Source organism: Geminicoccus harenae (assembly GCF_019800005.1).
GTDB lineage: Bacteria > Pseudomonadota > Alphaproteobacteria > Geminicoccales > Geminicoccaceae > Geminicoccus > Geminicoccus harenae.
Genome location: NZ_JABGCL010000019.1, coordinates 1 through 56,113 on the forward strand (window position 1 = coordinate 1; position 56,113 = coordinate 56,113).

The following is a 56,113-nucleotide window of genomic DNA, read 5'->3' on the forward strand; positions in this document are numbered from 1 at the left end:
CGATCTCGGCCCTCCTTCTCACGCGTATGCTCACGCAACCGATCGTGCATGCGCCGCAGCGTGCCGTCCTTGCGCCAGCGGGTAAGCTGCGAGTGCACGGTCGGCCATGGAGGAAAGTGGCGCGGCAGCATGCGCCACGCGCAGCCGGAGCGAACCAGATAGAAGATGGCCTCCGCCATCACCCGTCGCGGCCACTTCGGCGGGCGCCCGAGGTGGGATGGTGGCGGAAGAAGCGGCTCCAGCGCCGTCCATTCCGCGTCACTCAGATCGGAAGGGTACGGTCGATCAGGCATGGCGCCCTCCAGCGACGACATGCCTGATTAACCTGCGAACTGGCCATCCCAGTGACTTTGCCGACAGTCAATCAGCAACAGGCGGCGGTCATCGGCAAAAGCCGTCGTCCGCTCGTCCGGTTCAGCGCGAAAGGTCCCGCCCAGCCAGTTCGAGAGAAGCCGGTGATGGCTGGACACGGGTTTGCGCCGGCACGCCGGGGTGATGGCCGAACGGCGCGGGCGCAGTCAAGGCAGGTCGGCCGTGCCGATCTTGGTGCCGAACAGCGGCAGCGCATGCGCGGCACGCAGCACCATCCCGTCGATCTCCAGGGGCGAGTCGCCGGACATGATCCGGGTCCGCAGCCGCCAGCCGGAGAGGTCGTAGAACAGGTCGGGCTTCAGCCGGTCGTTCTCCGGCCGCAGCGCCACGCCGACCGCGCCGGCCTGCAGGGCGATCTCCCCGAACGCCTCGCCCTGCGCCAGCCCCTGGCGCAGGCTGTGCAGCCCCCCGAGCGCCGCCTCCAGCGGCCCCGCCTGGCGGAGATGCAGATCCGGCGGGCGCACCGTGAGGTCGAGTAGGCGCTGCTTCTGGCCGGCCGCCTCGCAGGGGCCGGCCATCCAGGAACCCACCGCCAGCACCATGCAGGCCAGCACCCGCGCTATCCCGCGCTCGGTGCAGGAGGACGGACCGCAGGAAGGTCCGCTCCGGGCGCACGTGTCCGGCCCGCCCGGTCGAGGCGAAGGTGCCATGGTGATCCCTCTGATACGATCCACCACGAGAACACCATGCGCCGATCTCGGGCCGGGTCAAGGAGAGCTGGACGAATCCGCCCCCCTGTGTCCCGGCCGCGACAATTCTCCAAGGCTCGGCTACGCGGCCGCCCACGGATGGAGTTGCCAAGCCCCAGATAGCCGCCCGCGATGGGACCCTGGAACGGGCAGGTATCGGCCATGCTGCACACGGCCGCGGTGCTGCCGTCCGATCCGTGGATCGTCGCGCGGGCCCCGCTGCACGGGCCACGCCCGGACGCGCTCGCTGATGAGTGTCGTGCAGGAAGAGCGCGTGCGTCGCTGAAGCGGCCCGTACCGGCGATACGCTCGTTCCTCGCCATCCTGTCCGGCTGCTGCCTGCGATCCAGCGGCTGCTCGGAAGAGCAGGATAGCCGGATCCGGTCCGGCCATGACGATCAGCGACTGCTTCGCCAATGGGCGGACAGCGCCGATGGCCAGGCTCTGGTCTCCCGGTCCATGCGGCTGGACAGGTGCGCGTGGTCCCCGCCTGGCGGGATCCCAGGTGGCCGCCGGCGGGTTCGCGGTCCGGTGGCACCAGGACCAAGCGGGTAGTCCGGTGCTCCGTCCTCCGGGTGGGCCTCAGGGCAGGGCCAGCCTGGCGCTCAGCGCGCTGGCGCGCTCAGGTGACATCTGCTGGATGATCAGGGCGGCCTTGCCGTCGCGCATCCGCCGCGCGATCGCCGCCACCTCCTCGACCGGGACATGGTCCAGGATCGAGGCGGCGCGCTTGGGCTTCATGGTCTCGTACAGGCGCGCCAGGCGCGCGGCACGCTCTTCCTGCTCGGCTTCGGCCCGCTCGGCCGCGTCGTCCTGTTCCTGGCGCAGCGCCTGCAGCGTCGCCACCTCCGCGCGCAGCTTCTCGGCCAGATCGTGCAGCGCCGCCTCGCGCGCCGCCAGGTCCTGCTCGCGCCGGCTGAGCTCGCTGCGCTGCGCCTCGATCTCGCCGGCCGCGGCCGCCAGCAGGTCGGGCAGCCGTTCCGCATCCGGTGCCGCCGGTCCTGCCGCCGGCTCCACCTCCGCCAGCGGCGCTCCTTCCAGCCCGGCCATCCCGCGTCCGGCGAGCAGATCCTGGGCCAGCCACAGACCCGTGCCCAGCAGGCCCAGCGACAGCAGGAGGGCCAGGCGCAACGCGGCGCCGCCATGTGCCAGCCGGAACTCCCGCCGGGCCTGGACCTGGTCCGGAGCGGGCATGGCCTGGCTGGACCGTCGGCGCATCATCAGCGCAGGTCCCGGATCGCTTGGCGGATCCGCTCGTGCGGCGAGACCGGATCCTGGGCTCGCGGCGGCGGCTCCGCCGAAGGCGCGGCTGCTGGCTGCGGCGCGGCATGAAGGCGGGCGGCCTCCGCGGCGACTGGCGCCAGGGCGGTCGCCTGGCGCAGGGCGCGCATGCCGTCCTCGGCCTCGGCGAGTAGCCGGCGCAGCTCACCGGCCAGTGCCTCGGCCTCGCTCCGCTGGCGCTGCCATTGCCGGCCGAGCCCCTCGGCCATCCCTCGCATCTCGCCGATCGCCTTCTCGGCGCGGCTGGTCGCCGTCATCAGGTCGCCGACGAACCGGCCGATGCCATCGCCACCCTGGCGGAGTGCTGCCAAGCGACGATGCAGCAGCGCGCTCCAGCCGATCGCAACCAGCAGGAGCACGACCAGCACCACCTGCAGCGCCATCTCAAGCATCGCCATCCTCCCGGCGCACGATCCGCTGCTCCACCCGGACCGCCAGCCGCTCGCCATGCCGGCCCATCCGCCCGCTCAGCATCGGCACGGCACCGCAGCGGAGCACCACCTCGCTGTCCGGGCGGGTGTTCAGCAGCAGGAGCGAGCCCACCTTCAGGCGCATCACGTCCTGCAGGCTCACCGACTGCTCGTCGAGCACCGCATCGAGGGTGACGCTGGTCTGCCGCATCTCGCGGGCCAGATGGTTCTCCCAGATCGAGTCTCGGCCGAACTTCTCGCCCATGAACATCTGGAGCAGCGTGTCGCGGACCGGCTCCAGCGTGGCATAGGGCAGGAGGAACTCGATCATCCCCCCGCGCGTGTCCATGTCGATCCGCATGCGCACGACCACGCAGGCATTGCCCGGCCGGGCGATCGCCGCAAAACGCGGGTTGGTCTCGATCCGCTCGAAGCGCATGTCGATCCGGGTGATCGGTGCGAACGCGGTGGACAGGTCGGCCAGCACCAGCCGGATCAGCCGTTCCACCAGGCTCGCCTCGATCGTGGTGTAGGGCCGGCCCTCGATCCGCATGGCCGAGCAGCCGCGCCGGCCGCCCAGCAGCACGTCGACGATGCTGTAGATCATCGGGCTGTCGACCGTCACCAGCCCGTAATTGTCCCATTCCTCCGCCCGGAACACGCCCAGCATCGCCGGCAGCGGCACGCCTTCCAGATAGTCGCCGAACCGGCGCGCGTAGATGTTCTCGATGTGGATGTCGACATTCTCGGCGGTGAAGTTGCGCAGGCTGGTGGTCAGCATCCGCTCCAGCCGGTCGAACACGATCTCGAGCATCGGCAGGCGCTCGTAGGTCACGCCCGCAGCGGTCACCAGCGCCTGCACACCCTGCTTCGCCCCGGCCTCGCGGCCGGCGGTGAATCCTAAGAGATTGTCGATCTCCTCCTGGTTCAGGATCCGGTCCTCGCCGGGCGGCTCGTCCGCCCGATGCCCGTTGCCGGAAGCCGACACGCTGCCGCTCATCCCGGCTCTCCCGTCTGCTCCTGCCTCACTGGACCAGCATTTCCTTGAACAGCACGTCGTCGATCCGGCCGGGATCGAGCGCCAGGTTGATGCGCGCCAGCATCTCCTGCTTGAGCCGGTGCAGGGCGGACGGGCCACCCAAATCGTCCACGGTCAGGCTGCGCAGGTAGAGCTGGAAACTGTCCATGATCCGCGGCGTGTACTGCACCACCGTGTTGGCGGTGGCCTGGCTGGACACCTCGACCGCCAGGCGCAGCTTCAAAAAGCGCATGCGCTTAGTGTCGGAGCTCAGGTTCACCAGCACGTCGGGCAGGTCGATGAAGATCACCTTCGGCGCCGCCGGTGCGGCGTCATGCCCGCCGGCCGCTGCCGCGGCCTCGCCATGCCCGGCCTCCCCGGCCGTGCCGGCAGCGGGATCGGGCAGGGCCGCGGCCGCGGCAGGCGGCGCTGTCGAAAACAGCCCCATGAAATAGGCGCCGGCCCCGCCGGCACCCGCCAGGGCCAGGAGCCCGATCAGCCCGAACATCATGAGCTTGCCGCGGCCGCCGGCCTTCTCTGCCGTCGCCGCCGGCTCCTTCGCCTTGTCCGCCATCGTCCTGCCTGTTCCCGTAGCTCGAAGCGGCCGCCCTCGACCCGTTGGCGACCTGCCCGGCACCCAATCTAGCCGCGCCCGGTTAACAAACCCTTGCAGCCCGCAGCATCTGGACAGGGTGCCCGCAGAGCGGCTTCCATCCGCCAGCCGCAAGCGTGGGGTGGCGTGTCATGCCCGAGATCGAGACCGTGGAGATGCACACGGGCGGGGAGCCGGTGCGGATCGTGACGGCGGGCTTCGTGGTGCCTGCGGGCGGCACCATCCTGGCCAAGCGCCGCTGGGCGGCCGAACATGCCGAGGAGCTGCGGCGCCTCCTGATGTGGGAGCCGCGTGGCCATGCCGACATGTATGGCGTGCTGCCGGTCGAGCCGGACCTGCCGGATGCCGACCTGGCGGTGCTGTTCATGCACAATGCCGGCTGGTCGACCATGTGCGGCCATGCGGTGATCGCACTCGGGCGGTTTGCGGTGGAGCAGGGCTTGGTCCCGGTGCGGGAGCCCCTGACGCCCGTGCGCATCCAGTGCCCCTGCGGCCTGGTCGAGGCGCTGGTCGAGGTCGAAGGTGGCAAGAGCGGTGCGGTGCGGTTCCGCTCGGTCCCGGCCTTCGCTCATGGCCTGGATCGGGTCCTGGAGGTCGAAGGGGTGGGGCCGGTCCTGGTCGATGTCGGCTATGGCGGGGCCTTCTATGCGGTGATCGACGCCGGCCAGTTCGGCCTGGACGTCGGCCGCTCGCCGGTGGGCGAGTTGGTGGAGCTGGCCCATCGGGTCACCACGGCTGGCCGGGCGCAGCTCGAGCTGCACCATCCGGACGACCCGGACTTGGCCTTCCTCTACGGCACGATCCTGACCGATGGCGGCAGCGGCGAGCACGAGCCGTCGGCCAATGTCTGCGTGTTCGCCGAGCGGGAGGTCGACCGGAGCCCGACCGGCTCAGGCGTGACCGCGCGGATGGCGCTGATGCACCGGCGCCGACAGGTGGCGGCCGGCAGCATCCGCCGCTTCGCCAGCCGGACCGGAGCGGTGTTCACCGGGCAGGTGGTGGGGGAGGAACGGCTGGACGGAAGGCCGGCCGTGCGGGTCGAGGTGAGGGGCCGCGCCCATTTCACCGGTGCCGCCCGCTTCACCCTGGAGGAGGACGACGCCATCGGCCGCGGCTTCCTGCTTTAGGTGAGGCGGGAGCCGGCGCGCGACGTCAGCGCTGGACGATGCCGCTCCAGCCGCCCGAGATCAGCGCGGTGATGTCGGGCAGCACGCGTGCCAGCGATATGCCTGGGTAGAGCAGGTAGCTCGGCCGCCAGGTCGGCTGGAACTTGGCCTTGAAGGCGCGCAGCCCCTGGAAATTGTAGAGGCGGCCGCCATGCCGGGCGGCGATCCGCCCGAACTTCGACCAGGGCGAGGCCAGATGGTGCTCAGGGAGACCCGCCAGCGGCGCCATGCCCAGGTCGAACCAGGCAGCGCCCTCGGCCTTGGCCCACAGGATCGTTTCCACGATCAGATAGTCCATGGTGCCGGGCGGCGCGTCCGGCAGGAAGCGCATCAGGTCGATGCCGACCTCCTGGCCATCGCCCGAGCGCCAGATATTGGCGAACGCGACGATCTCGCCGTTGCGGCGCACCACCGCGCAGGGCGAGGTCGAGAGATAGGCCGCGTCGAAGCGGCCGAGCGAGAAGCGCTTCTCCCGAGTCTTCCGCTCGGCCAGCCAGGCCGACGACACCCGGCCCAGCTCGTCCAGATGGGCCAGTACCTCGGACGGCGGCAGGACGGCGAAGCTCAGGCCGGCGCGCGGGGCGCGGTTGCGCACGTTGCGCAACTCGCCGCGTTGCTTGCCCTGCAGGTCGAAGGCCGGCAGCGAGATCCGGGCATTCTCGCCGATCTTGACCGGACGCAGGCCGAGATCGAGCAGCCAGGGCAGGGCATCGGGGCCCACCTGGTAGAACACGGTGCGGCCGCCATGGCGGTCGACCTGGGCGTGGAAGTCCCAGAGCAACTCGGCCCAGCGCTCCTTGGGGCCGATGGGCTCGCCCATCACCACCCAGGAGCGGCCCTGGACCGCGTACATCAGGAAGGCTTCGCCGGTGCGGTCGAAGAACAGGGCCTTGTCGCCGGTGAACACCAGCATGGCGGTGGTCGAGCCGTGCTTGGCCACGATCGGCCGTGCCCGGTCCAGCTCCTCGGCGGTCGCGGGATGGGGGGCTGCCGGCGGCGGCCGCAGGAGCTGGGCCAAGCTCAGCAGTGCCGCGATCAGCAGGGCGATGGTGACGCCGCGCATCGACCGGGAAGCGGCCGCCTCAAGGGCGAAGGTCGACCACAGGCTGTGGCTGTAGTCGACATGGCGGTAGGCGAAGAACAGGATCCAGACCATCGCCGCCAGCACCGCCGCGATCGCCACCACCCAGCTCAGCGACAGCCGCTCGTCCAGCAGCGAGCTCTTGCGGTAGAAGTCCGAGCGGCAGGGCAGGAGCAGGACCAGCACGAGCAGCAGGTAGATCGCTTCTTCGTAGTCCAGCCCCTTGGCGAGTGTCGCGAGCGCGCCGGTGGCCAGCCCCAGCGCCGCCAGCGTCCAGGCGGCGTTGATCCGGCGGTACAGGCCGCGGGCCACCAGCAGCAGCCCGGCACCCACCATGCTGGCCCAGACATGGGCGAACTCGACCACGAACAGCGGCAGGTATTCGCCCACCAGATCCATGCGGGGCTCTTTTGCCGGCGTGGCGACCGACAGGAGCAGGATCACCCCGGCGATCCCGGTCAGGATCGCGAACAGGGTCGGCGCCATCGGCCCGATCGCCTTGAGGGTGATCTGGCCGACCGTGCCGAGCCAGCCCCGGATCCGCGCCACTTCCAGCCCGCCCATGATCACCGCGCCCAGCAGCAGCGGCACCAGGTAGTAGCAGATCCGGAACAGGACCAGCCCGCCGACCACGCCCACGATCAGGTCGTCGGCCGGGCGCAGCAGCACCAGCACCGCGCCCTCGAACACGCCGAGGCTGCCCGGCACGCTGCTGACCACGCCCACCATGATGGCGGCGGTGAAGACCGTGATCGCGGCCGGCAGCGACAGGCCGAGCTCGGACGGCATCAGCACCCAGAAGGCGGTGGCGGCAGCGCCCAGATCGAGCAGGCCCAGGATGATCTGGATGATGGTGACGCCCGGTGTCGGCGCCTGGATCCGGTGGCCGCGGACCTCGATGCTGCGCGGCTTCAGCCAGCCCCAGAAGATGTAGGCGGCCACGATGATCAGCAGCAGGCAGCCCAGCGAGAACCAGAGCGTGGTCGAGATCGGCGTGGCCTGGCCCAGCGTCTCGGGCGAAAGCACCAGGATGAGGCCGGACAGGGTGGCCACGCCCAGGGAGAAGGTGAAGGTGAAGAAGGCCTGGACCTTGGCGACGTCGAGCGCGCCCAGCCCCTGGCTGACATAGAAGCGGTAGCGCACCCCGGCCCCGACGAAGGGGGCGAAGCCCGTGCAGTGCGCGATCGACTGGGTGACGAAGCTCGCCGTGGCGATGTGCAGGAGCGGCAGCTTCTTGCCGGCCCAGCGGACCCCGTAGATCTCGTAGCCGACCAGCATGGCGAAGCTGAAGAAGGTGAAGAACAGCGCCAGGAAGACGCGGTCCCAGCCGATCCGCTGGATCTCCTCGGTGACGTCGCGCCAGTGGAACGAGCCGACCATGCGGTGCAGCACGGCGATCGCCACCACGAACAGGACCGCACCCACCACATAGGGTGCCAGCACCTTCAGGTGCGTGACCCAGGCGCGGCCCCTGCCGGCCGGGCTCTCGCCGCTTCCCGTCGCCTCCGCCACCTGAGGTGCGCTCACCAAGTTCCTCCACTCCTCTGCCCGAGGCCGGGCAGGATTGTCGCCGCGATCGCCGCGCAGTCACCGTCGAAATGATGGCCGCCGGGACGCTCGGTCAGCTCGGTGCCCTCGGCCTCGCCGCTGCGGCAGCCCGTCTCGTCCGCGCCGAAAAAGCACTGGACGCGGCTCCTGTCCATGCGGGCGAGGTCGGGCGGGATCGGCCGGGCGCCCGGGCTGGCCCAGCCGGCTCGGTCCGCCAAGTGGAACGTGAAATCGGCCGATACCCCCAGCGCCAGCAGGCTGACCTGCGCGACTGCCGCCCGGGTCTGCGGCGCCAGCAGCGGCCAGACCGCCGGCAGCATGTCGGCGCCGAAGCTGTAGCCGACCATGACCACCCGGTCCTTGCCCCATTGCCGGCGATAGTGACGCACGATCCGGTCCAGGTCACCTGCCACCTCGGCCGGCTTCCGTGCTTTCCAGAAATGGCGCAGGGAATCCAGGCCCGCCGTGGGCAGGCCGTAGGCCACGAGATATCCGGCGCTGCTCTTGTCCAGGTCGCGCCAGCCGCCGTCGCCGGACAGGATGAGGGCGAAGCTGTGGCCGGGCCCTTCTGCCGGAAGCCCGACCAGGGGCAGGCCGGCCAGCAGCACCCCCTCGTCGGCCGAATCGGCGGCCAGGGTATCAAGCCAGGTGGCGAGGTCGATGCCGATCACGCCGTGGCCTGTTGCCGGGAGGGTGGTCGCAGCCTGCTCCATCAGCCCGTTCCAGCCGTCCAGGTCGGACACCAGGAACAGGATGGCCCCGGCCTCGCCTTCAGGTGCTGCGGCATGCAGCGTGCCCAGCCGGCTGCCGGATGTCGGTGCGATCGGCTCCGTCGCGAAGAGCGGCTTCGGGCCGGCCGCCGCTGCCAGGGTCGCCAGGAGGAAGCAGGTCGGGAACCATGTCATGGTGCGACTCCGGCAGGGCGTGCCGCGCAGGGAGTGATGGCCAGCACGGTGGAGTAGCGGGCGCCATGGGCGATCCGCAACATGCAGCGTGCCGCCGGCCGGGACGGGCCGCCGGTATGCCCTTCACGCGTCGCGCGGCCGACGCCATATCAGCGGCATGACCGACAAGTTACCGGCATCCCGTGGCAAGGGGGACGTCCTGAAGTTCGTGGCCGAGGCGCAGGCCCTGGCCCCGGCCCCGGCCGCGCGGGACGTGGCGCGCGTGATCTTCGCGGTGGATGCCACCCAGTCCCGCGAGGCCACCTGGGACTTGGCCACCGGCCTGCAGATGCAGATGTTCGACGCCGCGGCGGCGCTCGGCGGCATCGGCGTACAGCTCGTCTATTTCCGCGGGCTGGACGAGTGCCGCGCCTCGCGCTGGCACCTCCAGCCGCGGCCGCTGATCGAAGCGATGGGCAGGGTGCGCTGCCTGGCCGGGCACACCCAGATCGCTCGCGTGCTGCGGCATGCGCTCCGGCAGCGGCAGGAAGGCCGGGTGGCCGCACTGGTGCTGGTGGGGGATGCCTGCGAGGAATCGGTGGACGAGCTGGTGGGCCTCGCCGGGCAGCTCCGGCTGGTGTCGGTGCCGGTGTTCGCCTTTCACGAGGGGCCGGACCGCCATGCCGAGCGGCTGTTCCGCGACCTGGCGCGGGTGAGCGGCGGCGCGTTCCACCCCTTCGACCGGCAGTCGCCGCAGGCGCTGGCAGACGCACTGCGCGCCGTTGCGGTGTACGCCTCGGGCGGTGCCGCCGAACTGCAGAAGCTGGCGGCGCGCGAAGGCGGCACGGTCCGGCAGATCGCCCAGCAGATCGGCAAATGATCGTACTGGTATGGATCCTGGGTGCGGCGGGGCTGCTGATCGCCGGCTGGTATGCCGCCGGCAGCTTCGCCCGCGCCTCGCCGCAGGCACTCGCCAGCGCGCTCCGGCTGTTCCTCGCGAGCTTCGCGGCCATGGCGGGCATGGGCCTGCTGGCGTTCGGGCGCCTGGGCGTGCTGGCGGCACTGGTGGGTGCGGTGGCGCTCACGACAGTGCGGCTGGCCAAGCAGCGGCGCCCGCCGGACCCGCTGGAGGAGGCCGACGCTGCCGGCCAGTCCAGCGTGGAGACCGCATGGCTCGCCATGCGGCTGGACCGGGCCAGCGGCGAGCTGAGCGGACAGGTGCGGCAGGGGCGGTTCGCCGGCCGGGAGCTGGCCTCGCTGGACCTGGCCGAGCTGCTCCTGTTGCGGGAGGAACTGGCGGCGGCCGAGCCTGCATCCTTGCCGCTGATCGAGACCTGGCTGGACCGGATGGCCCCGGACTGGCGGCAGGGCGCACGATCCGGCGCGCACCGTGGCGCCGGTGCCACGGCCGGGTCCGCCGGCATGGACGAGACGACGGCACTGGAGGTGCTGGGGCTGCAGCCGGGTGCCGGCCGGGCCGAGATCGAAGCCGCCTATCGCCGGGTCATGGCGAAGGTCCATCCGGACAAGGGCGGCTCCGACCGCCTGGCCAGCCTCGTCAATGCGGCAAGAGAGTACCTGCTGAATCGTTCCGGATAACCTGACGTCCTGCACGCAGCCGTGGTACACACAACCGGAACGTGAACAGTTGCAGAAGGCGAGGGTCGGGGCTTCATGCCGATGAATGCGGCGATTCAGTTCGAGGATACCAGCTTCAGGACAGATCAGCCGCGATTGATGGGCCGTCAGGCCGCGACGGAGAGTTTCTTCCGGGCCTGGCTGCAGCACGGGCAGGTCGACGTGGCGGTGGGCTATGTCGAGCGGGCGGCCGAGCGGGCGGCGTTCGCCGAGGCGGTCCGCCGGATCGACGGCCATGACCGCCGTCTGCTGGCGCTGGCGACCCCGGCCGACACTACGGCAGTCCAGGCGACCGGCACGCTGTTCCGCGCCGACCCGGGTCTGGCCGATCTGGCCTACCGGCGCCGGCGCGGCGACCCGCGCCGCTGGTCGCTGGTCGGGATCACCCACACCACTGCGTCGGTGGGGGCGATGCGGGCGCTGGGCGAGCTGGTGACGGGCCCGGTCGAGCCCTGGGATGCGGTGATCTGCACCTCCAGCGCCGTGCAGGCGATGGTCCGGCGGCAGGTCGAGGGCACCTTCGCCTATCTCCAGGAACGGCTGGGTGCCAGCCGCCGGCCGAAGCTGAACCTGCCGGTGATCCCGCTGGGCATCGACACGCACAGCTTCGATGCCGACACACCCGCCGCGGCCGAGGCGCGCCGGGCCTTGCGGGCCAAGCTCGGCATCGCCGAGGAGGACGTGGCGGTCCTCTATTTCGGCCGGCTGAATGCCTACGTGAAGGCCCACCCGCTGCCGATGTTCCTAGGCCTGGACGAGGCGGTGGCGGAGCTCGGCCCGCGTCTGTCCGGCCGGGTCCACCTGATCCAGGCCGGCTGGTTCACCGACGAGAAGCGCCAGGGCCACTGGGAGGAAGCCCAGCGCCTGCTGGCCCCCCGGATCGTCCACCATGTGCTGGACGGCCGGCAGCCCGAGCTGCGCTCCGGCCTGTGGTTCGCGGCCGACCTGTTCGTGAGCTTTGCCGACAACATCCAGGAAACCTTCGGCCTGACCCCAGTGGAGGCAATGGCCGCGGGCCTGCCGGTGGTGGGCTCGGACTGGGACGGCTACCGCGAGACCGTGGCGCCCGAATGCGGCGTGCTGGTGCCGACGGTGACGCCGCCGCCGGCCGCCGGAACCTGGCTCGCCCAGCGTTTCGAGGACGGCTACGAGACCTACGACACCTATTGCGCGGTCGCAGCGCTGGCGACCGCGGTGGATGTCGGGGCGGCGCGCGACGCATTCGTGGCCCTGCTGGCCGATCCGGCCAGGCGGCAGGCCATGGGCCGGGCCGGGCGGGAGCGCGCGCGGGCGCTCTATGACTGGTCCACCGTGATCGCCGCCTACCAGAACCTGTTCCGCGACCTGGAGAAGCTGCGCAAGAAGGCGCAGCCCGCACCACGCCGGACGGCGGCCAATCCCTGGCGGCGCAATCCGCTGGAGCTGTTCCAGAACTACCCCAGCCGGGTGATGCAGGCGGGGCTGCGCGTGCGCGCGACCGCGCGGGCAGTGACGGGCTCGGGCCCCGACCTGATGGCGCTGGACATCGTCCAGTTGCGCAACCGCGTGCCGTGCGACGGACCCAGGAGCCGGTCCCTGATGGAGCGGATCACGACGGCCGGTGCCGCCGGCGTCAGCTTCGAGGAGCTGGTGGGCGGGGAGAGCGGCGAGGCCGCGATGATCCTGACCTACCACCTGGGCTGGCTGATGAAGATCGGCGTGGTCGAGCTGATGATCTGACCGGGCCGCAGGCGGCGACGGAAGCAGTATCAACCATACGTTTCAAGTTGCCCCGTGGGCTCGCCCTGCGCATATAGATAGGGCTCCAGCCGCAGCCGTTGTCCCCCCCGTCGACCCTGGTCTGGAGCCGCATGCACCACGCGCCACTGCTCGCAACGATCTGTGTCGGCTTGGTGCTGGCCTTCTTCTTCGGCGCGATCGCCCATCGGCTGAGGATCTCGCCGCTGGTGGGCTATCTGCTGGCGGGTGCCGCGGTCGGCCCGTTCACGCCGGGCTTCGTCGCCGACCAAGGCCTCGCCAACCAGCTCGCCGAGATCGGCGTCATCCTGCTGATGTTCGGCGTGGGCCTGCATTTCTCGATCAAGGACCTGCTGTCGGTGCGCCTGATCGCTGTGCCGGGTGCCGTGGCGCAGATCGCGGTTGCGACCCTGCTGGGCCTGTCCCTCGCACTCCTGGCGGGCTGGCCGGTGGCCGGCGGCGTGGTGTTCGGCCTGGCGCTCTCGGTCGCAAGCACGGTGGTGCTGCTCCGCGCCATCCAGGAACGGCGCCTGGTCGAGACGGAGCGCGGGCGGATCGCGGTCGGCTGGCTGATCGTCGAGGACCTGGTGATGGTGTTCGCCCTGGTCCTGATCCCGGTGATCGCCCACACCATCCAGGGCACCGAGGTCACCGAGCACATCGAGGTCGGCGCCGGGCCGCTGGTCACCCGCCTGGACCTGGGCCTGTGGGGCATGCTGGTCCTCACGCTGGGCAAGGTGGTCGCCTTCGTGGCGCTGATGCTCGTGGTCGGGCGGCGGGTGATCCCGCGGCTGCTGCACTGGGTCGCCCATACCGGCTCTCGCGAGCTGTTCCGCCTGGCCGTGCTGGCGATTGCGCTGGGCGTCGCCTACGGCGCCACCGCCCTGTTCGACGTGTCCTTTGCGCTTGGCGCCTTCTTCGCCGGGATGATCCTGAGCGAGTCGCCGCTCAGCCAGCGCGCCGCCCAGGAGACGCTGCCGCTGCGCGACGCGTTCGCGGTCCTGTTCTTCATCTCGGTCGGCATGCTGTTCGACCCGGCCATCGTGCTCGAGGCGCCCTACCAGCTCCTGGGCACGCTGCTGATCATCCTGGTGGGCAAGTCGATCGCCGCCTACCTGATCGTGCGCGCGTTCGGGCGGCCGGTCTCCACCGCCTGCACCATCTCCGCGAGTCTGGCGCAGATCGGCGAGTTCTCCTTCATCCTGGCGACCCTGGGCGTCCAGACCGGGCTGTTGCCCGAGATGGGGCGCGACCTGATCCTGGCGGGGGCGATCATCTCGATCCTCCTGAACCCGCTGGCCTTCGCGCTGTCGGACCGGGTGGCGCCGGTCGAGCCGGAGGAACGCCGGGCACCCATCCCGGCGGCACCGCCGCAGAGCCGGACGGTCCCGGCGCCGACCGACCTGTCCGGCCACACCGTCCTGGTCGGCTATGGCCGGGTGGGCCGGGTGGTCGGCAGCGGCCTGCGCGATGCGGCCGAGCCGTTCCTGGTGATCGAGGACCGCGACGAGCCTGCGGCCTTGGCGAGGCTCGACGGGGCGGAGGTCATGAGCGGCAATGCCGCGGACCCGCGCGTCCTGGAAGCCGCCAACCTCGCCAATGCCCGGCGACTGTTCGTGGCGATCGCCCAGAGCTTCGAAGCCGGCCAAGTGGTGGAGCAGGCCCGGCGGGCCAATCCGACCCTGGAGATCCTGGCCCGTGCCCATTCCGATGCCGAGCTGGAATATCTGGCCGGACTCGGGGCCAGCGAGACCATCTTGGGCGAGCGCGAGATCGCCCGCGCGATGCTGCGCCACGCCGGGGTCGGTGATGACGTCCTGCCCGCCGCCCCGGTGCCGGCACCGCAGGTGCTGCCCACGCCTGCGGTGCCCGGGCTCACGCACCCGCCCGCGCGCGAGCCCGACCGGGCATGCGGCGGGGTCGCCACCTGACGGGGCCCCCGGCTGGGCACCGAAGTGATCGGCAGGCCGATCACCATCGAGCACGCCTGCGAGAAGTGCTGCACCATGCCGGGCGGCTGAGGGGCCAGGCTGCCTCCTCAGAAAACCTCCTCGAGCATCTGCCGGTAGTCCGCGGCGGTGGCCGCCCGCGGGTTGGTGGCATGGCTGTGGTCGGTCAGGGCGCGCTCGATCACGAGGTCGAACACGTCACGGCCGACGCCGAGGGCGCTGAGGCTCGCCGGCACGCCCAGGTCGCGGTTCAGGGCCGCGAAGGCGTCGGCCAGGTCCTCGCCGGCGCCGAGCCCGAGGGCCACCTTCAGCCGCTCCATCTTGTCGCCGACATGGCCGGCATTGAAGCGCAGCACCGGCGGCAGCAGGAGCGCGTTCAGGGTGCCGTGGTGCAGCACCGGGCTCTTCAGGCCGCCCAGCGCATGGGACAGGGCGTGGACCGCACCCAGGCCCTTCTGGAAGCACAGGCCGCCCTGCAGCGAGCCCATCATCAGCTCCCAGCGGGCCTGGCGATCGCCCCCGTCCTGGCAGGCCTGGCGGATGTGGCGCCAGACCCGGCCGGCACCGTCCAGGCCGATCGCATCGGCCGGCGGGTTGATCCTGGGCGAGAGGAAGGTCTCGACGCAGTGGGACAGCGCGTCGATCGCGGTGACCGCGGTCAGACCGGGCGGCAGGCCCAGCGTGAGCTCCGGGTCGCACACCGCCTTCTTCGGGATGACATGCGGGCTGATGAAGCCCAGCTTGCGGCCGTCATCGAGCGTGATCAGTGCCGCGCGGCCGACTTCCGAGCCGGTGCCGGCGGTGGTCGGCACGGCGATCACCGGAGCGACCTTGGCGGTGATCCGGGTGAGGCCGCCCAGGATCATGGCGTAGTCGGCGAGCTGACCCTCATGGGTCGCCATCAGCGCCACGCCCTTGGCCAGATCGATCGGCGAACCGCCGCCCAGCGCCACGATGCCGTCGCACCCGGCCTCGCGATAGGCGAGGGCGGCCGCCTTCACCGCCGCCTCGGTGGGGTTGCTCGGGACATCCAGGAACAGGGGCACGTCCTGCCCGAGCAGTTCCTGGACCCGCCCGACCAGCCCCGCCTTTTCCAGGCCCCGGTCGCTGACCAGCAGCGGCCGGGTGATGCCCAGCGCCTTCAGATCCTCGGGCAGCCCGTTCACTGCGCCGAAGTCGAACCGGATCGCGGTGAGATAGTTGATGTCGGCCATATGTTTCCAGAGCCTCCTCAAGCCTGCGCGTCGGGGCGCGGTACTACGGCGGGCGCCCGAACTGAACCCCTGAATGACGGCAGCGGCCGGAACCTTGAAAGCAGCTTGCGGTTGAGACTGGAGAACCGCAGCTCCATGGAGAGGATGATGCTCCTCCAGGGTCTCGTCGGCGGACTGGCCAGCGCCGCCATCCTCATGCTGGCCCTTGCTCCCGTCCACGGTGTACAGCGCCGTTACCGGCGCCGGCACCGCTGACGTGCCGGCCGGTCAGCCGCGCCGCCGGCGCCGGCGTCCTTCGCCTTCCTCGGCTGCCAGCTCCTTGGGTGCGGGCAGCGTGACCGCCTTGGTCAGGTGGACATAGTCGGCGGTCTTGTGCGGGAACGCCATCGCCTCGACGAAGTGCTGCTGGAAATTCGGCTCGATCGCCGTCTCGATCTTCTGGATCCGCTTCACCACTGACTCGATCTCGCGCCGCGCCGCCTTGTTCAGCAGGGCGATGCGGGCACCGGTGCCGGCCGCGTTGCCGGCGGCCTGGACCTTGGTGAGGTCGCAGTCCGGGATCAGGCCCAGCACCATGGCATAGGTCGTGTCGATATGGCTGCCGAAGGCGCCGGCCAGCATCACCCGGTCGACATGGGTAACGCCGAAATGGTCCATCAGCAGCTTTGAGCCGGCATAGAGGGCGGCCTTGGCGAGCTGGATGGCGCGCACGTCGGTCTGGGTGATCCGGATGCGCGGCTCGCCGTCGCGCAAGAGATAGGAGAAGGTCCGGCCGTCCGGCTCGATCCGCGGGGTGCGGGAGGCCATGCCGCCGTCGATCACGCCGTCCTTGCTGATGATGCCGCACAGGAACATCTCGGCCAGCACCTCGATGATGCCGGAGCCGCAGATGCCGGTCACGCCGGTCTTGCGCGTGGCCGCCGCGAAGCCCGGATCGTCCGACCACAGGTCGCAGCCGATCACCTTGAAGCGCGGCTCCAGCGTGTCCTTGTCGATCCGCACCCGCTCGATCGCACCCGGTGCGGCACGCTGCCCGCCGGAAATCTGCGCACCCTCGAAGGCCGGTCCCGTCGGCGAGGAGCAGGCCAGCAGCTTGTCCTTGTTGCCCAGCACGATCTCGGCATTGGTGCCGACATCCACCACCAGCGAGACCTCGTCGCGCAGATAGGGCGTCTCGGAAAGGACGACGCCCGCCGCATCCGCGCCGACATGGCCGGCGATGCAGGGCAGCACATAGACTCCGGCGCCCCGGTTGATGGCGCTGTCCAGGCCCAGATCGGCGGCGCGCAGGTCCAGGGCACTGTCCAGCGCCAGGGCGAAGGGGGCGCCGCCCAGCTCGGTGGGATCGATGCCCAGCAGCAGGTGGTGCATCACCGGGTTGCCGACCAGCACCGCGTCCATGATCAGGTCCGGCTCGATCCCGGCCTCGCGCGCCACCTCGCCGGCGAGCGTCGCCAGAGCTTCGCGAACCGCGCTGGTCATCTCGACCTCGCCGCCCGGGTTCATCATCACATAGGACACCCGGCTCATCAGATCCTCGCCGAAGCGGATCTGCGGGTTCATCAGGCCAGACGATGCCACGACCTCGCCGGTGCCGAGGTCGCAGAGATGGGCGGCGATGGTGGTGGAGCCGACATCGACCGCGAGACCGAAGATCCGCTCGACCAGGCCCGGCCAGACCGAGACGATCCGTCTGCCATCCCGCACCGCGGCGGTGACCTGCCAGCCGCCCTTGCGCAGTGCCTTCTGCAGGCCCTGGAGGACATGGAGATCGGCACTCAGCCCCTCCAACTGCCACTGGGTGCGCAGCGCCTCCAGGAGGCGCTCCAGGTCGCCGCGCGGGTCGTGCATGTCCGGCTCCTGCACCTCGACGAAGTGCAGGGTGGTCACCGGGTCGAGCGCGATCTCGCGGACTTCCGCCCGCTTGCGCACCACCTGCTTGTGGACCTGGCTTTCCGGCGGCACGTCGATCACGACGTCGCCCTCGAGCAGGCTCTGGCAGGACAGGCGCCGGCCCTCGACCAGGCCCTTGCGCTGCCGGTAGCGCTCCTCGGTGGCGGTGAAGCCGTTCAGGTGGGCTGCCGAGGAATCGATGCCGTGCTTGGCGAACGAACCCTCGCCGACCGTCACTTGGCAGCGGCCGCACAAAGCCCGGCCGCCGCAGACCGAATCGATGTCCACACCGAGCTTGCGCGCGGCTTCCAGCAGCCTAGTGCCGACCGGGAAGCGGCCGCGCTTGCCGGACGGCGTGAAGACGACGAGGGCGTCGGTCACGATGGCATGATCTCGTTCGGGTCGGCGGAGGCGGCGGGGGCTTCGGCGGCGGCAGCGCGGCGGCGGCGACGCTCGCCGCGCTCGCCCCGGCCGCCATTGCCGCCTTCCGGTGCCGGCTCACGGAACTTGGCCAGCCACTTGGCGCAGTGCGGGTCGTTGCCGAGCATCACGTCGGCGCCCATGATCGCGTGCATCTCGGGCTCGTGCAGCGGGTTCATGATCGCCGAGGTCATGCCCGCACCTGCGGCCATGGCCAGGAAGTTGGCGTTCAGCCCGTGGCGGTTGGGCAGGCCGAAGCTGACATTGGAGGCGCCGCAGGTCGTGTTGACCTTCAGCTCCTCGCGCAGCCGGCGGATCAGCCGGAACGCGGCGACACCGGCATTGCCGAGCGCCCCGATCGGCATGACCAGCGGGTCGACCACGATGTCGTGCGGCTTGATCCCGTAATCGGCGGCATGGCGGACGATCTTCTTCGCCACCTCGAAGCGCACGTCCGGATCCTCGGAGATGCCGGTCTCGTCGTTGGAGATCGCGACCACCGCGCAGTCATACTTCTTGACCAGCGGCAGCACCGCTTCCAGCCGCTCCTCCTCGCCGGTCACCGAGTTGAGCAGCGGGCGGCCCTGATACACCGCCAGCCCCGCCTCCAGGGCCGCCACGATCGAGCTGTCGATCGAGAGCGGCACGTCGGTGAGCGACTGCACCAGCTTGATGGTGTCGGCCAGGATCGCCGGCTCGTCGGCCAGCGGGATGCCGGCATTCACGTCCAGCATGTGCGCGCCGGCCGCGACCTGGGCCAGGGCGTCACGCTCCACCGTGGAGAAGTCGCCGGCCGCCATCTCGGCCGCCAGCTTCTTGCGCCCGGTCGGGTTGATCCGCTCGCCGATCACGCAGAACGGCTGGTCGAAGCCGATCGTGACGGTCTTGGTGCGGGAGGACACGACGGTGCGGGTGGTCATCTTCAAGTCCGATGCAAAAAGGGAAGGGGCGGCAGGTCAGGCCGGTGAGGGCTCGTTGCCGCCATTGTTCACGAGCGCGCGGACGCGCTCCTGCGGGTAGGCGGCGTCCAGCTCGTCATGCGCGCGCTGCGCTTCCGCCTCCAGATCGTCGCCGCAGGCGACCGGCGCGGCCCGGCGCCACTGCTCCAGATAGGCGTCGGTACCGGTGAGCTTCGCCCGCATCGCCGCCCGGTCGATCGCTTCCGAGAACCGGGCCGGCAGTTCCCGCTTGGCGGTCCTGCGGCCCTGCTTGACGATCACCTGGGCGGGGATGTCCCGCCAGAACACCACGATGCGATCCGCCATCATCCTCTCCGCCAGCGGCGGCCTTCACGAAGTCGTCCAGCACCCCGAAACCCACCGGGATATGCCGGAACTCCAAGCCCAGCCGCGCCGCCGCCGCCTGTGCCCGCTCCAGGCAGACCGGGTCGTCGGTCTGGGCGAGATAGACGATCCGGCGATAGTTGCCGAAATAAAGGGGCAGGAGGTCCGGATGCCGGTCCAGCCCCAGGCCCTGCCAGACCAGCGTGTCGAACTGGCGCGCCAGGAAGTCGGTCAGCCAGAACGTGCCGACCTCCTCTTCCGCCAATTGCTCGAACCGGTCGAAGCCCGTGAAGAAGGCGTAGCAGTGCGCGCCCTCGATCCGCCGGACCCCTTCCTCGGCCAGCACCCGGTCCAGCTCGCCCCCGGTGCCGCAGTCGCCATAGGCGACCAGGATCCGGTCATAGTCAGCACGGTGCCGCGCGATGGCGTCACGTACCGCGCCCGGGATGAGCTGCGGCTGGTTGTGCAGTTGGGCCGGCAGGCATTGCAGCCGCACATGGTCCAGCCCGTTCACGCGGACCAGCGCCAGGATCTCGCGCGCGAGCGCGCCGCAGGCGAGGATCAGGGTGGACTTCCGCTGGCACACGGCTGCGCCCGGCTCCGTCAGCTCACCAGGCCGCGCTGGTTGTGCTTGCGCGCCATGAACTCCTTTGCGGTCTCGACCGCCACCGCGGCATCGCGGCAATAGGCGTCGGCGCCGATCGCCTTGGCGAATGCCTCGTTGAGCGGGGCACCGCCCACCAGCACGATGTAGTCGTCGCGCCGGCCGCGCTCGATCAGCGTGTCGATCACCACCTTCATGTAGGGCATGGTGGTGGTGAGCAGGGCCGACATGCCGAGGATGTCCGGCTTGTGCTCGTCCAGTGCCGCGAAGAACTTGTCGACGTCGCAGTTGATGCCGAGGTCGATCACCTCGAACCCGGCACCCTCCATCATCATCCCGACCAGGTTCTTGCCGATGTCGTGGATGTCGCCCTTGACGGTGGCCACCACCATCTTGCCGACCGTCGGCGCGCCCGTCTCGACCAGCAGCGGGCGCAGGATCGCCATGCCGGCCTTCATGGCATTGGCGGCGAGCAGCACCTCGGGCACGAACAGGATGCCGTCGCGGAAGTCGATGCCGACCACGGTCATGCCGCCGACCAGCGCCTCGGTGAGCACCCGATACGGGGTCCAGCCCCGCTCCAGCAGGATGTTGGTGCCCTCGACGACCTCTTCCCTGAGCCCGTCATAGAGATCGTCCTGGATCTGCTTGACCAGCTCGTCGTCGTCGAGCTCGCGTAGGTCCAGTTCGTCGCCAGCGTCGCTCATCATCCCGTCCCGTGAGGGCGTTGGTACTTATCGCTTCCATAGCGGAGCAATGGCCGGGGGCGCTTCTCGCGGTACGACCGGTCCTGACCGGTTCGCGACGAAGCGCCGTCCCGAGCGCATAAAAATATCTTTATACCTTTGTTTCCACGTTGGCCAGGGCTGCCTTTGCCGCCGCCAGCCCCGAATCATCGGCGAGCTCGACCAGCGGGGGGCGCACCCGCCGCCATTCCGGATCGTCCAGCCTAAGCGCCAGCAAGGCCTTGATCGACGGGATCAGCGGGCCGCCTTCCACCGCCTTGCGCACCGCCGTGACCTGGACCTGCGCCGCCTCGGCCGCGGCCGCATCACCCGCCTTGAACAGGTCGAACACCTTCCGGCTGCCAGCACCGTTCAGGTTGGCGGCGGCCGAGATCGAACCGGCACCACCGGCCTGGAGCACGGTCAGCAGATGGTGGTCGGCCCCCGGGAACACTGCCAGGTCCGGAAACGCGCGCACCAGGCCCAGCGTATGGTCCAGATCGGCCGAGCTGTCCTTGATGCCGGCCACCATCGGGCCGAACCGCTCCAACAGGGGCGTCACCACCTCGGGCGTGATCGGGACCGCCGAGACCTTGGGGAAATGGTAGAGGATTACCCTGGCCTCGGCCGGCAGGCGCTCCAGCACCTCGGCGAACGCCGCCGCCACGCCCGCATCCGACACGCCCTTGTAGAAGAACGGCGGCAGCATCAGCAGGTGCCGACAGCCGAGTTCCAGGGCATGGCGGGCGAGCGTCAGCGTGTCGTCCCGCGCGCACAGGCCGACACCCGGCAGGATCCGCTCCGCCGGGATGCCCGCCCCGACCAGATCCTCCAGCATCGCCTTGCGCTCCGCGATCGAGAACGATGCCGCCTCGCCCGTGGTGCCGAACAGCGCCACGCCATGGCAGCCGCCTGCCAGCAGGCGCTCCACATGCGCCCGGGTGCGCGCGCGGTCCACCTGGCCATCCGCTTTGGCCGCGGTCACCGCCGCCGCGAAGATCCCTTCGAGCCTCACCTGCATGGTCTCCTATGACTGTCCGGCCGGGACCGGCCGGTGCCGCCATCGTGCCGGTTGGGCATCACGGGGGCCAGCCCCGACTGCAAAGGATCCGCCGGTTCAGATCTCGATCTGGGTGCCGACCTCGATCACCCGGTCGGGCGGCAGGTTGAAGTAGGCCGTGGGGTCCGTGGCGGTCGCCGACATGCTGATGAACAGCCGCTCCTGGATCGGGTGCAGGTAGTCGCGGGTCGACGGCACCAGGGTCTCGCGGCCGAGGAAGTAGGACGCGCGCGCCGGGTCCACGGTGAGACCGGCCCCGGCTGCCGCACGCAGGACCGCCTGGATGTCCGGCTGGTCCATGAAGCCGAAGCGCACCACCATCGACCAGAAGCCGTCCCCCAGGTGGCGGACGCTCACGCCCTGCTCCAGCGGTACGCGCGGCACGTCGTCGGTGCGTACGTTGAGCAGCACGACCTGCTCATGGAGGACGTGGTTGTGCTTCAGGTTGTGCAGGAGGGTGTTCGGCACGATCGACACGTCGCTGCACAGCACCACGGCGGTGCCGGCGACCCGCTGGCAGCGCGAGCTGGCGGTGACCGAGCGGATGAAGAGTTCGATGCCCATCGACTGCTGCGTGCGCAGGTCGGCCAGCACGCGCCGGCCCTGGACCCAGGTGCGCAGCATCAGGAAGAGGACGGCGGCCATCAGCAGGGGCAGCCAGCCCCCGGCCGGGATCTTCAGGCTGTTGGCGATGATATAGGCGGCATCCAGGCAGAGCAGGCTGCCGAACAGGAGGATCGCCCAAGGCCGCGGCCAGCGCCACAGCCAGAGTGCCACTAGGCAGGCGAGGATGGCGTCGATCCCCATGGCACTGGTGACGGCGATGCCATAGGCGGCCGCCAGGCTCGAGGAACTGCCGAACGCGGTCACCAGCGCCAGCACGCCGGCCATCAGCAGCCAGTTGATGCGCGGGATGTAGATCTGGCCGACCTCGTGCTCGGAGGTGTGGAACATCACCATCCGTGGCAGGTAGCCCATCCGCATGGCCTGGGAGGTGAGGGAGAACACGCCCGAGATCACCGCCTGGCTCGCCACGATCGTGGCCAAGGTCGCCAGGAGGATCAGCGGTACCAGGCCCCAGGCGGGGACGAGGTGATAGAAGGGCGAGGTGATGACCGTGGGATGATCGAGGATCAGCGCACCCTGGCCGAAATAGTTGAGCACCAGGGCCGGCATCACCGCGCCGAACCAGGACAGCCGGATCGCCCGGCTGCCGAAATGGCCCATGTCGGCGTAGAGGGCCTCGGCACCGGTCACGCACAGCACGACCGAGCCCATCGCCACGAAGGCATGCAGACCCTCCTCCCGGAGGAACAGGATGGCCCATCTCGGCGAGACCGCACGCAGCACGTCGGGGCTCTGCACGATCTGGACGAGCCCCAGCACGGCCAGGACGCTGAACCAGGCCAGCATGATCGGCCCGAATAGGCGCCCGACCAGGGCGGTGCCCTGGCGCTGGATCAGGAACAGCGCCACCAGGATGACGATGGAGATCGGGACGACATAGGCTTCCAGGCGCGGGTCCAGCGTCTGCAGGCCCTCGACCGCCGACAGGACCGAGATCGCCGGGGTGATGATCGCGTCGCCATAGAACAGGCTCACCCCGATCATGGCGAGCGCCATCACCACGAACTTGCGCTTGTCGCCCCGGGCACCGCCGCTGCCCAGTGCCAGGGCGGCCAATGCCAGGACGCCGCCCTCGCCCTTGTTGTCGGCGCGCATGATCAGGACGACGTATTTCAGCGCCACGATCAGGGTGAGCGACCAGAACACGAGCGACAGCACGCCCAGGACGTGGAGCTCGTCCAGGACCAGGCCGCCGGCATGGCCGAACGCTTCGCGCATCGTGTAGAGCGGGCTGGTGCCGATATCGCCGAACACCACGCCCAGGGCCGCCAGGACCAGGCTGGCGCGCAGCTTCGGCGCGATCGGGAGATGCTGGCCGGAAGCGGCGGCGGCCGAATGGTTGGCCAAGTGCGGCGCCTTTCAGAGGGGCAAAAGCCGCGCGCTCATACACCAGCCATGGGCCAGCGCAATCGGCTCTTCTCGCCCGGCAGCCATGTCTTTGGCGGACGCCTGGGCCAGCACCCGATCCGCCTCTTCAGGGCACGAACTGTTCCTTGAGGATCCGTTCTTCCAGATGGTGCTCGGGATCGAACAGCAGGCGCAGCTCGATGCTGCGGTCCTCCCAGATCTCCACGGTCTGGACGTCGCGGACCTCGGTATAGTCGGCGACGGCACTGGCCGGCCGCTTGATCGGGTCCAGCACCCGGATGGTGAAGCGCGCCTCGTTGGGCAGGAGCGCGCCCCGCCAGCGGCGCGGGCGGAACGGGCTGATCGGCGTGACAGCCAGGAGGTTGGCGCCCAGCGGCAGGATCGGCCCATGGGCCGACAGGTTGTAGGCGGTGCTGCCGGCGGGCGTGGCGACCAGCACGCCGTCGCAGACCAGCTCGGGCAGGCGGACCACCCCGTCGATCTCGACGGCGAGCCTGGCCGCCTGCCGGGTCTCGCGGTAGATCGACACCTCGTTGATCGCCATGCCGGACACCCGGGTGCCGTCCGCGGCCATGGCCTCCATCCGCAGGGGATGCAGCACCACCTCGCGCGCACCGGCCAGCCGCTCGGCCAGGTCGTCGATGTCGAACGCGTTCAGGAGAAAGCCGACGGTGCCGAGGTTCATGCCGTAGATCGGCACGCCACGCTGCATCTGGCCATGGAGGGTTTCGAGCATGAAGCCATCGCCGCCGAGCGCCACCACGATTTCGGCCTCGTCGAGATCGACGGTCGGCCAGCGCCGTGCCAGCACCTCCAGGGCCGCCTCGGCCTCAGGGGTGGCGGCAGCGACGAGAGCGAGCTTGGGCAGGGCAGGTCTGGCCATGGTGGAGGTCCGGATTCCCTGCAGGACGCCCGGTCGGGCGTAGTGGCAACAGCCTGTCGTTTCGGCAGTTTCGGCGGAGCCGGTTCACTTCCGGCAGCCGAGTGCCTAAGTTCTGGGGGCGGAGCATAGACAGCCCCCCGGCTGCTTACCAGCGGCCCCGCGGGTAAAAGGGGTCCGCCCGAATGCAGGACAAGCGATGCTGATCGATCCGTTTGCGCGCAAGATCACCTACGTGCGCATCTCGGTGACCGACCGATGCGACTTCCGCTGCGTCTATTGCATGGCGGAGAACATGACGTTCCTGCCCAAGGCGGAGCTCCTGACCCTTGAGGAACTCGACCGGCTGTGCAGCACGCTGGTGGAGATGGGGGTGCGCAAGCTCCGGCTGACCGGCGGCGAGCCGCTGGTCCGGCGGGACGTGATGTGGCTGATCCGCCAGGTCGGGCGGCACCTGCGCACCGGCGCCCTCGACGAACTTACCGTCACCACCAATGGCAGCCAGCTCGCCAAGCATGCCGAGGGCCTGGTCGAGGCCGGCGTGCGGCGGGTCAACGTCTCGCTCGACACGCTCGACCCCGAGCGGTTCCAGGCGATCACCCGCTGGGGCCGCTTCGCCCAGGTGATGGGCGGGATCGAGGCGGCCAAGGCGGCGGGCCTGGCGGTCAAGATCAACGCGGTGGCGCTCAAAGGGGTCAACGAGGACGAGATCGACCGGATGGTCGAGTGGTGCGGCGAGCGCGGCTTCGACCTGACGCTGATCGAGACCATGCCGCTGGGCGACATCGACGGCGACCGCACCGACCAGTACCTGCCGCTCTCGCTGGTGCGTGCCAGGCTGGAGCGCCGCTGGACCCTGGAGGACCTGGACTACCGTACGGGCGGCCCCGCCCGCTATGTCCGGGTCGCCGAGACCGGGGGCAGGCTCGGCTTCATCACGCCGATGACCCATAATTTCTGCGAGAGCTGCAACCGGGTCCGGGTGACCTGCACGGGCACCATGTACATGTGCCTGGGCCAGGAGGACGCGGTCGACCTGCGCACGCCGCTGCGCTCCTCGGAGGGCAACCAGGCCCTGGAGCAGGCGATCCGCGACGGCATCGCCCGCAAGCCCAAGGGCCACGACTTCATCATCGACCGGCGGCGCAAGGCCCCGGCGGTGGCGCGGCACATGAGCGTCACCGGGGGCTGAGCCGGCCGCTGCGCGCTAGCGAAGGCCGTAGATCCCGCGCTGGCGGAGCAGGTGGTCGGCCAGCACCACCGCCATCATCGCCTCGCCCACCGGCACGGCGCGGATGCCGACGCAGGGGTCGTGGCGCCCCTTGGTCAGGATCTCGGTCTCGTTGCCGGACCGGTCGATCGTGCGCCTGGGGGTGAGAATCGAGGAGGTGGGCTTCACCGCGAAGCGCACCACCACGTCCTGGCCGGTGGAGATCCCGCCCAGGATCCCGCCGGCATGGTTGGACAGAAAACGCGGGCCGTCATTGCCCATGCGCATCTCGTCGGCGTTGGCCTCGCCGCTGAGTGAAGCCGCGGCGAAACCGTCGCCGATCTCCACCGCCTTGACCGCATTGATGCTCATCATCGCCTTGGCGAGGTCGGCGTCGAGCTTGTCGTAGACCGGCTCGCCCAGGCCGGCCGGCACGCCGCTCGCCGTCACCTCGATCACCGCACCCACGGACGAGCCGGCCTTGCGGATCACGGCCAACTGCTCCGCCCAGCGTGCAGCCGCCTCCGGGTCCGGGCAGTAGAACGGGTTGCGGTCGATCTCCGCGTCGTCGAACCGCACCCGGTCGATCCGGTCCGGCCCCATCTGCACGAGGCAGCCGCGGATCCGCACCGTATCGCCCAGCACCTTGCGCGCGACGGCACCCGCGGCGACCCGCGACGCCGTCTCGCGCGCGGAGGACCGGCCGCCGCCGCGATAGTCGCGGATGCCGTATTTCTTGTCATAGGCGTAGTCGGCGTGGCCCGGACGGTACTTGTCCTGGATGTCGCCATAATCCCTGGACCGCTGGTCCTGGTTGCGGATCAGGAGCTGGATCGGCGTGCCGGTGGTCCTGCCCTCGAACACGCCGGACAGGATCTCGACCTGGTCGGGCTCCTGGCGCTGGGTGGTGAACTTCGACTGACCCGGCCGGCGCCGGTCCAGCCAGACCTGGATGTCCGCCTCGGTGAGCGGCAGAAGCGACGGCACCCCGTCGACCACGCAGCCGATCGCCGGCCCGTGGCTCTCGCCCCAGGTGGTGAAGCGGAAGAGTTCGCCGAAACTGCTGCCTGCCATGGCTCCCCAAGCCCCGCCGCGCCGATGCCGGCGGCAGGTGCGCGGAACGACGGGGAGCGGTCAAGGGGGATCGCCGCGACCGGCCTGTCTCGGCCCAGGGGCCGGCCGCGGCGGCTCGCTCAGATCAGGGCGTGGTGGTGGTTGCAGGCGGGGTGGCCTCGGGAGCCACCGGCGTGGTCGCGGTCCTGGGCCAGAACATCCAGGCCAGGAGAATCACGATGATGACCACGATGATGATGTACCAGGTTCTTCTGTCCACGAGCTTCCTCCTCCCTGCCGGGCGCGGCAGTCATCTCTTGCGGAGCGGCCGCTCCGGCAGGGAGCGGCGCGTTGGCCACGTTGAAGGAAAGCGCGGACCTGCCGGTGTGGTTCCGCCCGAACCGGCTCAGACCACCGATATGTCGGGCGCGTCGGCCGCCTTCATGCCGACGACGTGGTAGCCGCTGTCGACATGCAACACCTCGCCGGTGGTGCCGCCGCCCAGGTCCGACAGCAGGTACACCGCGGCCCCGCCTACGTCCTCGATGGTCGTGTTGCGCTTGAGCGGCGCGTTGTACTCGTTCCACTTCAGGATGTAGCGGAAGTCGCCGATGCCGGACGCGGCGAGCGTCTTGACCGGTCCCGCCGAGATCGCGTTGACCCGGATGCGCTGGCCGCCCAGGTCCACCGCCAAAAAGCGCACCGAGGCTTCCAGCGCCGCCTTGGCCACGCCCATCACGTTGTAGTGGGGCACCACCCGCTCGGCCCCCAGATAGGTGAGCGTCAGCAGGGAGCCGCCCTCGGTCATCAGTGGTGCGGCGCGCCGGGCGAGGTCGGTGAAGCTGAACACCGACACGTTCATGGTGTTCTGGAAGTTCTCCAAGCTCGTGTCGACGTAGCGGCCCTTCAGCTCCTCCTTGTCGGAGTAGGCGATCGCGTGGACCACGAAGTCCAGCCGACCCCACTGCTCCTGGATCTCCGCGAACAGCGCGTCCATCGAGGCGGCATCGGTGACGTCGGCCGGCAGGACCAGAGGTGCGCCCAGCTTCTCGGCGAGCGGCATCACCCGCTTCTTCAGGGCCTCGCCCTGGTAGGTCACCGCCAGCTCGGCACCGTGCGCCGCGACCGCCGCCGCGATGCCCCAGGCCAGCGAGCGGTCGTTGGCGATGCCCATGATCAGGCCGCGCTTGCCGGCGAACAACGGCCCGGCCGAGGCGGGCTTGGTAGCGCTCATGAGCAGAGATCTCCGATGGATAAAAGCGCTGGGTGGAGCGGTTCTTAACCGTGCACCAGCGGGGCCGAAAGAGGGCTGGGCGTGCTGGCCCGGTCGACCGCGGCGGCGAGCTGGGCGCCCAGCAGGAAGATGACCGCCGAGAGCCAGAAGAAGAACATCGTCACCACGACGCCGCCGAGGCTGCCATAGGTTACGCTCATGCTGCTGATGTTGCGCATGTAATAGGAGAAGCCGAACACGAAGCCGTTCCATGCCACGGCCACGAACATCGCCCCGGTCGCCAGCCGGGTCAGCGGGATCTTCCGGCCGGGCAGGAGCCGGTAGAGGGTCAGGGACACGGCGAACAGGATGACGATGCCGGCCAGATGGGTGGACCAGGCGCCCACCATCCGCGTCAGCTCGGGGTCGTGCAGGAGCCGGGCGGCGATCTGGAGGCCCAGCGGCAGGATCAGCGTCATGGTGGTCAGCGCAATGGCGCAGACCCCGGCAAAGCAGGTCAGCAGCAGCCCCTGGAGGCGGCGCATCGGCCAGTCTTTGGCGCTGACTGTGGCATCGAAGATACGGTTCAGCGCGTTGCGGACCGCCTCGATGGCACTGGACGCCACCCACAGCGTGCCGATCATCGATACGGTGAGGATGGTCGGATGCGCGACGCGGCGGACCTCGTTGATCAGGGGCTTCACCCAGCCGGCGACCTCGGGCGGCAGCAAGGTCAGCGCCAGGTCGATCGACTGGGTGGCCGCCTCGCTCTGCCCAATCCAGCCGGCCAGGGTGAGCAGGAAGATCAGGAACGGCACCAGGGCGAACAGCGTGTCGAACGCGATCGCCGCAGCATGGGTCAGCCCGTCGTCGTAGATGAAGCGGGTGAACGCCCGCTGCACGATCTTGCGCAGCGAGATCGGCGGCCGGGGTGCGAGGTCGTGGACGAGTTCCATGGGGGTGAAGTCGCACCGCCCGCGTCACGGAACAAGCGGCAGCGCCTTCTCCCTTGCGTGCTGCGCCGTCACGGCTGGCCACCGGCGGGTGCGCGGACTATCGTCCTTGCAACGTGATCGAAGAACAGGCCGGCGCATGTCCTGGCCGGTGCGAGGGGAGGCAGCCGCCGTGGCGCGCGTGACGATCTTCAACAAGTCGGACCTGCCGTCGCGCTACTCCACGAGCGGTCCGCAACGGGCGCCGCACCGTTCCTACTACTACGCGATGGGCCTGACCGCGGACGATATCGGCAAGCCGTTCGTGGGCGTGGTCACCACCTGGAACGAGGCGGCACCCTGCAACATCGCACTGGGCCGCCAGGCGCAGGCGGTCAAGCGCGGGGTCGCCAAGGCCGGCGGCACGCCGCGCGAGTTCACCACGATCACCGTCACCGACGGGATCGCCATGGGCCACCAGGGCATGAAGTCCTCGCTGGTGTCCCGCGAGGTGATCGCGGATTCCACCGAGCTCACCGTGCGCGGCCATGCCTATGACGCGCTGGTGGGGCTGGCCGGCTGCGACAAGTCGCTGCCCGGGCTGATGATGGCGATGGTCCGCCTGAACGTCCCGTCCGTGTTCATGTATGGCGGCTCGATCCTGCCCGGGCGCTACCGCGGCCGCGACGTCACCGTGCAGGACGTGTTCGAGGCGGTGGGCAAGCACGCGGTGGGTGCAATCAGCGATGCCGACCTGGAGGAGCTGGAGCGGGTCGCCTGCCCCTCGGCCGGCTCCTGCGGCGGGCAGTTCACCGCCAACACCATGGCCTGCGTGTCCGAGGCGATCGGCCTGGCCCTGCCAGGCTCGGCGGGTACCCCGGCGCCGTACGAGGCGCGCGATGCCTGGGCGGAGCAGTCTGGCGAGGCGGTGATGGCCCTGCTGGCGAGCCGGATCCGCCCGCGCGACATCGTCACCCTGAAGTCGCTCGAAAACGCGGCACGGGTGGTCGCCTGCTCGGGCGGGTCCACCAACGGTGCCCTGCACCTGCCGGCGCTGGCTCACGAGGCAGGCATCGCCTTCGACCTCCACGACGTCGCCGAGATCTTCCGCTCCACGCCCTACATCGCCGACCTGAAGCCCGCCGGGCAATACGTGATGAAGGACTTGGCCGATGTCGGCGGGGTGCCGCTGATCATGCGGGCTCTGCTGGATGGCGGGTTGCTGCATGGCGACTGCATCACCGTCACCGGCAAGACGATCGCCGAGAACCTGGCCGACTTCCCGTGGCGGCCGCAGCAGGTGGTGGTGCGGCCGGTGAGCGACCCGATCAGCCCCATGGGCGGCGTGGTCGGGCTGAAGGGCACGCTGGCGCCGGAGGGTGCGATCGTGAAGGTCGCGGGCCTGGCCAATCTGCGGTTCCGCGGGCCGGCGCGCTGCTTCGATTCCGAGGAGGACTGCATGCAGGCGGTCCAGGAGCGCAGGTACCAGGACGGTGAGGTGCTGGTGATCCGCTACGAGGGCCCCAAGGGCGGGCCCGGGATGCGCGAGATGCTGGGCGTCACCGCCGCCCTCTATGGCCAAGGCAAGGGCGACGCCGTGGCGCTGATCACGGACGGCCGCTTCTCCGGCGCCACGCGCGGGTTCTGCATCGGCCATGTCGGGCCGGAAGCGCAGGTGGGCGGGCCGATCGGCCTGATCCAGGACGGCGACATCATCGTGATCGACGCAGAGGCCGGGACGCTGGACGTGGAGCTGAGCCAGGCGGAGCTGGACAGCCGGCGGAAGGCCTGGCAGCCGCGCTCCTCGTACTACACGGCCGGCACGTTGTGGAAATACGCGCAGACGGTGGGTTCGGCGGAGAAGGGCGCGGTGACCCATCCGGGCGGTGCCGCGGAGGCGCATGTCTACGCCGACATCTGATCCCGACGCGGGCCGACCCGCGGGCTGAGTGAAGCGGCCCGTGGCCGGGCCGCTTCCGGGTCACATCATGATCTGCTGCGCGATCGCGTCAGCCTGCTCCAGGTGGTGCAGGATCATTTCCTTGTTGTCGGCCGCCAGCTCGTTGAAGTTGGACAGCGAGCCGCGATTGCCCATCGCGTTGAACAGCTCGTACGTATCCTTGTGCGACTGGCGCATCATCTGGATGTAGAGCTGGTCGAACTGTTCGCCCGAGGCGGCGTTGAGCTGGTCGATCATCGCCTGGTGCCTGGTGTCCAGGGTTACCGGCACGGTGAAAGTGTTGCCGGCGATGCTGGCCTTGCTGTTCATTTCCAGCCCGAGGGCGGTGTGGTCGCGGACCATCTGCTCGCCATAGGTGCGCACCAGCGGGTTGCTGGCCTTCTCAGTCGCGAGCTGGCCGGCCTGGATCTCGAACATGTTGCCGACCCCGGCCTGCTCCACGAACACCTTGGCGGGGATCGAGCTGGCGTTGATGATCTCGAAGATCTCCGGCGAGGTCTCGACCAGGGGCAGCTCCGCGCTCGCGGGCGTCACGATGTCGGTCGCCGTGTCCGACCGCATTTCGGTGGAGTATCCGCAAGCTGCGAGCGAGGACGCGAGCAGCACCGAGGCCGTAAGAGCGACCAATGGCTTGGTCATCAACTGTCTCCCTTGCCGGTGAAACGGACCGGCATCGCCGCCGGTCACCGAGGTTCTTGCGGCGGTAGAACCCGGCGCCTGTGTCTCCGGTTCCGGATCTTGCGGCCGTACTCTGGCGGCATGGCGGGATGCGCCGGGCTCTGCTAGACCCGCGCCGACCGCGAGGGACACCGTTTGGGAAGATGGCCGATGGACTGGTTCACCGAGACGCTCTGGCCGCACTGGGCGCAGAAGATCAAGGTGAAGGAGGTGCTCTACCACGACCAGACCGAGCACCAGGACCTGATCGTGTTCGAGAGCGAGGCCTGGGGCCGGGTCCTGGCGCTGGACGGCGTGGTGCAGACCACCACGGCCGACGAGTTCGTCTACCATGAGATGCTGGTGCACACCCCGATCCTGGCCCACGGCCGGGCGGAAGAGGTGCTGATCATCGGCGGCGGCGATGGCGGCTGCCTGCGCGAGGCGATCAAGCATCCGGGTGTCCGGCGGATCACCCAGGTCGAGATCGACGCCGGCGTGATCGAGTTCTGCAAGCAGTACCTGCCGACCCTCTCCGACGGCGCGTTCGAGCATCCCAAGGCGCGCGTGACGATCGCGGACGGCGCCAAATACGCCAAGGAGACCGACGACCGGTTCGACGTGATCATCGTCGATTCCACCGACCCGCAGGGGCCGGGTGCCGTCCTGTTCACCGAGGAGTTCTACCGCGACTGCCGGCGGATGCTGAAGCCCGGTGGGGTGATGGCGACCCAGTGCGGCAACCCGTCCATCCACCCGGACGAGCTGGAGTTCACCCAGAGCCGACAGCGCGCCGCGGGCTTTGCCGACGTCACCTATTATTTCGCGGCAGTGCCCACCTATATCGGCGGCAGCATGGCGCTGGGCTTTGCCAGCGATGACCCGGCCTTGCGCCTGGTCGACGCCCAGACGCTGGCCGCGCGTCAGGTGCCGGAGGGCCTGCGCTACTACACGCCGGAGATCCACCGCGCGGCCTTCGCGCACCCGGCCTGGATGATCCGCCGGGTCGGCTACTAGGTCCAAAGGGGGCTCTCGGCATGGCGCGGATCGCGGTGGGCGGGCTGCACCACGAGACCAACAGCTTCGCGCCCCATCCGGCCGACTGGGCCGCGTTCGAGCAGAGCGACGGCTGGCCGGCCCGCCAGCGTGGTGTGGAGATGTTCGGGAACGTCGCCGGGATCAACCTGGCGATCACCGGCTTCATCGATGCCGCCACGGCGCGCGGCCACACGCTGGTGCCGCTGGTCTGGGCCAATGCCGGGCCGTCCGGGCCGGTGACCAGCGACGCGTTCAAGCGTCTGGCCGACGAGATGCTGGCGGAGCTGGCGGCGGCCGGCCCCCTGGACGGCATCTTCCTCGACCTGCACGGGGCGATGATCACCGAGGCGCTGGGGGATGGCGAGGGCGAGCTCCTGGCGCGGATCCGCGCCCTCCACCCTGCCACGCCGCTGGTGGCGGCCCTGGACCTCCATGCCAACGTGTCCGATGCCATGGTGCGGCATGCCGACGGGCTGGCGGCGTACCGCACCTATCCGCATGTCGACATCGCCGATACCGGTGCCCGCTGCCTGCCGCTGCTGGAGCGGCTGATGGGCGGTCAGAAGCTGGCCAAGGCGCACCGCAAGCTGGACTTCCTGATCGGGCTGCCCTGGCAGTGCACGACCACGGAGCCGTCCGGCGGCCTCTACCGCCTGGCCGACCGGCTGTCGGCGCGGCTGGACGGTTTCGTCTCGATCGCCATGGGCTTTCCCCCGGGCGACACGGCCTGCGGCGGGCCCTCGCTCCTGGCCTATGCCGCGCGGGCCGAGGACGCCGAAGCGGCCGTGGCCGAGCTCGCGGCGGCCTTCGCTGCGGCGGAGCCGGACTTCGCCGGGCGGCTGTGGACGGCGGAGGCGGCGGTGGCGGAGGCGCTGGAAGGTGGCCGGCGCGACCGCCCGGTGGTGCTGGCGGACACTCAGGACAATCCGGGCGGCGGCGGTACCTCCGACACGACCGGCCTGCTCGCGGCCCTGATCGAGGCGAAGGCGGAGGACGCGGTGCTGGCGCTGCTGGCCGATCCGCAGGCGGCCCTGGCCGCACATGCGGCCGGGGCCGGTGCCTGGCTGCGCGGCTTACCGCTGGGCGGACGGTTCGGTCCTTCCGGCGTGACGCCAATTACCGGCGACTGGTACGTGCAGCGCCTGGGCAATGGCCGCTTCACCGCGACCGGGCCGATGTACCGGGGCAGCCGGATGGACCTGGGCCCGATGGCGCTCCTGCGCGCCGGCGGCCCGGACGGGGTGGGCGTGCTGGTCTCGACCAGGCGCGTGCAGGCAGCGGACGCGGCCATCTTCCGCCACCTGGGCGTCGAGCCCGCCGCGCAGCGCATCCTGGCCCTGAAGAGCTCGGTGCATTTCCGTGCGGAGTTCGAGCCGATCGCGGCCGAGGTGCTGGTGGTGGCGGCACCGGGTGTGAATACCGCCGATCCCGGCCTGCTGCCGTTTCGCCAACTGCCTCCCTGGGTGCGCCGGCGACCGCGGCAATCCTAGGAGTATTCGCCCTGGGTATATTAGGGTATGTGTAGCCATAGTTAACGGCGACTTTGGCAACCAAGTCCGGGTCAGTCGGCTTGTGGCAACGTTTCGTTAACCATATCAGTGCGACAACAGGCACACAGGCCGGGCCAAGGGCGGTGGATCCGCTGGTCGGCCCGGGTTCGGGTATGGTTGGACAGGGCGTCAGAAGATGAGCGACACGGCGATCAACTGGCCTGCGGACGAGGTGGACCTGGGGCCGCTGGACGTGGCCGGCGACCCTGCGGCCGAGCTCGGCGGTGCGCCGGTGGTCGAGCTGGCGCTGAGCGATCTCGTCCAGGATGCCGGGGGCGAGGTGGTCCTCTACAATGACAGCGGCCTGCGCGCCCTTGGGCTGGTGGCCGACGAGGCGATCGTCGGAACGGGCGAGGCCGGTGCCCATGTCACCGCCTCGGGTGCCGACGTGACGGGGTTCAAGTTCGTGAGCTTCGCCAACGGCCTGACCCTCTACTACCAGGACGGGCTCGACCTGATCGTGCGCCCTGCCTGAACGGGCGACAGCGCCGCGGATGCTGCCACCCGCGGCGCTGCCGGCAGGAAAGCCGGTCCGGGCAATTCAGCCGGGCTGGTCCTGCTGCTTGTACTCGGCGAACTCCTCGGGCGTCATGGCGTCGAGGAAGGCGCCGAGGCCGCTGCGCCCCTTGCCGTTGTCGTTCGCGGCCGGGCCCAGGCCCAGCAGCTCGCTCAGGTGCAGCACGAACCGGGTATCAGCCGGCTTGTCCGCACTGGCGACGCGTTGCTCGAACGCGTTGTAGGCCAGCTTCCACAGCCACTGCTGACGCGCTTCCAGATCCTCGAACGCGAACCTGGGCTTCTTCAGCACCGGCTTGCGTGCCGCGGCCTGGCCGGAGTCGGGGTTGGCGGGATCGACCGAGGCGTTTCGCTTCTGCTTGGCCATCTTGCTGGTCCTTGTTGGCCGGGCCATCCCCGGCTTCATGAACATAATCCTATTGCTTAGTGATTTCAATCACTGCGTTTGTAGATGATTCAACTTCCGCGCGATAAACGCTATGCCGGTTCCGGATCGTACAGCGGAGAGCGGCATGGGCGCTGGGTGGGGTAACGCCAGGACGGCGGGTCGCAGCAACGGTCGGCGGCGCCGCTGCCGGCGGAATCAGCGGCCGCTGACGGTGCTGGCAGCGCTCAGCCACGAGTTGCGCGAGCCGATGAACGGCGTGCTCGGCATGACCCGGCTCCTGGCCGACACCGAGCTCAGCCCGGAGCAGCGCGGTTGCGTGGAAGCCATCACCGGCTCGGCCGAAGCGCTGCTGACGGTGATCAACGACATGCTCGACCTGGCGCGGGCCGAGGCCGGCCGGCTGCCATTCCTCGACACTGCCTTTGATCCGCGCCTGATCCTGGAACGGGCCGTCGCCCCCTTCCGGCCGAAGGCGGCGGCCAAGGGCATCGGCCTGACCCTCGCGATCGATCCTGCCGTGCCGGCGCGGCTGCGGGGCGATCCCGGCCGGCTGCGCCAGATCCTGGTCAACCTGATCGGCAATGCGGTGAAGTTCACCGATACCGGCCAGGTCGCCGTGGCGCTCGACCACGCGCCAGGAGCGACGGGCGGCCTCCTGGTCCTGTCGGTCAGCGACACCGGGCGGGGCTTCGATCCGGCCGGGATGGCCATGCTGTTCAGCGGCTTCGGCCAGGCTGGCATGGCCACCGCCCGGCAGTTCGGCGGCAGCGGCCTGGGCCTGATGGTGAGCCTGCGCCTGATCCGTGCCATGGGCGGCCGGCTCGCCGTGGATGCCGCCCCCGGGCGCGGCGCCAGCTTCCGCATCGAGCTGCCCGCCAGGCCCGCTCCCGAGGCACCGGCCGGCCCGGAGCCGGTCAGCCTGGCCGGTCTCGAGCTGCTGGTGGTGGAGCCGAAGGCGGCCTTGCGGGAGCGGCTGCGCACGGTCGCCGCCGGCTGGGGATTGGCGGTGCGCGGTGCTGCGGGGGCGGCGGATGGCTTGCGCGAGATCCAGGAGGCCGGCACCCGTGGCGCCCGTTTCGACTTGGCGATCGTCAGCGAGATGGTCGAGGCCGGTGAGGCCCGGGCGCTGCTGGAACGGCTGCGGGCTCAGGCCGGCCAGATGGTGCGCACGGTGCGGATCGCCGGCTCCGGCCTGCGTGGCGATGCCGCCCAGGCTCGCGAGCAGGGGTTCGACGCCTATCTCGCAGAGCCGTTCAGCGATGATGAGCTGATGCAGATCCTGATCCGGCTGGTGCAGCCTCCGGAACGATCAGGCTTTTGGACCCGGCATGATGTGCAGGAGCATGATGGCCGGCCCCTGCATGTCCTGGTCGCGGACGACAACCCGGTGAACATCAAGCTGGCCACGATCGTCCTCGGCAAGGCCGGGCATCGGGTGACCAGTGTCGGCGATGGTGCGGCGGCAGTCGCCAGGGTGGCATCCGGCGGCATCGACCTGGTGCTGATGGACGTGCAGATGCCCGGCATGGACGGGCTGGCCGCGACCCGGCAGATCCGGGCGCTCGCCGACCGGCACCTGCGATCCACGCCCGTGGTGGCGCTCAGCGCCGATGCCCTGGCCGACGACGAGGCCGCGGGCCGTGCCGCCGGCATGGACGCCTACCTCACCAAGCCGATCGACCGGCCGAAGCTGCTCTCGACCGTGCGCTTCTGGGGCGAGCGGGCCAGCCGGGCACGCGAGAACGATCATTCCTGCATGGCTTGAATCCGCTCACGACAAGCCCGTTGCCAGCGCGTGGTTCCCGGGAGAATAAAACCACAAGTTGAATTAATGCTTGCCCTGCTCGACGGCGGTTCAAGGAGATCGGACCATGACGCGTGCAGCTTGCCTGGCCGCCGGCCTGTTGGGGATCGGCCTCGCCTTGGCCCCCAGTCCGGCCCCGGCTCCGACCACCACCGGAACGCTCGCGGTCTCGGCCGTGGTGCAGACGAGCTGCTCGCTCACCGGCGGCACCATTAGCTTTGGCACCTACACCTCCGGCCAGACCGCCAACCTAGACACGGATGGCCAGATCGGGTTCGCCAACTGCCCGGTCGGCAACTTGGTCTTCGAGCTGGACGGCGGCGGCAGCGGCAGCATCAACGCCCGGCGCATGCGGTCGGGGAGCAACGAGCTGAACTACCAGCTCTACCGCAACTCCACCCGCACGGCGCTGTTCGGCACCAGCACCAATGCCTATACCGAGATCCGGCTGGTGGCGGGTGGCGGCACCATCCCGGTCTATGGCCGCATCCCCGGCAACCAGACGGTCCCGGCCGGCAACTATGCCGACACGGTCAACGTGACGCTCACCTTCCCGTGAGTGCCATGGCGAACCGGGACCTCGTCTTCGGCCGCCTGGGTCGCCGCCGCTTGGCAGCAGGGCTGCTGGGCCTGGCAGCGGCAGTCCTGGCGACGCCGGTTCAGGCCGGCGACCTGTCGGTCTCGCCCACCCGGCTGGAACTCGGCCAGACCGGCACGGCCACGATCGTGGTGCGCAACGACGGGCCTGCGGCCAGTGTCCTCCAGGTCAGCGCCATGCGCTGGCTGGATTCGCCGATGGCCGCCGCCCTGGAGCCGGCCCCGGAGCTCCTGGCCGTGCCGCCGGTCTTCAGCCTGAAGGCGGGCGCCCAGCAGGTGATCCGCCTGGCTCTGCGCGACCGATCCCGCCCGAGCATCGAGCGCAGCTTCCGCCTGCTGATCTCCGAGGTGCCGGCACCGGCGGCCGGTCAGGCCGCGCCGGGCGGGGTCCAGTTCGCGCTCGGGTTCAATGTCCCGGTCTTCCAGAAGCCGCCGGGCGCGCTCGCCGCACCGGTCTGGAGCATTGACGTCGGGCCAAACGGTCCGCTGCTCGGCCTGCGCAATGTCGGCCAGGCCCATGTCCAGGTGAGCCGGATCCAGGTGCGCAGCGCAAGCGGCGCATCGGTGGCCGAAATGAAGGAGCCCTTCTACCTGCTGCCCGGCCGTGCGCGGAGCTGGCCGCTCCCCCGCAACGCTGCCGGCAGTTCCCTGACGGTGGTCGCGGAAACCAATCTTGGCACGCTCGAAGAACGCCTGGCCGCGCCGGGCGAGTAAGGCCTGGGCGGCCGTCCTGCTCGCGACCGTCTGGTCGGGATTGAACGCGCAGGAGCCGGTCCCGCCGCTGCCGGGCCAATCCGCGCGCCGGCCGGTCGAGCCCGGCCGCAACGTCGTCATCGTCCCGCTGCGCAGGCCGGCACCCGCTTCACTGCCCACCCAGACCGCACTCCCGCCTCTGGAGGTGCTGGCGGCAGAGCCGCCACCAGCACCCCCCGACCTGCCGGCACCGGCAGCCGGCCCGACAGCCACACCCGTCGAGCCCCCGGTGCGGCAGCGTCCGCTCGACCAGTTCGCGGTGCGCCGCACCACCGCTGCCGTGCCGGCCACCCGGGTGGACATGCCGCGGGCGACGCCGGAGCGGCCGGGGCCGCCGCCCACGGAACTGCACCGTGCCCCGATCCTGCCGCCGATCGAGCCGGAGCGCGCCTGGGTCGAGCAGCTCTATGCCGTGACGGTGAACGGGCAGAAGGTGAGCGACGCCGCGATCTTCGCCCGCGAGGCCGCGACCGGGCGGCTCGTGGTCGAGCTGGCCGAGGCCGTGCGCTGGCGCCTCGTGGTGGACCAGGATCAGGTGCTGACCCTGAACGGCCAGCCCTTCTACCCGATCGACGCGATCCCGGGTGCCGAGGTCGAGATCGACGAGGTCGACCTGGAGCTGGCCCTGTCTGTGCCGCCCGTGTCGCTGGACCCGGTACGGCTGGGCGGCGAGGGCGCGGACCGCCCGCCGGTGGTGACCGGCTTTGGCGGGTTTCTGGACTATGACGTGCAGTATCTCGCGGGCGACGGCATCCGCAGCCGCCTGGACGGCCTGTTCGAGGCCGGCCTGTTCGGGGCAGGCGGCGTGCTCACCTCCAGCCTGCTGGCGGCCGATGCGCTCTCTTCCGACGGCGAGCTCGTGCGCCTGGAAACCGGCTACTCCCGCGACTTCCTGGAGCGGCGTGCATCGCTGCGCCTGGGCGACGCGCTGGCCGTGGGTGGTGCCTTCAGCCGCCCCTTCCGCTATGGCGGCATCCAGTGGGCCAGCAATTTCGGCACCGACCCGTCCTTCATCACCTTCCCGCTGCCGACCATCGGCGGGCTCGCCGACAGCGCCTCGGTGGTGGATGTCTATGTCGACGACCTCCAGCGCTTCTCCGGGGACGTGCCGCCCGGCCCGTTCCAGATCGACCAGTTGCCGGTGATCACCGGGGCAGGCGAGCTACAAGTCACCGTCACCGACCTGCTCGGCCGCCAGCGCGTGGTCACCCAGCCCTATTATGTCAGTGCCCGGATGCTGCGCGCGGGCCTGCACGACTATGCCTACGAGGCCGGCTTGGTGCGCGAGGACTACGGGCTGGAGAGCTTCGAGTACGGCGACCCGTTCGTCTCTTTGACCCATCGCTACGGCTTTTCCGACCGCTTCACCGGCGAGGTCCATCTGGAGGCATCGCCCGGCCTGCAGAACCTGGCCGCCGGTGGCACGCTCGCGATCGGCCGGTTCGGCACGCTGAGCGGCGGGCTCGGCATTGGTCTGGCCGAGGACGGCGGTACTGGCTGGCTGGGACAGCTCGACTATGAATATCTCGGCCGCCCGTTCAGCTTCGGCATCGGCACGCGGTTGGCGAGCGACGACTGGCAGGAGCTGGGCGATGCCGAGAACGGTGCCCAGCCCAGCCGGATCGACCAGGTCCGGGTCGGCCTGGACCTGGGCACGCTCGGCAATCTCGGCCTGTTCCTGGTACATCGCGACGAACGCACCGCCCAGGACACGCTGTCGGCCAGCGCCTCCTGGTCCACCAGGCTCGGCCCCGGTTCGGTCGTGCTCACCGCGGCCAAGCTGATCGACCCGTCCGACGAGGCGGTGTTCTTCCTGAACTATGTCCTGCCGATCAACCGGCGTGACAGCGCCATCGCCGGCTCGGCCCGCGATGCGTCTGGCACCTCCGCCGAGGTGCAGTACCGGCACAACAAGGGCGACAGCGACCTGGGCGCGGATTGGCTGGTCGCCGCCCGGGCCGGCAGCGACGACTCCTCGCGCCTTGCCGGCAGCCTCGGCTACGACTGGAGCAAGCTCTCGACCCGGATCGACGCGGAACTCGGCAAGGACAGCAGCGCCATCCGCCCGAACCTGTCGGGTTCGCTCGCCGTGGTGGACGGCAAGTTCGACGCGTCGCGCCGCCTGGGGCGGGCATTCGGCATGGTGGAACTGCCGGACATGCCGGACGTGCGCGTCTACCTGGAGAACCGCGAGGTCGGCCGGACCGATGCGGATGGCCGGCTGCTCCTGCCGGGGCTGCTGCCCTACCAGCCCAACCGAGTGCGGGTCGAGGTCGAGGACCTGCCGCTGGACGCCCAGGTGAGCGACCCGCAGGTGGACGCGGTGCCCGCCGATCGCAGCGGCATGTCCGTCGATTTCGGCATCCGTCGCGAGCGGCAGGCGACGGTGCGGCTGGTCGATGGCCAGGGCCAGCCGCTGCCGGGCGGCCTGGAACTCGCCGATCCAGCAGGCGGGGTGCTGGCCCTGGTCGGTCGGGACGGGCTGGCCCATGCCACCGGGGTCGGCTCCGGCGAGGTGGCGATCTCGGCAGCACTGCCGGGCGGGCCGGTCACCTGCCTGCTGCCGGGCATCGCCGGCGACGACCCGATGCCCTTCCTTGGCGAGGTGCGGTGCCGATGAACTGGCCTTGGCCCATCCTGCTCGGGCTGGCGGCCCTGCTCGCCGGCGTCGGCCCGGCCCGCGCCGGCTGCGACGTCCAGATCGCCGCCCTGTCGTTCGGCGTGATCGACACGGCGCGCACCAACCAGGCGACCGGCAAGGTGACGATCCGCTGTGACGAGCCGCAGACAGTCCAGGTCGGGCTGTCGGCGGGCGGTGGCGGTGTCGAGCGCCGTCTCGCCGGGCCCGGCAGCGATGTCATTCCCTATTTCGTGTTCGCGGCACCGGGCGGCATGCTGCCCGGGGGCGACGGTGCCGTGATCGGCCCGCCCGTGGCAGCGACCCTGGATGGCAGTGCGACGGTGGACCTGCCGGCCTATGGCGTGATCCCCCCAGTGCCGGGTACGCAGCCCGGTACCTATGCCGACTCGCTGCTGGTCACGATCATTTTCTGAGAAACTTCCGGCAACCCGTTGTCGCCATTGCCGGTCGGTCCGGTCCGACCTGGGCAGCGGCCGGTCATGGTTAGGACGCGTTGAGGAAATCCCCGGCGAGCTGCGCTAGCATCTTCCCGTGGCCCCAGCCGAAGGGCCGACGAGGAAACGACCTTGCGCACCATCCTAGCAGCCGCCGCCCTGGTGGCGGTGGCCGTGCCGACGGCTCCGCCCGCCACCCTGGCCGAGCAGGCCACCGCCACCCTGGGCGTCAGCGTCACCGTGCTGGCGGCCTGCCCGCCCGGCAGCGGCCGGCCCTGCGGGCCGCCTGCCGCCGCGTCGGGTTCGGCCGGAGCCGGTACGCCCGCCACCGCGTCGCCGGCGCCGCCGATCGCGGTCCTGCGCGACGACGTGACCGGCATGGTGACCATCGTCTACTGATCTTCAACCTCTGGCATCGTCCCGGCTTCGCCCCTAGAAGCCGGAAATCCGACGATGCACCGCAGGCCTTCCGGGTATGGAGCGGCCGCGGACGAGGGAGATCACGTGGCGACAAGCGATGACCTGGGCTGCAGCCGCCGCACGGTCTGGCAGGCCGTGATCGGCACCCTTGCCCTGCTCGTGGCGGCGGGCCGCCCGCGGCCGGTATCGGCCGCCCAGCAGTCATGGCCGGACTTTCTCGACCAGATCGCCCGCGAGGCGCGCCGGCTCGGCATCTCGCCCGCCACCACCCAGGCAGCGCTCGCCCGGGCCGAGCGGCTGGAGCGGGTGATCGAGCTGGACCGGCGCCAGCCCGAGGGCCGGATGAGCTTCGCCGACTATATCGGCCGGGTGATCGACGCGAACCGGGTGCGGCGCGGCCAGGAGATGCTGGCGACCCATTGGGATCTCCTGGAGCAGATCCGCTTCCGCTTCGGGGTGCCCAACCCGACCCTGGTGGCGCTCTGGGGGCTGGAAAGCTCCTACGGGCGCAATACGGGGAGCTGGTCGGTGGTCTCGGCACTCGCCACCCTGGCCCATGAAGGCCGGCGCTCCGAGTTCTTTCGCGGCGAGTTGATGGCTGCCCTGCAGATCCTGGACGCGGGCGATGTCGGCCTGGACGAGATGACGGGTTCCTGGGCCGGCGCCATGGGCCAGGCCCAGTTCATGCCGTCCACCTATCTGCGCCACGCGGTGGACTGGGACGGCGATGGCCAGCGCGACATCTGGGGCTCGGTACCCGACGTGTTCGCGTCCATGTCCAACCTGCTGGCGCGCTCGGGCTGGCGCCAGGGCGAGCTGTGGGGCCGCGAGGTGCAGGCACCTGCGGACCTGCCGGCCGGGCGGCGCGACACCGTCGCCGCGTTCGCCAAAGCGGGCGTGCGCGACCGCGAAGGCGGTCCGTTGCCCAACTCCGACATCCCGGCGGTTTTGCTGCGCATGGACGGCCCCGGTGGCCGGGCCTTCTTGACCTACCACAACTTCCAGGTGATCAAGATCTGGAACCGCTCGGACTATTTCGCTCTGTCCGTCGGGCTTCTCTCCGACCAGTTGAAGGCTGCCTGATCGTCGTGACCCGCAAGGCAACCATCGACCCGTGCGTGCCGGTTTTCTCGACCGGCCGCTCCCCGGCGCGGAACTGGCTGGCCGCCGGCCTGCTCCTGCTGCTGGCGGCCTGCTCCGGCAGCGCGCCGCCCTCACCGGCACCAGGTCCCAAGGTCGCCGGACCCACCGGCACCTACAAGGTCGGCAAGCCCTACCAGATCGCTGGGCAATGGTACTACCCGGCCTATGACCCGTCCTACGACCGCACGGGCACCGGCTCCTGGTATGGCGAGCAGTTCCAGGGCCGGCCCACTGCAAACGGCGAGATCTTCGACAAGGAGACCATCTCCGCCGCCCATCCGACCCTGCCGCTGCCCTCGATCGTGCGGGTGACCAATCTCGAGAATGGCCGGTCCATGGAGATCCGGGTGAACGACCGCGGGCCGTTCGTGGACGACCGCGAGATCGATCTGTCGGAGGCGGCCGCCCGGGCGCTGGGCTATCACGGCAAGGGCCTGGCTCCCGTCCGGGTCCAGTTCGTCCGGATCGCCCCGGATGCGCTGGGCGCGCCGCCGGAGCCGGTCCAGGTCGCATCCGCGGCGGGCGACGACGATCTCTACCAGAAGGCGAGCGCTCCAGCGGCGACCCGGGCACGCCGTGCGGAGGCGGCACCGTTTCGAGCGAGCACGGTCGAGGTGCGGGAAGCGGTGGAAGCCGAATCGGTGCCCCCGACCTGCGCATCGCGCGGCGACCCCCTGTTCGTCCAGGTGGGCGCGTTCTCCGATCCCGGCCGGGCGGACCGCGTGAAGCGGCAGATGGCGGCGCTGGGCGTCGTCCTGCTGGAACCGGTGTTCGTGCGGGGCGAGGCGCTGCTGCGGCTGCGGGTGGGGCCCGAGACCGATCCCGCGAGCGCCCGGCGGCTGCTGGCCCGCGTGCAGGCGGCCGGCCACCCTCAGGCCTTCCTCACCGAGAATGCCGGCCCGTCCCGGCCGGCCACGATCTGCGGGACCTGAGCTGGCTTACCCATCCTGCGGAGGGCAGGCTTCATGACCGATCCCGTGCTGGCACGTCGTCTCCTGCCGCTCTTCGCGATGCGGTGCCTAGCCCTGCTGGCCCTCGCCATGCCGGGGCTGGTGGCGCCGGCTGCCGCCCAGCCGCTCGCCTTCGAGACCAAGGCGCGCGCGGCGATCCTGCTCGACCACCGCACCGGCAGCGTCCTGTTCGCCAAGGAGCCCGACCTGCGCCTGCCGCCGGCGTCGATGAGCAAGCTCATGACCGCCTACATGGTGTTCGACGCGATCCGGGCCGGGCGGCTCAGCGAGGACGACGAGCTGCCGGTCAGCGAGACGGCCTGGCGCACCGGCGGCTCCAAGATGTTCGTCAAGGTCGGCGACCGGGTCCGCGTCGGCGACCTGATCCGCGGCGTGATCATCCAGTCCGGCAACGATGCCTGCGTGGTGATCGCGGAGGGACTGGCCGGCAGCGAGGCCGGGTTCGCCCGGCAGATGACCGAGAAGGCGCGAGCGATCGGCCTGACCGGCTCCAACTTCGCCAACTCCAACGGCCTGCCCGACCCGGACCACTGGATGACGGTCCGCGACCTCGCCACCCTGGCGCGGCGGCTGATCGTGGACTTCCCAGACTACTACTCGATCTATGGCGAGGAGGAGTTCACCTACCAGAACATCCGCCAGTTCTCGCGCAACCCGCTCCTGCGCAGTGGCGTGCCCGGGGTGGACGGCCTCAAGACCGGCCATACCGAAGAGGCGGGCTACGGACTGGTCGCCTCGGCGCAGCGTGACGGGCGGCGGATCATCCTGGTCATGGCGGGGTTGGGCTCGGAAAAGGAGCGCGCCCAGGAAAGTGCCCGGATGCTGGAATTCGGCTTTCGCGAGTTCGAGGAGCGGGTCCTGTTCCGCGCGGGCCAGTCCGTCGAGCAGGCCCAGGTCTGGCTGGGCGAGCAGTCGACCGTGCCCCTGGTGCCGGCCGACGACGTGGCCATGACCGTCCCGCGGGGTGCCGCACCGGGTCTCACCATGAAGGCCGCCTGGGACGACCCGGTGCCGGCACCGGTCGCCAAGGGCCAGCCGCTCGCCAACCTCACCGTCTCGGCACCCGGCCAGGAGCCGGTCGTGGTCCCGCTGGTCGCCGGCGCCGACGTGCCCGAGGCTTCCTGGTTCCGCCGGATCTGGAGCCTCGGCATGTTCTATGTGTGGAGCTTCGTCTGATCCCGTGAGCTGCTTCATCACCTTCGAAGGCGGCGAGGGCGTCGGCAAGTCCAGCCAGTTGCCCCTGCTGGCGCGCCGGCTGGCAGCGCAGGGACATCGCGTGGTCACCACCCGGGAGCCCGGCGGCACCGACGGGGCCGAGCGGATCCGCGACCTGGCCGTGGCCGGCGCTGCCGATCGCTGGTCGGCGCGGACAGAGCTCCTGCTGATGACCGCCGCGCGCACCGATCATGTCGAACGGGTGATCATGCCGGCCCTGGAGTCGGGCGCCTGGGTGCTCTGCGACCGGTTCCTGGACAGCACGCGGGTCTATCAGGGCCTGGCCGGGGGGCTCGGCATCGAGCTCGTCGACCGGCTGCACGACCTGCTGCTGCCAAAGCCGCGCCCCGACCTCACCCTCCTGCTCGACCTGCCCGTGCCAATGGCGGCAGCGCGTCGCGAGGCGGCCGGCGGCAGCGGGCGCTTCGAGGCCAAGGGGACGGCATTCCATGAAAAGGTCCGCGCGGGCTTCCAGGCGATCGCCCGGGCCGAGCCCGGTCGGGTGGCCATGATCGATGCCGGCCTGCCGCCGGACGAGGTGGCCGAGCGGATCTGGCAGGCGACCGTCACGCAGCTGGGTGGCCGGACATGAGCCTGCCCGAACCGCGCCTCGCAGTCGAACTGCTGGGCCAGGACGAGCCGGCCCGGCAGCTTGCCCGGGTACTGGCATCCGGCCGCGTCGCCCATGGCTGGCTGCTGAGCGGGCCGCGCGGCATCGGCAAGGCGACGCTCGCCTGGCGGTTCGCCCGCGCCCTGCTGGGTGCCGCCCATGACGAGCTGCTGCGTACCGAGCCGACCGACCGGGTGTTCCGGATGCTGGCCGGCGGCAGCCATCCGGACCTGCATGTCCTGGAGGTCGAGGCATCGCGCGGCAAGCGGGCGATGATCAAGGTCGACCAGGCCCGCGACCTGAAGGAGGAGTTCGGGACCACCGCCGGCCTTGGCGGGCGCCGGGTCCTGATCGTCGATGCCGCCGACGACCTGAACCCGCAGAGCGCCAACGCGATCCTGAAGCTGCTGGAGGAGCCGCCAGCCGGCACGGTCATCCTCCTGATCAACCATGTCCCGGGCCGGATCCTGCCGACCATCGCGTCGCGCTGCGTGCGCCTGCGCCTCAAGCGGCTAGACGACCAGGTCGTGGAGCGCCTGCTGGAGGAGGCGCTGCCGGACCGGCCAGCCGAGGCGAGGCGGGCACTCCTGCCGTTCGCCCGCGGCTCGATCGGCCGGGCCCTGTGGCTGGACGAGGTGGGCTTTTTGGAGCGCTACCACGACGTTCTGGCCGCCTGTGCGGCGACCTCCCGCGGCGGGTCGCTGAGCACCCTCGCCGAGCGAATCGCCCAGGCCCTGCAGGCGACCGGTGCCCAGGCGCCCTTCGAGGTGCCGCAGGCCATCCTCTACCGCGCCCTGCAGACCGCTGCAGGCTCCATTCCGGCGGGCAGTGACGAGGGGGAGCGCGCCGCACTTTCCGCCGTGGCCGCGCGGCGACCGCTTGATGACTGGGGTACGCCGTGGGACAACCTCGCCCGGCTGGCGGCCCGGTTCGAGCCACTCAGCCTTTCCTCCGATGCCGCATCCCTGGCGGCGGCGGCGGTGCTGGCGGGCGAGGCCGCCGAGCATCTGGTCCTGCCGGAGCCCTGGTGAGCGCGGCAGCGGCGAGCCTTCCGAAGGATCCGATCGACATGAGCGCGGGCGAGCGTTTCTACATCACCACGCCGATCTACTACGTCAACGACAGCCCGCATATCGGCCACGCCTACACCACGCTCGCCTGCGACGCGTTCGCGAGGTTCGCCCGGCTCGACGGCAGGAAGGTGTGGTTCCTGACCGGCACGGACGAGCACGGCCAGAAGGTCGAGAAGGCCGCCCAGGCCGCCCGCAAGGACCCGCAGGCCTTCACCGACGAGGTCAGCCAGCGCTTCCGCCGCTTGGCCGACGCGATGGGCTTCTCCCACGACGACTTCATCCGCACCACCGAGAAGCGCCACTACCGCGCCGTCCAGCATCTGTGGAACGTGCTGGTGGAGAAGGGCGAGATCTATCTCGGCAAGTATGCCGGCTGGTACTCGGTGCGCGACGAGGCGTTCTTCGACGAGAGCGAGATCACCGACGGCAAGGCGCCCACCGGGGCCCCGGTCGAGTGGGTCGAGGAGCCCTCCTACTTCTTCCGCCTCTCCGCCTGGCAGGACCGGCTGCTCGCCTTCTACGAAACGAACCCGGACTTCATCCTGCCGCCGTCCCGGCGCAACGAGGTGGTCAGCTTCGTGAAGTCGAACCTGCGCGACCTGTCGGTCTCGCGCACGACCTTCAAGTGGGGCGTGCCGGTCCCGAACGACCCCGACCATGTGATGTATGTCTGGCTGGACGCGCTCACCAACTACCTGACCGCGTTGGGCTACCCCGATGACACCGAGGCTTGGCGGACCTTCTGGCCGGCCGATGTCCACGTGGTCGGCAAGGACATCCTGCGCTTCCACGCGATCTACTGGCCGGCCTTCCTGATGGCGGCCGACCTGCCGCCGCCCAAGCGCGTGTTCGCCCATGGCTGGTGGACCAACGAGGGGCAGAAGATCTCGAAGTCGGTGGGCAACGTGATCGATCCGCTCCAGCTGATCGAGACGTTCGGCCTGGACCAGACCCGCTACTTCCTGCTGCGCGAGGTGCCGTTCGGCGCCGATGGCGACTTCAGCCGCGCCGCGATGATCCGGCGGATGAATGCCGACTTGGCCAACGACTATGGCAATCTCGGCCTGCGCGTCCTGTCCTTCATCCAGAAGAACGCCGGTGCCGCGGTGCCGGCCAAGGGCGAGCTGATCGCGGCCGACCATGAGCTCCTGGACGCCGCCGCCGGGCTGGTGGCGAAGGTGCGCGCGGACATGGACGTGCAGGCGCCGCACAAGGCGCTGGAGGCGATCTTCACGGTGATCGCGGACGCCAACCGCTGGATCGACACCCACGCACCCTGGACCCTGCGCAAGACCGATCCTGCGCGGATGAACACGGTGCTCTGGGTGCTGGTCGAGACCATCCGCCGGATCGCGATCCTCACCCAGGCCTTCATGCCGACGGCCTCGGCCAAGGTGCTGGACCAGCTCGCGGTGCCGGCGAAGCGGCGGTTGCTGGCGCACGTCACCGACCCGGACGCGGCCCTCGTCCCGGGCACGCCGTTGCCGAAGCCGGAGGGCGTGTTCCCGAAATGGCAGGAGCCGGCATGACCATCGTCGATACCCACTGCCACCTGGACTATTCGGGCCTGGCCGAGGACCTGCCGGGTGTCCTGGCGCGCGCCGCAACGGCCGGCGTGGATCGGGTGATCACGATCGGCACGAAGCTTTCCGCCTTCGAGAAGGTCCGCGGGATCGCGCATGGCCATCCGAACGTGTTCTGCACGATCGGAGTCCATCCGCACGAGGCGGGCAAGGAGGGCTTTCCCGACCCTGCCGTGTTCATCGAGGCGGCGAAGGACCCGCGCGTGGTCGGGATCGGCGAGAGCGGGCTCGACTATTTCTACGACAACGCCCCGCGCGATGCCCAGCGCCGCTCCTTCCTCCTGCACATCCACATCGCCCAGGCGACCGGCCTGCCGCTCGTGGTGCACACGCGCGATGCCGACGACGACACGATGGACCTGCTGGAGGAGGCGATGCGCCGCCAGCCCTTCACCGGCGTGATCCATTGCTACTCGTCGTCGCGTCGCCTGGCCGAGCGGGCGGTGACCATGGGGCTGCATCTGGGGATTGGCGGGATCCTGACCTTTCCCAGGAGCGACCTGATCCGCGACACGGTTCGCCAGATGCCGCTGGACGCGCTGGTACTGGAGACCGACGCACCCTATCTCGCCCCGGTGCCCAAGCGCGGCAGGTCGAACGAGCCGGCCTATGTCGCCCATGTGGCGGCCAAGCTCGCCGAGGTGCTGGGCCTGACCATGGCCGAGGTCGAGCGGGTGACCACCGCCAATGCCGAGCGCCTGTTCCCGCGGATCAAGCCCGCCGCATGAGGATCACCGTGCTCGGCTGCGGCACCTCGTCGGGCGTGCCGCAGATCGGCTGCCACTGCCCGGTCTGCCGCTCCACCGACCCGCGGAACAAGCGGCTGCGCGCCTCGATCCTGGTGGAGGACCGGGGCAGCCTGATCCTGTTCGACTGCGGGCCGGACATGCGCATGCAGCTGCTCGGTGCCGACGTGGTACGGCTGGACGCCCTGGTCTTCACCCACGCCCATGCCGACCACATCCACGGCATCGACGACATCCGTGGCGTCAACAACGCCATGGACGCGCAGCTGCCGGCCTATGGCGCGCCCGAGGTCCTGGACCAGATCCGCAGCCGGTTCGACTATGCCTTCCATCCCGACCGCCACCCGAATGGCGGATTCTGGCGGCCCTCGCTGGAGCCCAGGGCGTTCGACGGGCCGTTCCGGATCGGGGCCACCACGCTGGTGCCGTTCCGCCAACGCCACGGCAATGGCGCAAGCTGGGGCTTTAGGATCGGCAACTTCGCCTATTCCACCGACGTGGACTGGCTGGACGAGGACGCCTTCGCCGCGCTTGCCGGGGTGCGCTACTGGATCGTCGACTGCCTGCGCGAGCGTCCGCACCCGACTCATGCCCATCTGGAACGGACCATGGGCTGGATCGACCGGCTCCGCCCGGAGCGGGCCTGGTTCACCCACATGAACCACGAGGTCGACTTCGCCACCTGGTGCGCGCGGCTGCCAGCCCATGTCCGGCCGGCCTTCGACGGCCAGGTGATCGAGCTGGAGGAGCCATGACCGAGCTGGAGCTGGAGCCCGGCTTCTATTTCCTGCCCAAGGGCATGCTGCCCTCGGTGGTGGTGTGCCTGGAGATGACCGAGCGGCCGGCACCGCGCGAGGTCCCGGCACCCGAGGGCGTGAACCTGCGCCATGTCGAGCGGCCGGAGCTCGACTGGTACCGGGCGCTGTTCGGCAAGGTCGGCGAGCCCTGGCTCTGGTATGGCCGGCGGCTCCTTTCCGACGAGCAACTGGCCGCGGTCATCCACGATCCGCTGGTGGAAGTGCGGGCGGTCGAGCTGGATGGCAGCCCGGAAGGGCTGCTGGAGCTCGACTTCCGCAAGCCCGGCGAGGTGGAGCTGGTCTATTTCGGCCTGACGGATGCGCTGATCGGCAGCCGTGCCGGCCGCTGGCTGATGGAGCAGGCGATCACGCTGGCGTTCCGCCAGCCGATCCGCCGCTTCTGGGTCCATACCTGCAACTACGACCACCGCTCGGCGCTCGACTTCTACCGGCGCTCCGGCTTCGTGCCCTACCGCTTCGCCCTCGACCTGGACCCCGACCCGCGCCTGACCGGCCACCTGCCGATGGACGCGGCCCCCCAGGCACCGGTCATTCCGTGACGATCGGGGTGTCCTTACGGCCGCCCCATTCCGTCCAGGACCCGTCATAGACGGCGAGATCCTCTTTGCCGAGCTGGTAGGCCGCCAGCGCCAGCACGGCCGCCGACACGCCCGAGCCGCAGCTCGCGGCGACCGGCAGGCGCAGGTCGATCCCGGCACCCTCCAGCGCCATCTGCAGCCGGTCGTTCGGCAGGAGGCGGCCGTCCGTGTCGATCAGCTCCCCGTAGGGCAGGTTCACGGCACCGGGCATGTGGCCGGAACGCAGGCCAGCGCGCGGCTCGGGCTCCGCTCCGCGGAACCGGCCGGGCGAGCGGACATCGACGACCTGGGTGCTGCCGTCCTCCAGCACGGCCCGCACGCGGTCCAGGTCCAGCACCAGCTCCGGCCGGAAGCGCGCCACGAATCGTCTGGCCGGCAGACGGACCTCGCCGGATTCCAGCTTCTGGCCCGCCGCCTGCCAGGCCGCGAGGCCGCCATCCAGCACCATCACGTCCTGGTGGCCCATCGCCCGGAACATCCACCAGGCCCGGGCCGATGCCAGGAACCGGTTGGCGTCGTACACCACCACCCGATCGGCATTGTCAATGCCGAGCTCGCCCACCTGCCGACCGAACTGCTCAGGCGGGGGCAGCATGTGCGGCAGGTCGCTGGCAGGATCGGCGATGACCTCGACATCGAAGAAGGCCGCACCCGGCAGGTGCCGCTCGCGATATTCGGCATGCGCGTCGCGGTTCTGGTTCGGCAGGTAGAACGAGGCGTCCAGGATGCGGACGTCCGGGTCGTTCTGGTGCCGGACCAGCCAGTCGACCGATACGAGTGCCGGCAGGGCGCTCATGGCTCCACTCCTTCGGGTATCCATGGCGGCAAGGGCAGGTTCTTCGCACGCAGGAAGGCGGGGTTGTAGAGCTTGGACTGGTAGCGGGCACCGCCGTCGCACAGCACGGTCACCACGGTGTGGCCAGGACCCAATGCCTCGGCCACCCGGATCGCGGCGGTGACGTTGATCGCCGAGGAGCCGCCCAGGACCAGCCCTTCCTCCTGACCCAGCGCGAACAGGACCGGCAGGGCCTCCTCGTCGGTGATCTGCAGGGCATCGTCGATCGGGGCACCCTCCAGGTTCCGGGTCACCCGGCCCTGGCCGATCCCCTCCGTGATCGAGCTGCCGCTGCTCTTGAGCTCGCCGGTCTTGATCCAGGAATACAGCGCCGCACCCATGGGGTCGGCCAGCACGATCCGGACGTCCGGCTTCTGCTCCTTCAGATAGTCCGCGACCCCGGCGAGCGTGCCGCCCGTGCCGACCGCGCAGGTGAAGGCGTCGATCCGGCCGCCGGTCTGCTGCCAGATCTCCGGGCCGGTCGTGCGGTAGTGCCCCTGCCGGTTCGCGACATTGTCGAACTGGTTGGCCCAGAGTGCGCCCTCCGGGTGTGAAGCCGCCAGCTCCTCGGCCAAGCGGCCGGACAGCTTCACATAATTGTTCGGGTCCTTGTAGGGCACCGCCGGCACCGGGCGCAGGTCGGCACCGGCCAGCCGCAGCGCGTCCATCTTCTCCTGGCTCTGCGTTTCCGGGATCACGATCACGGTCCGGTAGCCGCGCGCCGACGCGACATGGGCGAGACCAATCCCGGTATTGCCCGCGGTACCCTCGACGATGATCCCACCCGGGCGGATCTGGCCCCTGGCTTCCGCATCCTCGATGATCGCCAGGGCCGCGCGGTCCTTGATCGAGCCGCCCGGGTTCATGAACTCGCACTTGCCCAGGATCTCGCAGCCGGTGCGCTCCGAGGGGCCCCGCAGCCGGACCAGTGGCGTGTTGCCGATCAGGTCGGTGAAGCCGGAGCGGATGGGGGTCATCGATGGCAGCCCGGATGCGATGAGCGGATACGGCAAAGCCTAGGATGGCGATGCCGGGCGGGCAAGGCGGGCAGCCGGTCCCCCTCGGATCAGCTCATGTCGCCTGGCGCGAAGAAGCTGTGGCCGCCCACTTCCAGCGTCTCGCGCACGTCCGGCCCCAGCCAGCCCGGACGCTCGCGCCACGACTCCCAGAACCAGAGCGCGCCGGCCGTCGGGTCGCGGCTCTGCTGGAACAGGATCTCGCCCGCCAGCTCTTCCGCCTGCCGCCATGCCTCGGGCTCGGCGGCTGGCTTGCTCAGGTCGCCGCAGGCCCAGCCGAACTGGCACTTGCCCGACCGGGTCGGCTCGACCACGACCTCGCGGATTCCGTCGGGAAACTCGGCATTGCGCGCCCGGTTCAGGACCACCCAGCCGACCGCACGCATCGCGTCCGCGCTCTGGCCGCGCGCCTCGTGGTACATGGTGAGGGCCAGGTAGTGCTCGGCCTTGAGTGCCGGCGGCGGCGGCACGGCGGCTTGCCGGGCAGGGGTGTCCGGGGGTATCCGCCACGCAGCCGCCCCGATGGCGGCCGCGCTTGCCAGCATGGCTGCAGCCACCAGGGCAGCACCCGCTCTCAGCCTCATCCGCTCCCTCCCGTCCTTCAATCCTACCGGAGTACCGTCGGGAACTCGGGGTCGACCCCGCGGTTCCGGAGCCGCGTGTTCCGGCGTCTGGCTGAGGCGGCAGCACATCACCACAGGAGTTTCAGGCATGGCCGGTCGGATGCGCGACCTCACCAATCTCACGGCGCTGCTGACCGCATCCGGGACGACGATCATGGCCAGGCTCGGCCGGATGGCCGCCGATCCGCATGGCATCGCAAAAGACCCGGAGACCATGCTGATGGTCACGGAGAAGCTGGCCGCCGTCACCGAGGCGGCGGGCAAGGCGATGCTCGCAACCCCGGCGCTCGCCATGGCCTGGCAGCGCTGGTGGTGGCAGCGCGCGCTCAGCTTCGACCTCGGTGCCGCACAGCGCGCCGATCACGAGCTCACGCACGAGATCCAGCGGGTCATGGCCCGTACCGCACAGGCGATGCAGACACCGTTCCGGCGCCGGGCCCGGGCCAATGCCCGCCGGCTCAGCGCCTGACCAGGATCCTGGCCACGGCATACGCATCCAGGCGGAGATCGCCCGCCGTGAGCGGCATGGCACTCCCGGCCAGGAAGTCCGCGTCCTGGCAGGCCCGCTCGAAGGCGGCCGCATCCAGGACCGCCAGCTCGGCCGGGCCCGAATCCAGTCCGTCCAGCCGGACCTGAACCGGCTCGCCGGTCAGGTTGCACAGCCACACCACCAGGCCGTGGGCGCTCTCCGCCGCCAGGACCTGGAGGGTTGAAGGCACCGCAGAATGGGCCTGCCGGAGGCTGGCTCCGGCCAAGGCGGCATGGCCGGTCAGCACGTGCCAGGCAGGCGTGACCGATCCCGGGTTCTCGTCGAACCAGCGCTGCGGGTGCGGCTGGCGCGTGGTGACGATCCCGGACGGGCCTACCGCCGCGGCCAGGCACAGCGTGTCCAGGCCGCCCTGCGCGGCATGGGCCAGCAGGCCTGCATACCAGGCTGCCCCCAACAGCGCCCGATCGCGCGGGTCGACCCTGGCCATGGCGGTGCGACCCTGCTCCGGGTTCTCCGCCGGCATCGCGCCGTAGGGGTTGTGCCGCATCGAGATGGCGGTCGGGTAGAGCAGGTAGGGCGTCGACTCGCCCAGGATCGCGCGCGCGGAGCGCAGCAGCGAGGGCAGGGCCTCCAGCCCCTCGGTCACCGACAGGTCGTCGCCGGCATGCACGGTCGGGAAGATCGCGTGGCCCAGGAAGTCGAACAGGCCCTGCGGCGGCCGCTTGCGGTTGAGCTCGGTGAAGCTGCCGAAGAAGCCGCCGCCGATCTCGCAGCCGGGAAAGGCCGCCCGGGCACCGGCCAGGATCGCCTCGAAGGACGGCGCCGCCGGCCAGATCCCGCCGGGCGTGGTCGACTTCAGGTCGCAGGCGGGCGAGAGCGCGATCCGGCGGAAGTCCACGCCCGAGCGGCGCACCGCCGTCGCCAGCAGGTCCAGGTCGCGCGCCAGCGTGGTCGGGTCGTCGATCGGCCGGCCGAGCGCGTCCCGGCAGGGCAGGACCGCCTCCAGCAGCCGCTCCTCCGGCCGGCCCAGCGCGCCGAACGCTTCGAGCTGATGGACCACGGTGTCCAGCGAATCGACGGTGACGCCTTCCAGGAGCGAGCAGGCATGGACCGGGAAGGCGGTGCGCCCAAGCAGTTCCGCATGGTCCAGCGCCAGGGGGGCCAGATGCGCTGGCACTACCAGCGCCAGCTTCGGCATCCGGCCGATCACTTCCGGCTCGACCTGGACCTGGATCGCCTCGTCCGCGGCCGCAGCCGCCACGGCCGGCAGCGTGCCCTCCACCGTGAGCGTCACCTGCAGGTCGAGCTGCTCGCCCTTGGCCAGCGTATAGGGCCAAGGCAGGGCCAGCGGGCGGATATAGGTCTTGTAGGAGGCGTCCAGCCAGTTGCGCTGGTCCTCCATCTCGTAGGCGTCACCCTCCATCCGGCAGGTGACGCGCACGCCCGGGTAGACCTCGTGGCTGAGCGCGCGGATGTCCTTGAACGGCTGGATCGGGTCGATCAGCTCGGGAAAGCGGCTGTCCTCGACGCTGCCATCCACATGCTCCACCCGTACTGGCGCGCCAGTGATGCCCTCCACCCCGTGCAGCACCACGAAGCCCGCCCGGTTGGTGACGAAGTCGGTCAGCGCCTCGCCCAGCACCCGGAAGCGCAGCGAGCCGTCGGCCCCGCCGGCGATCTCCGCCTCGTAGGCGAAGGACTGCGCCCCATCGGAGCAGGTGGCGCGGTAGGTAACCCGGAAGCCGTCCGCGTCCTCCTGGACGTCGAGGTCGGTGATCTCCGGGCCATAGGTGCCCCAGTTGCGGTCACGCACGATCATGGAGATGGCGCGGATCGCCTCGCGGCCGCCCAGCCGGACATGGCGCAGACTCCCGGCATCCAGCGTGCAGGCGAGCGGCCCCGCCCGCAGCGTCCGGATCGCGGCGACCGGTTCCTCGGTGCCGAACAGGGCGACTGCCCGGCTGACCGTGCTGCTCGTCATGCGTCTCTCTCCCTCAACCCTTGACGGCACCCAGCGAGATCCCGCGGACCAGGTAGCGCTGCAGGAACGCCACCGCGAGGAAGATAGGCACGGTGCCCAGCACGCTCATCGCCGAGATCTTCGCCCAGAAGTTCGACTGGCCGCCGAAATAATGGGTGAGCTGCACCGGGAAGGTCGTGACCGCGCTGCGGGTCAGGACCAGCGCGAACAGGAACTCGTTCCAGGCGAACACGAAGGTGAACACCGCGGTGGCGAACAGGCCGGTGCGGGCCAGCGGCAGCACGATCTTGGTGAATACCTGCAGCCGCGTGCAGCCGTCGACCAGCGCCGACTCCTCGATCTCGCGCGGGATCTCCTGCAGGTAGCCGCGCATCATCCAGACCACGTAAGGCAGGTTGAACGCGGTGTAGAGGATGATCAGCCCGAGATAAGTGTCGACTAAGCCCAGCTTGACGTAGAGCAGGAAGATCGGGAACACGACCACGATCGGCGGCACCATGCGCTGCGACAGCACCCAGATCGAGAAATGGTCGCCGCCCGTCCGGAACCGCGCGATCGCATAGGCACACATCGTGCCGATCAGCATGGCCGCCGCGGTCGAGACCGACGCCACCACCAGGCTGTTCCAGATCGTCACCACGTCGCCGTCGCGGAACAGGACGGTGTAGTTCGACCACTGGAAGCTCGATGGCCACCAGACCGGCGGGTAGCTGAAGATCTCGTCCGGCGTCTTGAAGGAGATCGTGAACAGCCAGTAGATCGGGAACAGGAACAGGACTGTCACCAGCAGGGCGACGGTGAAGCG

53 protein-coding genes and 1 pseudogene (1 of these 54 cut by a window edge) are annotated in these 56,113 nt (G+C 70.2%); 26 read left to right on the forward strand and 28 right to left on the reverse strand.

The window, feature by feature from the left end:
• The 6 genes from HLA95_RS17435 to HLA95_RS17460 all read right to left on the reverse strand — a co-directional run.
• Positions 1–314: transposase (locus tag HLA95_RS17435; protein WP_222183995.1), on the reverse strand; the 314-nt coding region annotated here is incomplete at its 3' end.
• A gap of 204 nt (positions 315–518) precedes the next feature.
• Entirely contained in the window at positions 519–926 is a 408-nt protein-coding gene (locus HLA95_RS17440) for a hypothetical protein (RefSeq protein ID WP_222183996.1), read from the reverse strand.
• Between the two features lie 717 nt (positions 927–1,643).
• Positions 1,644–2,282 (reverse strand): MotE family protein, encoded by a 639-nt coding sequence (locus HLA95_RS17445; protein WP_222183998.1) that lies wholly within the window; start codon positions 2,280–2,282, stop codon positions 1,644–1,646.
• Positions 2,282–2,734, reverse strand: coding sequence for a DUF6468 domain-containing protein (locus tag HLA95_RS17450; RefSeq protein ID WP_222184000.1), 453 nt, complete (start codon positions 2,732–2,734; stop codon positions 2,282–2,284). Before HLA95_RS17450 ends, HLA95_RS17445 begins: the two co-directional genes overlap by 1 nt.
• Positions 2,727–3,752 (reverse strand): flagellar motor switch protein FliM, encoded by a 1,026-nt coding sequence (gene fliM / locus HLA95_RS17455; protein ID WP_191062308.1) that lies wholly within the window; start codon positions 3,750–3,752, stop codon positions 2,727–2,729. Before fliM ends, HLA95_RS17450 begins: the two co-directional genes overlap by 8 nt.
• Before the next feature lie 25 nt (positions 3,753–3,777).
• Complete coding sequence (locus tag HLA95_RS17460; RefSeq protein ID WP_222184002.1) at positions 3,778–4,344, reverse strand: flagellar basal body-associated FliL family protein; 567 nt, start codon at positions 4,342–4,344, stop codon at positions 3,778–3,780.
• Between the two features lie 170 nt (positions 4,345–4,514).
• Between HLA95_RS17460 and HLA95_RS17465 the strand changes: the two genes are divergently transcribed.
• A complete protein-coding gene (locus HLA95_RS17465) occupies positions 4,515–5,510 on the forward strand; it encodes a proline racemase family protein (RefSeq protein WP_223861585.1) in 996 nt (331 codons plus the stop codon).
• A gap of 25 nt (positions 5,511–5,535) precedes the next feature.
• Here the strand turns inward: HLA95_RS17465 and mprF are convergent, their stop codons facing one another.
• Together mprF and HLA95_RS17475 are read right to left on the reverse strand one after the other, a co-directional pair.
• Positions 5,536–8,157 carry a bifunctional lysylphosphatidylglycerol flippase/synthetase MprF gene (gene mprF, locus HLA95_RS17470; RefSeq protein WP_191060431.1) on the reverse strand — a complete coding sequence of 874 codons (2,622 nt, stop codon included), beginning with the start codon at positions 8,155–8,157 and terminating at the stop codon, positions 5,536–5,538.
• Positions 8,154–9,083 carry an AcvB/VirJ family lysyl-phosphatidylglycerol hydrolase gene (locus HLA95_RS17475; RefSeq protein ID WP_191060432.1) on the reverse strand — a complete coding sequence of 310 codons (930 nt, stop codon included), beginning with the start codon at positions 9,081–9,083 and terminating at the stop codon, positions 8,154–8,156. Before HLA95_RS17475 ends, mprF begins: the two co-directional genes overlap by 4 nt.
• A gap of 157 nt (positions 9,084–9,240) precedes the next feature.
• Between HLA95_RS17475 and HLA95_RS17480 the strand changes: the two genes are divergently transcribed.
• The 4 genes from HLA95_RS17480 to HLA95_RS17495 all read left to right on the forward strand — a co-directional run bounded on the left by HLA95_RS17480 (position 9,241) and on the right by HLA95_RS17495 (position 14,368).
• The gene (locus tag HLA95_RS17480) at positions 9,241–9,942 is read left to right on the forward strand and encodes a VWA domain-containing protein (protein ID WP_191060433.1); all 702 of its coding nucleotides are present in this window, start codon (positions 9,241–9,243) and stop codon (positions 9,940–9,942) included.
• Positions 9,939–10,661: a J domain-containing protein gene (locus HLA95_RS17485; protein WP_222184004.1), complete on the forward strand. Its 723-nt coding sequence runs from the start codon at positions 9,939–9,941 to the stop codon at positions 10,659–10,661. The genes HLA95_RS17480 and HLA95_RS17485 overlap by 4 nt, the downstream gene beginning before the upstream one ends.
• 138 nt (positions 10,662–10,799) lie before the next feature.
• Entirely contained in the window at positions 10,800–12,419 is a 1,620-nt protein-coding gene (locus tag HLA95_RS17490; protein ID WP_222184006.1) for a glycosyltransferase family 4 protein, read from the forward strand.
• A 131-nt stretch (positions 12,420–12,550) separates the two neighbouring features.
• Entirely contained in the window at positions 12,551–14,368 is a 1,818-nt protein-coding gene (locus HLA95_RS17495; RefSeq protein WP_222184008.1) for a cation:proton antiporter domain-containing protein, read from the forward strand.
• Positions 14,369–14,475: 107 nt separating this feature from the next.
• Here HLA95_RS17495 and gbd read toward each other — a convergent pair whose 3' ends face one another.
• The 9 genes and pseudogenes from gbd to HLA95_RS17540 all read right to left on the reverse strand — a co-directional run bounded on the left by gbd (position 14,476) and on the right by HLA95_RS17540 (position 24,463).
• Complete coding sequence (gbd, locus tag HLA95_RS17500) at positions 14,476–15,600, reverse strand: 4-hydroxybutyrate dehydrogenase (protein WP_191061378.1); 1,125 nt, start codon at positions 15,598–15,600, stop codon at positions 14,476–14,478.
• A 267-nt stretch (positions 15,601–15,867) separates the two neighbouring features.
• Positions 15,868–17,874, reverse strand: coding sequence for an ASKHA domain-containing protein (locus HLA95_RS17505; protein ID WP_223861675.1), 2,007 nt, complete (start codon positions 17,872–17,874; stop codon positions 15,868–15,870).
• A complete protein-coding gene (locus tag HLA95_RS17510; RefSeq protein WP_222184010.1) occupies positions 17,871–18,833 on the reverse strand; it encodes a methyltetrahydrofolate cobalamin methyltransferase in 963 nt (320 codons plus the stop codon). Before HLA95_RS17510 ends, HLA95_RS17505 begins: the two co-directional genes overlap by 4 nt.
• Positions 18,834–18,869: 36 nt before the next feature.
• A complete protein-coding gene (locus HLA95_RS17515; protein WP_191058146.1) occupies positions 18,870–19,178 on the reverse strand; it encodes a virulence factor in 309 nt (102 codons plus the stop codon).
• A gap of 43 nt (positions 19,179–19,221) precedes the next feature.
• A pseudogene (locus HLA95_RS17520) lies at positions 19,222–19,782 on the reverse strand (DUF1638 domain-containing protein); the annotation flags it as partial.
• Between the two features lie 17 nt (positions 19,783–19,799).
• Positions 19,800–20,507, reverse strand: coding sequence for a corrinoid protein (locus HLA95_RS17525; RefSeq protein WP_191058147.1), 708 nt, complete (start codon positions 20,505–20,507; stop codon positions 19,800–19,802).
• Positions 20,508–20,637: 130 nt separating this feature from the next.
• The gene (locus HLA95_RS17530; protein ID WP_222184012.1) at positions 20,638–21,546 is read right to left on the reverse strand and encodes a dihydrodipicolinate synthase family protein; all 909 of its coding nucleotides are present in this window, start codon (positions 21,544–21,546) and stop codon (positions 20,638–20,640) included.
• A 96-nt stretch (positions 21,547–21,642) separates the two neighbouring features.
• Positions 21,643–23,559 (reverse strand): potassium transporter Kup, encoded by a 1,917-nt coding sequence (locus HLA95_RS17535; RefSeq protein ID WP_223861381.1) that lies wholly within the window; start codon positions 23,557–23,559, stop codon positions 21,643–21,645.
• A gap of 127 nt (positions 23,560–23,686) precedes the next feature.
• The gene (locus HLA95_RS17540; RefSeq protein WP_191058149.1) at positions 23,687–24,463 is read right to left on the reverse strand and encodes an NAD kinase; all 777 of its coding nucleotides are present in this window, start codon (positions 24,461–24,463) and stop codon (positions 23,687–23,689) included.
• Between the two features lie 196 nt (positions 24,464–24,659).
• On the opposite strand from HLA95_RS17540, the gene moaA reads away from it, so the two are divergent.
• A complete protein-coding gene (moaA, locus tag HLA95_RS17545) occupies positions 24,660–25,652 on the forward strand; it encodes a GTP 3',8-cyclase MoaA (protein ID WP_191058150.1) in 993 nt (330 codons plus the stop codon).
• Positions 25,653–25,667: 15 nt separating this feature from the next.
• Here the strand turns inward: moaA and aroC are convergent, their stop codons facing one another.
• The 4 genes from aroC to HLA95_RS17560 form a co-directional block, all read right to left on the reverse strand.
• Positions 25,668–26,744: a chorismate synthase gene (gene aroC, locus HLA95_RS17550; protein WP_191058151.1), complete on the reverse strand. Its 1,077-nt coding sequence runs from the start codon at positions 26,742–26,744 to the stop codon at positions 25,668–25,670.
• Between the two features lie 124 nt (positions 26,745–26,868).
• Positions 26,869–27,003 (reverse strand): hypothetical protein, encoded by a 135-nt coding sequence (locus tag HLA95_RS28335; RefSeq protein WP_255513113.1) that lies wholly within the window; start codon positions 27,001–27,003, stop codon positions 26,869–26,871.
• Positions 27,004–27,129: 126 nt separating this feature from the next.
• Positions 27,130–27,957 carry an enoyl-ACP reductase FabI gene (gene fabI, locus HLA95_RS17555; RefSeq protein WP_191058152.1) on the reverse strand — a complete coding sequence of 276 codons (828 nt, stop codon included), beginning with the start codon at positions 27,955–27,957 and terminating at the stop codon, positions 27,130–27,132.
• A 44-nt stretch (positions 27,958–28,001) separates the two neighbouring features.
• Positions 28,002–28,892 carry a YihY/virulence factor BrkB family protein gene (locus tag HLA95_RS17560; RefSeq protein WP_191058153.1) on the reverse strand — a complete coding sequence of 297 codons (891 nt, stop codon included), beginning with the start codon at positions 28,890–28,892 and terminating at the stop codon, positions 28,002–28,004.
• 169 nt (positions 28,893–29,061) lie between these two features.
• Here HLA95_RS17560 and ilvD point away from each other — a divergent pair, with 169 nt between their 5' ends.
• Positions 29,062–30,789 (forward strand): dihydroxy-acid dehydratase, encoded by a 1,728-nt coding sequence (gene ilvD / locus HLA95_RS17565; RefSeq protein ID WP_321574014.1) that lies wholly within the window; start codon positions 29,062–29,064, stop codon positions 30,787–30,789.
• A gap of 60 nt (positions 30,790–30,849) precedes the next feature.
• Here ilvD and HLA95_RS17570 read toward each other — a convergent pair whose 3' ends face one another.
• Entirely contained in the window at positions 30,850–31,389 is a 540-nt protein-coding gene (locus HLA95_RS17570; protein WP_191058155.1) for a DUF4142 domain-containing protein, read from the reverse strand.
• A gap of 267 nt (positions 31,390–31,656) precedes the next feature.
• Between HLA95_RS17570 and speE the strand changes: the two genes are divergently transcribed.
• The 3 genes from speE to HLA95_RS17585 all read left to right on the forward strand — a co-directional run bounded on the left by speE (position 31,657) and on the right by HLA95_RS17585 (position 34,548).
• On the forward strand, positions 31,657–32,502 hold the full coding sequence (gene speE, locus HLA95_RS17575) for a polyamine aminopropyltransferase (RefSeq protein ID WP_191058156.1): 846 nt from the start codon (positions 31,657–31,659) through the stop codon (positions 32,500–32,502).
• Between the two features lie 20 nt (positions 32,503–32,522).
• Positions 32,523–34,013 carry a M81 family metallopeptidase gene (locus tag HLA95_RS17580; RefSeq protein ID WP_222184014.1) on the forward strand — a complete coding sequence of 497 codons (1,491 nt, stop codon included), beginning with the start codon at positions 32,523–32,525 and terminating at the stop codon, positions 34,011–34,013.
• Between the two features lie 196 nt (positions 34,014–34,209).
• Positions 34,210–34,548, forward strand: coding sequence for a hypothetical protein (locus HLA95_RS17585; protein ID WP_191061897.1), 339 nt, complete (start codon positions 34,210–34,212; stop codon positions 34,546–34,548).
• Positions 34,549–34,614: 66 nt separating this feature from the next.
• On the opposite strand, the gene HLA95_RS17590 is transcribed toward HLA95_RS17585, so the two are convergent.
• Positions 34,615–34,956 (reverse strand): hypothetical protein, encoded by a 342-nt coding sequence (locus HLA95_RS17590; protein WP_191061896.1) that lies wholly within the window; start codon positions 34,954–34,956, stop codon positions 34,615–34,617.
• A gap of 232 nt (positions 34,957–35,188) precedes the next feature.
• On the opposite strand from HLA95_RS17590, the gene HLA95_RS17595 reads away from it, so the two are divergent.
• From HLA95_RS17595 to HLA95_RS17665, 15 genes are all read left to right on the forward strand, one after another.
• Positions 35,189–36,742 (forward strand): response regulator, encoded by a 1,554-nt coding sequence (locus tag HLA95_RS17595; protein ID WP_222184016.1) that lies wholly within the window; start codon positions 35,189–35,191, stop codon positions 36,740–36,742.
• 106 nt (positions 36,743–36,848) lie between these two features.
• The gene (locus tag HLA95_RS17600; RefSeq protein ID WP_191061993.1) at positions 36,849–37,340 is read left to right on the forward strand and encodes a Csu type fimbrial protein; all 492 of its coding nucleotides are present in this window, start codon (positions 36,849–36,851) and stop codon (positions 37,338–37,340) included.
• A gap of 5 nt (positions 37,341–37,345) precedes the next feature.
• Positions 37,346–38,092 carry a fimbrial biogenesis chaperone gene (locus HLA95_RS17605; RefSeq protein ID WP_191061994.1) on the forward strand — a complete coding sequence of 249 codons (747 nt, stop codon included), beginning with the start codon at positions 37,346–37,348 and terminating at the stop codon, positions 38,090–38,092.
• On the forward strand, positions 38,052–40,751 hold the full coding sequence (locus tag HLA95_RS17610; protein ID WP_222184018.1) for a fimbria/pilus outer membrane usher protein: 2,700 nt from the start codon (positions 38,052–38,054) through the stop codon (positions 40,749–40,751). Before HLA95_RS17605 ends, HLA95_RS17610 begins: the two co-directional genes overlap by 41 nt.
• Positions 40,748–41,185 (forward strand): Csu type fimbrial protein, encoded by a 438-nt coding sequence (locus HLA95_RS17615; RefSeq protein WP_222184020.1) that lies wholly within the window; start codon positions 40,748–40,750, stop codon positions 41,183–41,185. Before HLA95_RS17610 ends, HLA95_RS17615 begins: the two co-directional genes overlap by 4 nt.
• Positions 41,186–41,338: 153 nt before the next feature.
• Complete coding sequence (locus tag HLA95_RS17620) at positions 41,339–41,605, forward strand: hypothetical protein (protein WP_222184022.1); 267 nt, start codon at positions 41,339–41,341, stop codon at positions 41,603–41,605.
• A gap of 105 nt (positions 41,606–41,710) precedes the next feature.
• On the forward strand, positions 41,711–42,709 hold the full coding sequence (locus HLA95_RS17625) for a lytic murein transglycosylase (protein WP_222184024.1): 999 nt from the start codon (positions 41,711–41,713) through the stop codon (positions 42,707–42,709).
• Between the two features lie 5 nt (positions 42,710–42,714).
• A complete protein-coding gene (locus tag HLA95_RS17630; RefSeq protein WP_222184026.1) occupies positions 42,715–43,701 on the forward strand; it encodes a septal ring lytic transglycosylase RlpA family protein in 987 nt (328 codons plus the stop codon).
• 33 nt (positions 43,702–43,734) lie between these two features.
• Positions 43,735–44,916 carry a D-alanyl-D-alanine carboxypeptidase family protein gene (locus tag HLA95_RS17635; RefSeq protein ID WP_191060044.1) on the forward strand — a complete coding sequence of 394 codons (1,182 nt, stop codon included), beginning with the start codon at positions 43,735–43,737 and terminating at the stop codon, positions 44,914–44,916.
• Positions 44,917–44,920: 4 nt separating this feature from the next.
• Positions 44,921–45,547, forward strand: a complete 627-nt coding sequence (tmk, locus tag HLA95_RS17640) for a dTMP kinase (RefSeq protein WP_223861542.1) — start codon at positions 44,921–44,923, stop codon at positions 45,545–45,547.
• The gene (locus HLA95_RS17645; RefSeq protein ID WP_191060042.1) at positions 45,544–46,596 is read left to right on the forward strand and encodes a DNA polymerase III subunit delta'; all 1,053 of its coding nucleotides are present in this window, start codon (positions 45,544–45,546) and stop codon (positions 46,594–46,596) included. The genes tmk and HLA95_RS17645 overlap by 4 nt, the downstream gene beginning before the upstream one ends.
• Before the next feature lie 38 nt (positions 46,597–46,634).
• Positions 46,635–48,167 carry a methionine--tRNA ligase gene (gene metG, locus HLA95_RS17650; RefSeq protein WP_191060041.1) on the forward strand — a complete coding sequence of 511 codons (1,533 nt, stop codon included), beginning with the start codon at positions 46,635–46,637 and terminating at the stop codon, positions 48,165–48,167.
• Positions 48,164–48,949: a TatD family hydrolase gene (locus tag HLA95_RS17655; RefSeq protein ID WP_191060040.1), complete on the forward strand. Its 786-nt coding sequence runs from the start codon at positions 48,164–48,166 to the stop codon at positions 48,947–48,949. Before metG ends, HLA95_RS17655 begins: the two co-directional genes overlap by 4 nt.
• Entirely contained in the window at positions 48,946–49,722 is a 777-nt protein-coding gene (locus HLA95_RS17660) for an MBL fold metallo-hydrolase (protein ID WP_191060039.1), read from the forward strand. Before HLA95_RS17655 ends, HLA95_RS17660 begins: the two co-directional genes overlap by 4 nt.
• Positions 49,719–50,324, forward strand: a complete 606-nt coding sequence (locus HLA95_RS17665) for a GNAT family N-acetyltransferase (RefSeq protein ID WP_191060038.1) — start codon at positions 49,719–49,721, stop codon at positions 50,322–50,324. Before HLA95_RS17660 ends, HLA95_RS17665 begins: the two co-directional genes overlap by 4 nt.
• Here the strand turns inward: HLA95_RS17665 and sseA are convergent.
• From sseA to HLA95_RS17680, 3 genes are all read right to left on the reverse strand, one after another.
• Complete coding sequence (gene sseA / locus HLA95_RS17670) at positions 50,314–51,159, reverse strand: 3-mercaptopyruvate sulfurtransferase (protein WP_222184028.1); 846 nt, start codon at positions 51,157–51,159, stop codon at positions 50,314–50,316. The genes HLA95_RS17665 and sseA overlap by 11 nt on opposite strands.
• Positions 51,156–52,175, reverse strand: a complete 1,020-nt coding sequence (locus tag HLA95_RS17675; protein WP_191061374.1) for a cysteine synthase A — start codon at positions 52,173–52,175, stop codon at positions 51,156–51,158. Before HLA95_RS17675 ends, sseA begins: the two co-directional genes overlap by 4 nt.
• A gap of 89 nt (positions 52,176–52,264) precedes the next feature.
• Entirely contained in the window at positions 52,265–52,798 is a 534-nt protein-coding gene (locus tag HLA95_RS17680; RefSeq protein WP_191061373.1) for a cell wall hydrolase, read from the reverse strand.
• 127 nt (positions 52,799–52,925) lie between these two features.
• On the opposite strand from HLA95_RS17680, the gene HLA95_RS17685 reads away from it, so the two are divergent.
• Positions 52,926–53,306 (forward strand): hypothetical protein, encoded by a 381-nt coding sequence (locus HLA95_RS17685; protein WP_191061372.1) that lies wholly within the window; start codon positions 52,926–52,928, stop codon positions 53,304–53,306.
• On the opposite strand, the gene HLA95_RS17690 is transcribed toward HLA95_RS17685, so the two are convergent.
• The gene (locus HLA95_RS17690) at positions 53,296–55,308 is read right to left on the reverse strand and encodes a D-apionate lactonase family protein (RefSeq protein ID WP_222184030.1); all 2,013 of its coding nucleotides are present in this window, start codon (positions 55,306–55,308) and stop codon (positions 53,296–53,298) included. The genes HLA95_RS17685 and HLA95_RS17690 overlap by 11 nt on opposite strands.
• Positions 55,309–55,321: 13 nt before the next feature.
• Positions 55,322–56,113 carry the 3' portion of a carbohydrate ABC transporter permease gene (locus HLA95_RS17695; RefSeq protein ID WP_191059507.1) on the reverse strand. The gene runs 15 nt beyond the window's last position, so 792 of the gene's 807 nt are visible here — the last part of the coding sequence; its start codon lies beyond the right edge, outside the window; it ends in the stop codon at positions 55,322–55,324.

What these genes read in the sequence shown, in the direction of transcription:
- HLA95_RS17665 (WP_191060038.1), top strand. Translation starts at nt 49,719, where the DNA reads ATGACCGAGCTGGAGCTGGAGCCCGGCTTCTATTTCCTGCCCAAGGGC.
- HLA95_RS17685 (WP_191061372.1), top strand. Translation starts at nt 52,926, where the DNA reads ATGGCCGGTCGGATGCGCGACCTCACCAATCTCACGGCGCTGCTGACC.
- HLA95_RS17680 (WP_191061373.1), bottom strand. Translation starts at nt 52,798, where the DNA reads ATGAGGCTGAGAGCGGGTGCTGCCCTGGTGGCTGCAGCCATGCTGGCA.
- HLA95_RS17480 (WP_191060433.1), top strand. Translation starts at nt 9,241, where the DNA reads ATGACCGACAAGTTACCGGCATCCCGTGGCAAGGGGGACGTCCTGAAG.
- HLA95_RS17605 (WP_191061994.1), top strand. Translation starts at nt 37,346, where the DNA reads ATGGCGAACCGGGACCTCGTCTTCGGCCGCCTGGGTCGCCGCCGCTTG.
- HLA95_RS17655 (WP_191060040.1), top strand. Translation starts at nt 48,164, where the DNA reads ATGACCATCGTCGATACCCACTGCCACCTGGACTATTCGGGCCTGGCC.
- HLA95_RS17690 (WP_222184030.1), bottom strand. Translation starts at nt 55,308, where the DNA reads ATGACGAGCAGCACGGTCAGCCGGGCAGTCGCCCTGTTCGGCACCGAG.
- HLA95_RS17635 (WP_191060044.1), top strand. Translation starts at nt 43,735, where the DNA reads ATGACCGATCCCGTGCTGGCACGTCGTCTCCTGCCGCTCTTCGCGATG.
- speE (WP_191058156.1), top strand. Translation starts at nt 31,657, where the DNA reads ATGGACTGGTTCACCGAGACGCTCTGGCCGCACTGGGCGCAGAAGATC.
- aroC (WP_191058151.1), bottom strand. Translation starts at nt 26,744, where the DNA reads ATGGCAGGCAGCAGTTTCGGCGAACTCTTCCGCTTCACCACCTGGGGC.
- HLA95_RS17450 (WP_222184000.1), bottom strand. Translation starts at nt 2,734, where the DNA reads ATGCTTGAGATGGCGCTGCAGGTGGTGCTGGTCGTGCTCCTGCTGGTT.
- HLA95_RS17490 (WP_222184006.1), top strand. Translation starts at nt 10,800, where the DNA reads ATGGGCCGTCAGGCCGCGACGGAGAGTTTCTTCCGGGCCTGGCTGCAG.
- sseA (WP_222184028.1), bottom strand. Translation starts at nt 51,159, where the DNA reads ATGAGCGCCCTGCCGGCACTCGTATCGGTCGACTGGCTGGTCCGGCAC.
- HLA95_RS17530 (WP_222184012.1), bottom strand. Translation starts at nt 21,546, where the DNA reads ATGCAGGTGAGGCTCGAAGGGATCTTCGCGGCGGCGGTGACCGCGGCC.
- HLA95_RS17590 (WP_191061896.1), bottom strand. Translation starts at nt 34,956, where the DNA reads ATGGCCAAGCAGAAGCGAAACGCCTCGGTCGATCCCGCCAACCCCGAC.
- metG (WP_191060041.1), top strand. Translation starts at nt 46,635, where the DNA reads ATGAGCGCGGGCGAGCGTTTCTACATCACCACGCCGATCTACTACGTC.
- HLA95_RS17460 (WP_222184002.1), bottom strand. Translation starts at nt 4,344, where the DNA reads ATGGCGGACAAGGCGAAGGAGCCGGCGGCGACGGCAGAGAAGGCCGGC.
- HLA95_RS17585 (WP_191061897.1), top strand. Translation starts at nt 34,210, where the DNA reads ATGAGCGACACGGCGATCAACTGGCCTGCGGACGAGGTGGACCTGGGG.
- HLA95_RS17475 (WP_191060432.1), bottom strand. Translation starts at nt 9,083, where the DNA reads ATGACATGGTTCCCGACCTGCTTCCTCCTGGCGACCCTGGCAGCGGCG.
- HLA95_RS17580 (WP_222184014.1), top strand. Translation starts at nt 32,523, where the DNA reads ATGGCGCGGATCGCGGTGGGCGGGCTGCACCACGAGACCAACAGCTTC.
- HLA95_RS17645 (WP_191060042.1), top strand. Translation starts at nt 45,544, where the DNA reads ATGAGCCTGCCCGAACCGCGCCTCGCAGTCGAACTGCTGGGCCAGGAC.
- HLA95_RS17510 (WP_222184010.1), bottom strand. Translation starts at nt 18,833, where the DNA reads ATGACCACCCGCACCGTCGTGTCCTCCCGCACCAAGACCGTCACGATC.
- HLA95_RS17525 (WP_191058147.1), bottom strand. Translation starts at nt 20,507, where the DNA reads ATGAGCGACGCTGGCGACGAACTGGACCTACGCGAGCTCGACGACGAC.
- HLA95_RS17495 (WP_222184008.1), top strand. Translation starts at nt 12,551, where the DNA reads ATGCACCACGCGCCACTGCTCGCAACGATCTGTGTCGGCTTGGTGCTG.
- HLA95_RS17485 (WP_222184004.1), top strand. Translation starts at nt 9,939, where the DNA reads ATGATCGTACTGGTATGGATCCTGGGTGCGGCGGGGCTGCTGATCGCC.
- moaA (WP_191058150.1), top strand. Translation starts at nt 24,660, where the DNA reads ATGCTGATCGATCCGTTTGCGCGCAAGATCACCTACGTGCGCATCTCG.
- HLA95_RS17540 (WP_191058149.1), bottom strand. Translation starts at nt 24,463, where the DNA reads ATGGCCAGACCTGCCCTGCCCAAGCTCGCTCTCGTCGCTGCCGCCACC.
- HLA95_RS17600 (WP_191061993.1), top strand. Translation starts at nt 36,849, where the DNA reads ATGACGCGTGCAGCTTGCCTGGCCGCCGGCCTGTTGGGGATCGGCCTC.
- HLA95_RS17515 (WP_191058146.1), bottom strand. Translation starts at nt 19,178, where the DNA reads ATGGCGGATCGCATCGTGGTGTTCTGGCGGGACATCCCCGCCCAGGTG.
- HLA95_RS17465 (WP_223861585.1), top strand. Translation starts at nt 4,515, where the DNA reads ATGCCCGAGATCGAGACCGTGGAGATGCACACGGGCGGGGAGCCGGTG.
- HLA95_RS17660 (WP_191060039.1), top strand. Translation starts at nt 48,946, where the DNA reads ATGAGGATCACCGTGCTCGGCTGCGGCACCTCGTCGGGCGTGCCGCAG.
- gbd (WP_191061378.1), bottom strand. Translation starts at nt 15,600, where the DNA reads ATGGCCGACATCAACTATCTCACCGCGATCCGGTTCGACTTCGGCGCA.
- HLA95_RS17615 (WP_222184020.1), top strand. Translation starts at nt 40,748, where the DNA reads ATGAACTGGCCTTGGCCCATCCTGCTCGGGCTGGCGGCCCTGCTCGCC.
- HLA95_RS17445 (WP_222183998.1), bottom strand. Translation starts at nt 2,282, where the DNA reads ATGATGCGCCGACGGTCCAGCCAGGCCATGCCCGCTCCGGACCAGGTC.
- HLA95_RS17675 (WP_191061374.1), bottom strand. Translation starts at nt 52,175, where the DNA reads ATGACCCCCATCCGCTCCGGCTTCACCGACCTGATCGGCAACACGCCA.
- fabI (WP_191058152.1), bottom strand. Translation starts at nt 27,957, where the DNA reads ATGAGCGCTACCAAGCCCGCCTCGGCCGGGCCGTTGTTCGCCGGCAAG.
- HLA95_RS17560 (WP_191058153.1), bottom strand. Translation starts at nt 28,892, where the DNA reads ATGGAACTCGTCCACGACCTCGCACCCCGGCCGCCGATCTCGCTGCGC.
- fliM (WP_191062308.1), bottom strand. Translation starts at nt 3,752, where the DNA reads ATGAGCGGCAGCGTGTCGGCTTCCGGCAACGGGCATCGGGCGGACGAG.
- HLA95_RS17570 (WP_191058155.1), bottom strand. Translation starts at nt 31,389, where the DNA reads ATGCGGTCGGACACGGCGACCGACATCGTGACGCCCGCGAGCGCGGAG.